The following is a 55309-nucleotide window of genomic DNA, read 5'->3' as shown; positions in this document are numbered from 1 at the left end:
TGACTGGGGCGGTCTCCTCCTAAAGAGTAACGGAGGAGTACGAAGGTGCGCTCAGACCGGTCGGAAATCGGTCGTAGAGTATAAAGGCAAAAGCGCGCTTGACTGCGAGACAGACACGTCGAGCAGGTACGAAAGTAGGTCTTAGTGATCCGGTGGTTCTGTATGGAAGGGCCATCGCTCAACGGATAAAAGGTACTCCGGGGATAACAGGCTGATACCGCCCAAGAGTTCATATCGACGGCGGTGTTTGGCACCTCGATGTCGGCTCATCACATCCTGGGGCTGAAGCCGGTCCCAAGGGTATGGCTGTTCGCCATTTAAAGTGGTACGCGAGCTGGGTTTAGAACGTCGTGAGACAGTTCGGTCCCTATCTGCCGTGGACGTTTGAGATTTGAGAGGGGCTGCTCCTAGTACGAGAGGACCGGAGTGGACGAACCTCTGGTGTTCCGGTTGTCACGCCAGTGGCATTGCCGGGTAGCTATGTTCGGGAAAGATAACCGCTGAAAGCATCTAAGCGGGAAACTTGCCTCAAGATGAGATCTCACTGGAACCTTGAGTTCCCTGAAGGGCCGTCGAAGACTACGACGTTGATAGGTTGGGTGTGTAAGCGCTGTGAGGCGTTGAGCTAACCAATACTAATTGCCCGTGAGGCTTGACCATATAACACCCAAGCAATCTGTAGACTCGAAAGAGACCAGATTGCGGTGTGTGAAGACGAAAATGAACCGAAAGTTCGAGTTCACAAAACACCGAAAGCTGTCACATACCCAATTTGCTGAAGCGAGGCCATCTGGTCACGACTCAGTACCCGAATTTCTTGACGACCATAGAGCGTTGGAACCACCTGATCCCATCCCGAACTCAGAAGTGAAACGATGCATCGCCGATGGTAGTGTGGGGTTTCCCCATGTGAGAGTAGGTCATCGTCAAGATTAAATTCCGAAACCCCAATTGCGAAAGCAGTTGGGGTTTTGTTTTGCCCGCAGGAAAATGGATTGTTTGAATTCTATGCAGCGGCCCGGTGCATGGCTATTATTCGGGCCTCATTCTGAGGCGAGACCTGCATGCTGACGTTGTTGAACCTTCTGAAGGATGGTCGATTCCATTCCGGTCAGGCCCTGGGCGTTGCTCTGGGAATTAGTCGAAGTGCGGTGTGGAAGCAGCTTCAGCATCTGGAGGCGGAGCTTGGGTTATCCATACATAAAGTTCGAGGGCGGGGCTATCAATTGGCCTCGCCGCTGGCGTTACTTGACTCGCTCGCAATAGAGGAAGGTCTTGTTGGCTGGTCTGTCAGTGTCTTCGATTCCATCGACTCAACTAATGCTGAATCGTTGCGAGCGGTAGATCGAGGGCGGGTTGCGCCTTTTCTAATACTGGCTGAGCGGCAGAGTTCCGGTCGCGGGCGCAGGGGGCGTAAATGGGTAAGTCCGTTTGCTGAAAACCTTTATTACAGCCTCGTGTTGCGTATCGATGGTGGGATGCGTCAGCTCGAGGGGCTAAGTCTCGTTGTCGGTCTCGCGGTCATGCAGACCCTGCGCGCGCTTGGGGTGCCAGGTGCGGGGCTGAAATGGCCCAATGATGTTTTGGTCGGGCGAAAAAAAATTGCAGGCATCCTGCTGGAGCTCGTCGGAGATCCAGCGGACGTTTGTCACGTAGTATTGGGCGTGGGCATTAATGTGAACATGCAGGCTACAGACGAAGTCGATCAGCAATGGACTTCAATGCGTCTAGAGTCGGGTAAATCTTGTGATCGCAATATTCTGGCGGTTGAGCTGAGTAAGCAGCTGCAACTCTATCTGCGACGTCACCACTCAGGCGGCTTCTCTGCGCTTCAGGCAGAGTGGGAGGCTAGCCATTTGTGGCAGGGACAGCCGGTTTCTCTCACTGCCGGTGTCAATCAGGTAGAGGGTGTGGTGCTGGGAATCGATAATCAAGGCGCGCTGCGGCTAAAGGTAGATGGTGTGGAAAAGGTCTTTAGTGGTGGTGAGCTCAGCTTGAGGTTGCGTGATGATTCTTGAGCTCGATTGTGGAAACAGTTTTATCAAATGGCGGGTGCTGAGTGCAGAGTTGGGCGCCTTGGTCGCAGAAGGTGTGGTCGACTCTGATGGCGCCTTGGTCGACAGTCTTCGGTCGCTTGAGAAGATATCTCTCGGTAAATGTCGCCTTGTCAGCGTAAGAACTGAAGATGAGACCAATTTGCTGATTGGCTTGCTCAGGCGCGAGTTCGGCATTTCCGTTGTCTGTGCGTCGCCCGCTCGCGAGATGTCTGGCGTAACGAACGGTTACGACGACTATGAGCGCCTTGGTCTCGATCGCTGGCTGGCAATGCTTGGTGGTTTTCACCTGGCTAAAGGTGCTTGTCTGGTTCTTGATTTCGGGACGGCGGTGACTGCGGACTTTATCTCCGCGGACGGTGAGCATCTGGGAGGCTTCATTTGTCCTGGCATGCCGCTGATGCGTAATCAGTTGCGTACGCATACTCGAAAAATTCGCTACGGGGACCTGGCGGCGGAGCGGGCATTGACGAGTCAGGCTCCTGGGCGCAACACGGTTGAGGCTGTCGAGCGTGGCTGTTCGTTGATGCTAAGAGGATTCGTATTGACGCAACTGGAGATGGCGCGTTCCTACTGGGGTGATGATTACAGGGTTTTCATTACGGGTGGTGACGCCGAGCTGGTCTCAGATGTCGCCCCTGAGGCTCGGATTGTTTCCGATTTGGTGTTCGTGGGTTTGGCTATAGCGTGTCCTTTGTCCTGAGGTTTGTATGCGTTGGTTGTTCCTTCTGCTTCTGGTACTCAATGTGTTTTATTACGTCTGGCATCAGCAGGAGGCCCCGCTACGCGCAAAGGATGTCACGCCCCTCAGTCTTTATCGTGGTTCGCAACAGGATATTCGCTTGCTGAGTGAGGCTGGTGGTGATGCTTCCCGTGAAAAAAGGACTGGAGGAAAGCCTGATGGGGAGTGCCTTTATGTGGGGGGGGTGGCGCGCCCCGAGTCCGCTCAGGCGTTGGAGCAGCGTTTGACGGAGCTTGGAGCAAAAGCTCTTCCTTCGTCAAAAGAGTCTTCCGGCGGCTCATATTGGTTCCAGATTACGCCCGAAACCCAGCGTTTGCTGGGTGATGCTCAGCTACAAAACCTTTCCAAGGAATTCAATGAGTTAAAACATAAAATAATGCTGTGCGAGGGGGTTGCACCTACTGAATAGTTTGCATAGAATGGCGCCCGCTCCACAGCGAAGACCTGAAAAGGTTGCAGCAGCGGGGTGGTGTCAATGCAGCTAACCTCAGGTTTTTAAATGAGAAAATGCTTGACAGGGGTTTGGCATAGTATAGAATGCCGGCCTGATTAGGAGGGGTTCCCGAGCGGCCAAAGGGATCAGACTGTAAATCTGACGTCTACGACTTCGAAGGTTCGAATCCTTCTCCCTCCACCAGATTTTAGCGTGAGCTGCAGGCTCCGCGGGTATAGTTTAGTGGTAGAACCTCAGCCTTCCAAGCTGATGATGCGGGTTCGATTCCCGCTACCCGCTCCAAGTTTGCAGGTTGTGCAAAGTGTTACGCTCTTGTAGCTCAGTTGGTAGAGCACACCCTTGGTAAGGGTGAGGTCAGCGGTTCAAATCCGCTCAAGAGCTCCATATAACAAGGCAGATATGAAAATATCTGCCTTTGTTTTAATGGCTTGTGTTGTTTGCTCAATTTCTTCTGTTAGGGGTGATATCGATGGCTAAGGAAAAATTTGATCGTTCCCTGCCGCACGTCAACGTGGGCACCATCGGTCACGTAGACCATGGTAAAACCACGCTGACCGCTGCTCTGACTCGCGTCTGCTCCGAAGTTTTCGGTTCGGCCGTAGTTGAATTCGACAAGATCGACAGCGCTCCAGAAGAAAAAGCTCGCGGTATCACCATCAACACCGCGCACGTTGAGTACAACTCGAACATTCGTCACTACGCTCACGTTGACTGCCCAGGTCACGCTGACTACGTGAAGAACATGATCACTGGTGCTGCGCAGATGGACGGCGCGATCCTGGTTTGCTCGGCCGCTGATGGTCCGATGCCGCAAACCCGTGAGCACATCCTGCTGTCCCGTCAGGTAGGTGTTCCGTACATCGTGGTTTTCCTGAACAAGGCTGACCTGGTAGACGACGCTGAGCTGCTGGAACTGGTTGAGATGGAAGTTCGCGACCTGCTGTCCACCTACGACTTCCCAGGCGACGACACTCCGATCATCATCGGTTCGGCTCGTATGGCGCTGGAAGGCAAAGACGACAACGAAATGGGCACCACCGCTGTCAAGAAGCTGGTGGAAACTCTGGACAGCTACATCCCAGAGCCAGAGCGTGCTATCGACAAGCCTTTCCTGATGCCAATCGAAGACGTGTTCTCGATCTCGGGTCGCGGTACTGTTGTGACCGGTCGTATCGAGCGCGGTATCGTTCGCGTTCAAGACGCCCTGGAAATCGTTGGTCTGCGTGACACCACCACCACCACCTGCACCGGTGTTGAGATGTTCCGCAAGCTGCTGGACGAAGGTCGTGCTGGCGAGAACTGCGGCGTTCTGCTGCGTGGCACCAAGCGTGACGACGTTGAGCGTGGTCAGGTTCTGGTTAAGCCGGGTTCGGTTAAGCCGCACACCAAGTTCACCGCAGAAGTTTACGTTCTGAGCAAGGAAGAAGGCGGCCGTCACACTCCGTTCTTCAAAGGCTACCGTCCACAGTTCTACTTCCGTACTACTGACGTGACTGGTAACTGCGAGCTGCCAGAAGGCGTTGAAATGGTAATGCCAGGTGACAACATTCAGATGACTGTTACCCTGATCAAAACCATCGCGATGGAAGACGGTCTGCGTTTTGCAATCCGTGAAGGCGGCCGTACCGTTGGTGCTGGCGTCGTAGCCAAGATCATCGAGTAAATAGTTGTAATGTCTTTTTCAGGCCGGCATAATGGTCGGCCTGATTTTGTTTTAGGTCAGTAGCTCAATTGGCAGAGCGACGGTCTCCAAAACCGTAGGTTGGGGGTTCGATTCCCTCCTGACCTGCCAGATTCACTCGGTGTGTCTGGCTTTCTTTTCACAGGATCTTCATAGATGACTCCTAAAGCTGAAGCTCAAGGCTCTCGCTTCGATTTGCTCAAGTGGCTCGTCGTAGTCGCTTTGGTAATTGTTGGCGTTGTCGGCAATCAGTATTACGCTGCTTCGCCGATCCTGTACCGTGTACTCGCTTTGCTTGTTATTGCTGCTGTAGCTGCCTTTGTAGGCCTGCAGACTGCCAAGGGCAAGTCTTTCTTTGTACTGGTTAAGGAAGCTCGCACCGAGATTCGTAAAGTCGTATGGCCAACTCGCCAAGAAACCACGCAGACCACGCTGATTGTTGTGGCTGTTGTGCTGGTTATGGCGTTGCTGTTGTGGGGGCTTGATTCCCTGCTCGGCTGGCTTGTTTCCTTGATTGTCGGCTAAGGGTGTCCCGTGGCTAAGCGTTGGTACGTTGTGCATGCTTACTCGGGTTACGAGAAGCATGTAATGCGTTCGTTGATCGAGCGCGTAAAGCTGGCTGGCATGGAAGATGGCTTCGGCGAAATTCTGGTTCCCACTGAAGAAGTGGTTGAAATGCGTAATGGCCAGAAACGCAAAAGCGAGCGCAAATTCTTCCCAGGTTATGTGCTGGTTCAGATGGACATGAACGAGGGTACTTGGCACTTGGTCAAGGATACTCCTCGGGTGATGGGTTTTATCGGTGGTACTGCTGATAAGCCGGCACCAATCACAGATAAAGAAGCTGAGGCGATTCTGCGTCGCGTTGCTGACGGTAGCGACAAGCCGAAGCCGAAGACGCTGTTCGAGCCAGGCGAAACCGTTCGAGTCAATGATGGCCCGTTCGCTGACTTTAACGGTGTTGTTGAAGAAGTTAACTACGAAAAGAGCCGGATCCAAGTGGCGGTGCTCATTTTCGGACGCTCTACTCCGGTAGAGTTGGAGTTCAGTCAGGTCGAAAAGGTCTAGCTGAGCAAGCATCCCAACCCCGCAGCCCTAGGCTGTGGGGTTTTGTCGTCACTGGGATAAACGCGCAAGTAACCGGGGAGCCTTTCGAGGCGTTCGAACCCGTAATTGGAGTGCCTCATGGCCAAGAAGATTACCGCTTACATCAAGCTGCAAGTGAAGGCCGCTCAGGCTAACCCAAGCCCACCTGTTGGTCCTGCTCTGGGTCAGCACGGCGTGAACATCATGGAATTCTGCAAAGCTTTCAACGCCCGTACCCAGGGTCTGGAAGCTGGTCTGCCGACTCCAGTGATCATCACTGTCTACAGCGACCGTAGCTTCACTTTCGAAACCAAATCCACCCCTGCTTCGGTTCTGCTGAAGAAGGCGGCCGGTCTGACCAGCGGTTCCGCTCGTCCGAACACCGTTAAGGTTGGCACTGTTACCCGTGCTCAGCTGGAAGAAATCGCGAAAACCAAAAACGCGGATCTGACTGCAGCTGATATGGATGCAGCCGTGCGTACTATCGCCGGTTCTGCTCGTAGCATGGGCCTTAACGTGGAGGGTGTGTAATGGCTAAGCTGACCAAGCGTCAAAAGGCTATCGCCGGCAAAATCGAAGCAGGCAAGGCCTACAACATTGTAGACGCCGCTGCACTGCTGGCCGAGCTGTCGACTGTCAAGTTCAGCGAGTCGTTCGACGTAGCTGTAAACCTGGGCGTAGACCCGCGTAAATCCGACCAGGTCGTTCGTAGCGCTACTGTGCTGCCACACGGCACTGGCAAGACCGTTCGCGTTGCTGTGTTCACCCAGGGTCCAGCTGCTGAGGCCGCTCTGGCTGCCGGCGCTGACCGTGTAGGTATGGACGACCTGGCTGCCGAAATGAAAGGCGGCGACCTGAACTATGACGTAGTGATTGCATCCCCGGATGCCATGCGCGTTGTAGGTCAACTGGGTCAGATCCTCGGTCCACGTGGTCTGATGCCTAACCCGAAAGTCGGCACTGTTACCCCAGACGTCGCTACCGCGGTTAAAAATGCCAAGGCTGGTCAGGTTCGTTATCGCACCGACAAAAACGGCATCATCCACACTTCCGTTGGCAAGATCGGCTTCGATGCCGTCAAGCTGAAGGAAAACGTTGAAGCCCTGATCGCTGATCTGAAGCGTATCAAGCCAGCTTCTTCGAAAGGTATCTACGTCAAGCGCGTTACCCTGAGCACCACTATGGGCCCAGGTCTGGTCATCGACCAGAGCTCGCTGGACGCGTAAGACAAGAATTGGCGCAGTTGACTGCGCCAATTGAAAGATTGGGGTCCCTGCCTGGCGGGGGCTATCCAAGACCGTAGGCGACGCAAGTCTTAAACCTCAAGCCTACGCAGATGGTGCTCCCGGTTCCTTACCGAATCAGACACCAAAACGACATTCGGTTTCGATCGAATGAAACGGTAACAAGCAGGAGTTAAACCCGTGGCAATTAATCTCGAAGACAAGAAGGCCATCGTCGCTGAAGTCAACGAGGCTGCCAAAGTCGCTCTGTCCGCTGTCGTGGTTGATGCCCGTGGCGTAACAGTAGGCGCAATGACCGGACTCCGTAAAGAGGCTCGTGAAGCTGGCGTTTACGTACGTGTTGTACGTAACACCCTGCTCAAGCGCGCTGTTGCTGACACTCCTTACAGTGTCCTCAACGACGTGTTCACCGGCCCGACCCTGATTGCATTCTCCAACGAACACCCGGGCGCTGCTGCTCGTCTGTTCAAGGAATTTGCCAAGGGTCAGGATAAGTTCGAGATCAAGGCAGCTTCGTTCGAGGGCAAGTTCCTCGCAGCGAATGAGATCGACGTGCTGGCAAGCCTGCCAACTCGCGACGAAGCTATTGCGAAACTGATGAGCGTGATTCAAGGCGCTACCAGCAAGCTGGCTCGTACTCTGGCGGCAATTCGCGATCAGAAAGAAGCAGCTGCAGCCTGAGGCTGAGCGTTTCCACTCTCGCGTATTTTTGTTTATTTCGACGGCCGTACAGGCTGTCCACCAAATCAGGAATTGAGTCATGTCTCTGACTAACGAACAAATCATCGAAGCAATCGGCCAGAAAACCGTTCTGGAAGTTGTTGAGCTGATCAAGGCAATGGAAGAAACCTTCGGCGTGACCGCTGCTGTTGCTGCTGCTGGTCCAGCTGCTGCTGCCGCTGTTGTTGAAGAGCAAACCGAGTTCAACGTTGTTCTGCTGGAAGCTGGCGAGAAGAAGGTTAACGTGATCAAGGCAGTTCGTGAACTGACCGGTCTGGGCCTGAAAGAAGCCAAAGAGAAAGTAGACGGCGCTCCTCAGGTTGTAGCTGAAGGCGTTTCGAAAGAAGCTGCTGAAGACGCTAAGAAGAAGCTGGAAGAAGCAGGCGCTAAAGTCGAGCTGAAGTAAGCATCGACTTTGCTCCTCCAGCCCGAGCGTCAAGCGACAGGCTGATGGCTGGTGGCTCTTGCCACCGGCCTTTTTCCGTTATTGGCAGCCGACTGGGTTGGTGTTGATAACGAGCTGTAACCACCCGATGCGGTGGCGCAAACCATGGGGTTTGCACGATTTTCTGGCTGCTCCCGTCGGGAGGGGCCAAACAAGCAGGTGACCAAGCTGGGGAACGCTGATGGCTTACTCATATACTGAGAAAAAACGTATCCGCAAGGACTTTAGCAAGTTGCCGGACGTCATGGATGTGCCTTACCTCCTGGCCATCCAGCTGGATTCGTATCGTGAATTCTTGCAAGCGGGAGCGACTAAAGATCAGTTCCGCGACGTGGGCCTGCATGCGGCCTTCAAATCCGTTTTCCCGATCATCAGCTACTCCGGCAATGCTGCGCTGGAGTACGTCGGTTATCGCCTGGGCGAACCGGCATTTGATGTCAAAGAATGCGTATTGCGCGGTGTAACTTTCGCCGTACCTTTGCGGGTAAAAGTGCGCCTGATCATTTTCGACAAAGAATCGTCGAACAAAGCGATCAAGGACATCAAAGAGCAAGAAGTCTACATGGGTGAAATCCCATTGATGACTGAGAACGGTACCTTCGTAATCAACGGTACCGAGCGTGTTATCGTTTCCCAGCTGCACCGTTCCCCGGGCGTGTTCTTCGACCACGACCGTGGCAAGACGCACAGCTCCGGCAAACTGCTGTACTCCGCGCGCATCATTCCTTACCGCGGTTCGTGGCTGGACTTCGAGTTCGACCCGAAAGACTGCGTATTCGTGCGTATCGACCGTCGTCGTAAGCTGCCGGCCTCGGTACTGCTGCGCGCGCTCGGTTATACCACCGAGGAAGTGCTGGACGCGTTCTACACCACCAACGTATTCCACGTGAAAGGCGAAGGCCTGAGCCTGGAGCTGGTGCCTCAGCGCCTGCGTGGTGAAGTTGCTGTTCTCGACATCCAGGACGACAAAGGCAAGGTGATCGTTGAGCAGGGCCGTCGTATTACTGCCCGCCACATCAACCAGCTGGAAAAAGCCGGGATCAAAGAGCTGGACGTGCCTCTGGATTACGTTCTGGGTCGTACCACCGCCAAGGCGATCGTGCACCCGGCTACCGGTGAGATCCTGGCAGAGTGCAACACCGAGCTGTCGACCGAGATCCTGGCGAAAATCGCCAAGGCCGGCGTCGTACGCATCGAAACTCTGTACACCAACGACATCGACTGCGGTCCGTTCGTCTCCGACACTCTGAAGATCGACTCCACCAGCAACCAATTGGAAGCGCTGGTCGAGATCTATCGCATGATGCGTCCAGGCGAGCCGCCAACCAAAGACGCTGCCGAGACTCTGTTCAACAACCTGTTCTTCAGCCCTGAGCGCTATGACCTGTCTGCGGTCGGCCGGATGAAGTTCAACCGTCGTATCGGTCGTACCGAGATCGAAGGTTCGGGCGTGCTGTGCAAGGAAGACATCGTCGCGGTACTGAAGACTCTGGTCGACATCCGTAACGGTAAAGGCATCGTCGACGACATCGACCACCTGGGTAACCGTCGTGTTCGCTGCGTAGGCGAAATGGCCGAGAACCAGTTCCGCGTTGGCCTGGTACGTGTTGAGCGTGCGGTCAAAGAGCGTCTGTCGATGGCTGAAAGCGAAGGCCTGATGCCGCAAGACCTGATCAACGCCAAGCCAGTGGCTGCGGCGGTGAAAGAGTTCTTCGGTTCCAGCCAGCTGTCGCAGTTCATGGACCAGAACAACCCGCTGTCCGAGATCACCCACAAGCGTCGTGTCTCTGCACTCGGCCCTGGCGGTCTGACTCGTGAGCGCGCGGGCTTCGAAGTCCGTGACGTGCACCCGACTCACTACGGTCGTGTCTGCCCGATTGAAACGCCGGAAGGTCCGAACATCGGTCTGATCAACTCGCTGGCTGCTTACGCTCGCACCAACCAGTACGGCTTCCTCGAGAGCCCGTACCGTGTGGTGAAAGAGGGTGTGGTCACCGACGACATCGTGTTCCTGTCCGCCATTGAAGAAGCCGATCACGTGATCGCGCAGGCTTCGGCGACCATGAACGAGCAGAAAGTCCTGATCGACGAACTGGTGGCCGTGCGTCACCTGAACGAATTCACCGTCAAGGCGCCGGAAGACGTCACCTTGATGGACGTTTCGCCGAAGCAGGTAGTTTCGGTTGCAGCGTCGCTGATTCCGTTCCTCGAGCACGACGACGCCAACCGTGCGTTGATGGGTTCGAACATGCAGCGTCAGGCTGTACCAACCCTGCGTGCTGACAAGCCGCTGGTCGGTACCGGCATGGAGCGCAACGTGGCTCGCGACTCCGGCGTTTGCGTCGTGGCTCGTCGTGGCGGCGTGATCGACTCCGTTGATGCCAGTCGTATCGTGGTTCGTGTTGCTGATGACGAAGTTGAAACCGGCGAAGCTGGTGTCGACATCTACAACCTGACCAAATACACCCGCTCGAACCAGAACACCTGCATCAACCAGCGTCCGCTGGTGAGCAAAGGTGATCGCGTTCAGCGTAGCGACATCATGGCCGACGGCCCGTCCACCGACATGGGTGAACTGGCTCTGGGTCAGAACATGCGCATCGCGTTCATGGCATGGAACGGCTTCAACTTCGAAGACTCCATCTGCCTGTCCGAGCGTGTGGTTCAGGAAGACCGTTTCACCACTATCCACATTCAGGAACTGACCTGTGTGGCCCGTGACACCAAGCTTGGCCCAGAGGAAATCACTGCGGACATCCCGAACGTGGGTGAAGCCGCTCTGAACAAGCTGGACGAAGCCGGTATCGTTTACGTAGGTGCTGAAGTCGGCGCAGGCGACATCCTGGTAGGCAAGGTCACTCCGAAAGGCGAGACCCAGCTGACTCCGGAAGAAAAACTGCTGCGTGCGATCTTCGGTGAAAAAGCCAGCGACGTTAAAGACACCTCCCTGCGCGTGCCAACCGGCACCAAAGGTACTGTCATCGACGTACAGGTCTTCACTCGTGACGGCGTTGAGCGTGATGCTCGTGCACTGTCGATCGAGAAGTCCCAGCTGGACGAGATCCGCAAGGATCTGAACGAAGAGTTCCGCATCGTTGAAGGCGCGACCTTCGAACGTCTGCGTTCCGCTCTGGTAGGCCACAAGGCTGAAGGCGGCGCGGGCCTGAAGAAAGGTCAGGACATCACCGACGAAGTACTCGACGGTCTTGAGCATGGTCAGTGGTTCAAACTGCGCATGGCTGAAGATGCTCTGAACGAGCAGCTCGAGAAGGCTCAGGCCTACATCGTTGATCGCCGCCGTCTGCTGGACGACAAGTTCGAAGACAAGAAGCGCAAACTGCAGCAGGGCGATGACCTGGCTCCAGGCGTGCTGAAGATCGTCAAGGTTTACCTGGCAATCCGTCGTCGCATCCAGCCGGGCGACAAGATGGCCGGTCGTCACGGTAACAAAGGTGTGGTCTCCGTGATCATGCCGGTTGAAGACATGCCGCACGATGCCAATGGCACCCCGGTCGACGTGGTCCTCAACCCGCTGGGCGTACCTTCGCGTATGAACGTTGGTCAGATCCTTGAAACCCACCTGGGCCTCGCGGCCAAAGGTCTGGGCGAGAAGATCAACCGGATGGTCGAAGAGCAGCGCAAAGTCGCTGAGCTGCGTACCTTCCTGGACGAGATCTACAACCAGATCGGCGGTCGTAACGAAGATCTGGACAGCTTCTCCGATCAGGAAATCCTGGATCTGGCGAAGAACCTGCGTGGCGGTGTTCCAATGGCCACTCCAGTGTTCGACGGTGCCAAGGAAAGCGAAATCAAGGCCATGCTGAAACTGGCAGACCTGCCAGAAAGCGGCCAGATGCAGCTGACCGACGGCCGTACCGGCAACAAGTTCGAGCGTCCAGTTACCGTTGGCTACATGTACATGCTGAAGCTGAACCACTTGGTAGACGACAAGATGCACGCGCGTTCTACCGGTTCGTACAGCCTGGTTACCCAGCAGCCGCTGGGTGGTAAGGCGCAGTTCGGTGGTCAGCGTTTCGGGGAGATGGAGGTCTGGGCACTGGAAGCATACGGTGCTGCTTACACTCTGCAAGAAATGCTCACAGTGAAGTCGGACGATGTGAACGGCCGGACCAAGATGTACAAAAACATCGTGGACGGCGATCACCGTATGGAGCCGGGCATGCCCGAGTCCTTCAACGTGTTGATCAAGGAAATTCGTTCCCTCGGCATCGATATCGATCTGGAAACCGAATAACACGTGACGCGATCGAGAGCGGGGCAGGATTGCCCGCTCTCTGCTCCGCCAGGAGGAAAGGCCTTGAAAGACCTACTGAATTTGCTGAAAAACCAGGGTCAAGTCGAAGAGTTCGACGCCATCCGTATCGGATTGGCCTCGCCTGAGATGATCCGCTCGTGGTCGTTCGGTGAAGTTAAAAAGCCGGAAACCATCAACTACCGTACGTTCAAACCTGAGCGTGACGGTCTGTTCTGCGCCAAGATCTTTGGCCCGGTAAAGGATTACGAGTGCCTGTGCGGTAAGTACAAGCGCTTGAAGCACCGTGGTGTGATCTGCGAGAAGTGCGGCGTTGAAGTTGCGCTGGCCAAGGTTCGTCGTGAGCGCATGGCGCACATCGAACTGGCTTCGCCGGTTGCCCACATCTGGTTCCTGAAATCGCTGCCGTCCCGTATCGGCCTGCTGATGGACATGACCCTGCGTGATATCGAACGCGTTCTCTACTTCGAGAGCTATGTCGTTATCGACCCGGGCATGACCACTCTTGAAAAAGGTCAGCTGCTGAACGATGAGCAGTACTTCGAAGCGCTGGAAGAATTCGGTGACGATTTCGACGCCCGCATGGGTGCCGAAGCTGTCCGCGAACTGCTGCACGCTATCGACCTGGAACACGAGATTGGCCGTCTGCGTGAAGAGATTCCGCAAACCAACTCCGAAACCAAGATCAAGAAGCTGTCCAAGCGTCTGAAGTTGATGGAAGCCTTCCAGGGTTCCGGCAACCTGCCAGAGTGGATGGTGCTGACTGTTCTGCCGGTTCTGCCGCCAGATCTGCGTCCACTGGTCCCGCTGGATGGCGGTCGTTTCGCGACTTCCGACCTCAACGATCTGTATCGTCGAGTGATCAACCGTAACAACCGTTTGAAGCGCCTGCTGGATCTGTCCGCTCCGGACATCATCGTGCGCAACGAAAAGCGTATGTTGCAGGAAGCTGTCGATGCACTGCTCGACAACGGTCGTCGTGGTCGCGCTATCACAGGTTCCAACAAGCGTCCTCTGAAATCCCTGGCTGACATGATCAAGGGTAAGCAAGGTCGTTTCCGTCAGAACTTGCTCGGTAAGCGTGTTGACTACTCCGGTCGTTCGGTAATTACCGTAGGTCCGACCCTGCGTCTGCACCAGTGCGGTCTGCCGAAGAAGATGGCTCTCGAGCTGTTCAAGCCGTTCATTTTCGGCAAGCTGGAAATGCGTGGTCTGGCGACCACCATCAAAGCCGCCAAGAAAATGGTCGAGCGCGAGCTGCCGGAAGTTTGGGACGTTCTCGCTGAAGTGATTCGCGAACACCCGGTCCTCCTCAACCGTGCACCGACTCTTCACCGTCTGGGCATCCAGGCGTTTGAACCGGTACTGATCGAAGGTAAGGCTATCCAGCTGCACCCTCTGGTCTGCGCCGCGTACAACGCCGACTTCGACGGCGACCAAATGGCCGTGCACGTACCGCTGACGCTGGAAGCCCAGCTCGAAGCGCGTGCGCTGATGATGTCGACCAACAACATTCTGTCGCCAGCCAACGGTGAGCCAATCATCGTTCCGTCGCAGGACGTTGTACTGGGTCTGTACTACATGACCCGTGAAGCGATCAACGCCAAGGGCGAAGGTCGTGTGTTCGCGGATCTGCAGGAAGTTGACCGTGTGTTCCGTGCCGGCGAAGCCGCACTGCACGCCAAGATCAAGGTTCGTATCAACGAAACCGTGAACGATCGTGACGGCAACAGCGTGAACAACACCCGTATCGTCGACACCACTGTCGGCCGTGCGCTGCTGTTCCAGGTTGTGCCAAAAGGTCTGTCGTTCGACGTCGTCAACCTGCCGATGAAGAAAAAGGCGATCTCCAAGCTGATCAACCAGTGCTACCGCGTGGTTGGTCTGAAAGAGACCGTGATCTTCGCTGACCAGTTGATGTACACCGGTTTTGCCTACTCGACCATCTCCGGCGTTTCCATCGGTGTTAACGACTTCGTTATCCCGGATGAAAAAGCCCGCATCATCGGTGCTGCCACCGACGAAGTGAAAGAGATCGAGAGCCAGTACGCCTCCGGCCTGGTAACCCAGGGCGAGAAGTACAACAAAGTGATCGACCTTTGGTCGAAAGCGAACGACGAAGTCTCCAAGGCGATGATGGCCAACCTCTCGAAAGAGAAAGTCATCGACCGTCACGGCGACGAAGTCGAGCAAGAATCGTTCAACTCGATGTACATGATGGCCGACTCGGGTGCGCGGGGTTCCGCAGCACAGATCCGTCAGCTGGCCGGTATGCGTGGTCTGATGGCCAAGCCGGACGGTTCCATCATTGAAACGCCGATTACTGCGAACTTCCGTGAAGGTTTGAGCGTACTTCAGTACTTCATCTCGACTCACGGTGCTCGTAAAGGTCTGGCGGATACCGCGTTGAAAACTGCGAACTCCGGTTACCTGACTCGTCGTCTGGTAGACGTGGCGCAGGATCTGGTCGTGACCGAGATCGATTGCGGCACCGAACACGGTCTGCTGATGACTCCGCACATTGAAGGCGGTGACGTTGTAGAGCCGTTGGGTGAACGCGTATTGGGTCGTGTCATTGCCCGTGACGTATTCAAGCCGGGTACCGAGGACGTCATCGTTCCTGCTGGCACCCTGGTAGACGAGAAGTGGGTCGAGTTCATCGAGCTGAACAGCATCGACGAAGTGATCGTGCGTTCGCCGATCAGCTGCGAAACCCGCTATGGCATTTGCGCCAAGTGCTACGGCCGTGACCTGGCTCGTGGTCACCAGGTGAACATCGGTGAAGCGGTCGGCGTTATCGCTGCCCAGTCCATCGGTGAGCCGGGTACCCAGCTGACGATGCGTACGTTCCACATCGGTGGTGCGGCAAGCCGTACTTCCGCAGCCGACAGCGTTCAGGTGAAGAATGGCGGTACCGTCCGTCTGCACAACCTGAAACACGTTGAGCGTGTGGATGGCAACCTGGTTGCTGTGTCCCGTTCCGGTGAGCTGGCAATCGCTGACGACTTCGGTCGTGAGCGCGAGCGTTACAAGCTGCCGTACGGTGCCGTGATTTCGGTTAAAGAAGGTGACAAGGTCGACGCTGGCGCAATCGTGGCCAAGTGGGATCCGCACACTCACCCGATCGTTACCGAAATGAAAGGTACCGTGACCTACGTGGGCATGGAAGAAGGCATCACGATCAAGCGTCAGACTGACGAATTGACCGGTATGACCAACATTGAAGTACTCGATGCCAAAGACCGTCCGGCTGCCGGCAAGGACATTCGTCCTGCGGTGAAGATGGTTGATGACAACGGCAAGGATCTGTTGCTGCCAGGCACTGACGTTATCGCTCAGTACTTCCTGCCAGCCAACGCCCTGGTCGGTGTTGCGGACGGTGCGAAGATTGCGATCGGTGATGTTATCGCTCGTATCCCGCAAGAAACTTCGAAAACCCGTGACATCACCGGTGGTCTGCCGCGTGTTGCCGACCTGTTCGAAGCCCGTCGTCCGAAAGAAGCGTCGATTCTGGCTGAAGTCAGCGGCACCATCGCGTTCGGTAAAGAGACCAAAGGCAAGCGCCGTCTGGTCATCACTCCGAACGACGGTAGCGATCCGTACGAAGAGCTGATTCCGAAGTGGCGTCACCTGAACGTGTTCGAAGGCGAGCAGGTAAACCGCGGCGAAGTTATCTCCGACGGTCCGAGCGATCCGCACGACATCCTGCGTCTGCTGGGTGTGAGCGCGCTGGCCAAGTACATCGTCAACGAGATCCAGGACGTTTACCGTCTGCAAGGCGTGAAGATCAACGACAAGCACATCGAGACCATCCTGCGTCAGATGCTGCGTAAAGTTGAGATCTCCGAGTCCGGCGATTCCAGCTTCATCAAGGGCGACCAGATGGAACTGACTCACGTTCTGGTAGAGAACGAGCGTCTGAATGCGGAAGACAAGTTTGTCTCCAAGTTCACCCGCGTTCTGCTGGGTATCACCAAGGCGTCGTTGTCGACCGAATCGTTCATCTCGGCGGCTTCCTTCCAGGAAACCACCCGCGTACTGACCGAAGCGGCCGTAACCGGCAAGCGCGATTACCTGCGCGGCCTGAAAGAAAACGTGGTCGTGGGTCGTCTGATCCCGGCCGGTACCGGTCTGGCTTATCACAGCGAGCGCAAGCGTCGTCGTGATGCAGACAAGCCGTTGCGCGTAAGCGCCAGTGAAGTGGAAGCTGCACTGACCGAAGCGCTGAACTCGAGCGGTAACTGAGTTCTGCGAAAAATGAGCTGAGGCCCTGATCAAGCCGTTCATCGAATCGAGACAATTTGTCGAGGTTCGACGAGCGGGGAGGTCGGGGCCTTGCCTTGACTGGGGACAAGATCCTCTTTAGACTCTTGATCCCCTAAATTTGGCGGGAATTCGTTCCTGCCATTTTGCTTTTCTTGCAAGACAATAGCGTCGCAAGACAACAGTGGAGCTAGTAGATGGCAACTATCAACCAGCTGGTACGTCAGCCGCGTAAGCGTATCGTCGAGAAATCCGACGTGCCTGCGCTGCAGAACTGCCCGCAACGTCGTGGCGTGTGCACCCGTGTGTACACCACTACGCCGAAAAAACCTAACTCGGCACTGCGTAAAGTATGCCGTGTGCGTCTGACCAACGGTTTCGAGGTTTCCTCGTACATCGGTGGTGAAGGCCACAACCTGCAAGAGCACAGCGTGGTACTGATCCGCGGCGGTCGTGTAAAAGACTTGCCAGGTGTTCGTTACCACACCGTTCGCGGCTCCCTGGATACTTCCGGTGTTAAAGGTCGTAACCAAGGTCGTTCGAAGTACGGTACCAAGCGTCCGAAGTAATCGGCCGTTTTGCAGATTTTCATTTTATTGAGTCGATAAGAGTAAGGTCGGGCGCGCATCCACTGGATCTGTCCCGAGCTAACCTGAAGACCGTTTGAGGGCTTATCAATGCCAAGACGTCGCGTAGCAGCAAAGCGTGAGATTCTGGACGATCCGAAATACGGAAGCCAAATCCTCGCCAAATTCATGAACCACGTTATGGAAAGCGGCAAGAAAGCCGTTGCCGAACGTATCGTTTATGGTGCCCTGGAAACCGTTGCGGCTCGCAAGACCGGCACCGATCCCCTGGAACTCTTCGAAAAAGCACTCGACGCCATCGCTCCGCTGGTCGAAGTGAAGTCGCGCCGCGTTGGTGGTGCTACTTACCAGGTTCCGGTCGAGGTTCGTCCGTCCCGTCGTAACGCTCTGGCAATGCGCTGGTTGGTAGACTTCGCCCGCAAGCGCGGCGAGAAGTCTATGGCTCTGCGCTTGGCTGGCGAGCTGCTGGATGCTGCTGAAGGTAAAGGTGCTGCTGTTAAGAAGCGTGAAGACGTGCACCGTATGGCCGAAGCTAACAAAGCTTTCTCGCACTACCGCTTCTAATTTTAGCTTCACTAATTTTGCGAGGGCTTTATGGCTCGTACTACTCCGATTAGTCGCTACCGTAACATCGGTATCGTCGCTCACGTGGATGCTGGTAAAACCACCACCACCGAGCGCGTCCTTTTTTACACTGGCAAAAGTCACAAAATGGGCGAGGTGCATGACGGCGCCGCGACCACAGACTGGATGGTTCAGGAGCAGGAGCGTGGTATTACCATTACTTCTGCTGCCATTACCGCCTTCTGGAAAGGTTCCGAGAAGCAGTACCCACACGAGCATCGCTTCAACGTAATCGATACCCCGGGCCACGTAGACTTCACCATTGAAGTAGAACGTTCCCTGCGCGTACTCGACGGCGCTGTCGTTGTGTTCTGCGGTACTTCGGGTGTTGAGCCTCAGTCGGAAACCGTATGGCGTCAGGCCAACAAATACGGCGTTCCACGTCTTGTTTACGTAAACAAGATGGACCGTGCTGGTGCCAACTTCCTGCGCGTGATCGGTCAGATCAAACAGCGTCTGGGTCACACTCCGGTGCCGATCCAGCTGGCTATCGGTTCGGAAGACAACTTCCAGGGCCAGATCGACCTGATCAACATGCAAGCTGTCTACTGGAACGACTCTGACAAGGGTATGGTTCCGGTTCGCAAGGAAATCCCTGCGGACATGCTCGAGCTGGCTGAAGAGTGGCGCAACAACATGGTTGAAGCCGCCGCCGAAGCCAACGAAGACCTGATGAACAAGTACCTGGAAGGTGAAGAGCTGTCGATCGAAGAGATCAAGGCTGCTTTGCGTGCACGTACTATCGCCGGCGAAATCGTTCTGGCTGTTTGCGGTTCTTCGTTCAAGAACAAGGGCGTTCCCCTGGTTCTCGACGCCGTTATCGACTTCCTGCCTGCTCCGACCGACATTCCTGCTATCAAGGGTTCCAACCCTGATAACGAGGAAGAAGAGATGGAGCGTCATGCAAGCGACGACGAGCCGTTCGCGGCCCTGGCGTTCAAGATCGCTACCGACCCATTCGTGGGTACCTTGACCTTCGTCCGCGTTTACTCGGGCGTGTTGAACTCCGGCGACGGCGTGATCAACTCGGTTAAAGGCAAAAAAGAGCGCGTGGGTCGTATGGTGCAAATGCACGCAAACGCCCGTGAAGAGATCAAGGAAGTACGCGCTGGCGACATCGCGGCCCTGATCGGCATGAAGGACGTCACCACTGGTGAAACCCTCTGCAACGCTGACAAGCCAATCATCCTGGTTCGCATGGACTTCCCGGAGCCGGTTATTTCGGTTGCCGTAGAGCCTAAGACCAAGGATGACCAGGAAAAAATGGGTATCGCTCTGGGCAAGCTTGCTCAGGAAGACCCGTCTTTCCGCGTTAAAACTGATGAAGAGACTGGTCAAACGATCATCTCCGGCATGGGCGAGCTGCACCTGGACATCCTGGTTGACCGGATGCGCCGTGAGTTCAACGTCGAAGCCAACATCGGCAAGCCGCAGGTTTCGTACCGTGAGCGCATCACGAAGAACTGCGAAATCGAAGGCAAGTTCGTTCGTCAGTCCGGCGGTCGTGGCCAGTTCGGTCATTGCTGGATTCGCTTTGCTCCTGCTGACGAAGGTCAGGAAGGTCTGCAATTCCTGAACGAAGTAGTGGGTGGTGTGGTTCCTAAGGAATACATCCCGGCTATCCAGAAGGGTATCGAAGAGCAGATGAAGAACGGCGTTGTTGCCGGCTATCCGCTGATCGGCCTGAAGGCTACCGTGTTCGATGGTTCTTACCACGACGTCGACTCCAACGAGATGGCGTTTAAAGTGGCTGCTTCCATGGCGACCAAGCAACTGGCCCAGAAGGGTGGTGGTGAGTTGCTCGAGCCGATCATGGCGGTAGAGGTTGTTACGCCTGAAGACTATATGGGTGATGTGATGGGCGACCTTAACCGTCGTCGCGGCATGATCCAGGGTATGGAAGACACAGTGTCCGGCAAGGTTATCCGTGCCGAAGTTCCACTGGGTGAGATGTTCGGTTATGCGACCGACGTTCGTTCCATGTCCCAGGGTCGCGCAAGCTACTCTATGGAATTCAAAAAATACGATACGGCTCCGTCGCACATCGTCGAATCCGTTACCAAAAAACAAGGCTGATTCAGCCCCTTTAGGCTAGGAGTTAATTGTCGTGGCTAAAGAAAAATTTGATCGTTCCCTACCGCACGTAAACGTTGGCACCATCGGCCACGTTGACCACGGTAAAACCACTCTGACCGCTGCTCTGACTCGCGTCTGCTCCGAAGTTTTCGGTTCGGCCGTAGTTGAATTCGACAAGATCGACAGCGCTCCAGAAGAAAAAGCTCGCGGTATCACCATCAACACCGCGCACGTTGAGTACAACTCGAACATTCGTCACTACGCTCACGTTGACTGCCCAGGTCACGCTGACTACGTGAAGAACATGATCACTGGTGCTGCGCAGATGGACGGCGCGATCCTGGTTTGCTCGGCCGCTGATGGTCCGATGCCGCAAACCCGTGAGCACATCCTGCTGTCCCGTCAGGTAGGCGTTCCGTACATCGTGGTTTTCCTGAACAAGGCTGACCTGGTAGACGACGCTGAGCTGCTGGAACTGGTTGAGATGGAAGTTCGCGACCTGCTGTCCACCTACGACTTCCCAGGCGACGACACTCCGATCATCATCGGTTCGGCTCGTATGGCGCTGGAAGGCAAAGACGACAACGAAATGGGCACCACCGCTGTCAAGAAGCTGGTGGAAACTCTGGACAGCTACATCCCAGAGCCAGAGCGTGCTATCGACAAGCCTTTCCTGATGCCAATCGAAGACGTGTTCTCGATCTCGGGTCGCGGTACTGTTGTGACCGGTCGTATCGAGCGCGGTATCGTTCGCGTTCAAGACGCCCTGGAAATCGTTGGTCTGCGTGACACCACCACCACCACCTGCACCGGTGTTGAGATGTTCCGCAAGCTGCTGGACGAAGGTCGTGCTGGCGAGAACTGCGGCGTTCTGCTGCGTGGCACCAAGCGTGACGACGTTGAGCGTGGTCAGGTTCTGGTTAAGCCGGGTTCGGTTAAGCCGCACACCAAGTTCACCGCAGAAGTTTACGTTCTGAGCAAGGAAGAAGGCGGCCGTCACACTCCGTTCTTCAAAGGCTACCGTCCACAGTTCTACTTCCGTACTACTGACGTGACTGGTAACTGCGAGCTGCCAGAAGGCGTTGAAATGGTAATGCCAGGTGACAACATTCAGATGACTGTTACCCTGATCAAAACCATCGCGATGGAAGACGGTCTGCGTTTTGCAATCCGTGAAGGCGGCCGTACCGTTGGTGCTGGCGTCGTAGCTAAAATCATCGAGTGATCTCTTTATTGAGTCAGCTTTGATGAGTTGAAAAAGCCCCCGCTTAGCGGGGGCTTTTTTATTGGGTTGACACCTATCTGGGGCGTCTATAGAATTGCGCCTCCTTTTAACGGGCGTATTGCGCCCGGTGGGAATAGCAGCCGGAGTCTGAAATCCAATGCAAAATCAGCAAATCCGTATCAGGTTGAAGGCTTTTGACCATCGCCTGATCGACCAATCAACCCAGGAAATCGTGGAAACCGCGAAACGTACTGGTGCTCAAGTGCGTGGTCCAATTCCACTGCCTACCCGTAAAGAGCGGTTCACCGTTCTGGTTTCCCCGCACGTCAACAAAGACGCGCGTGACCAGTACGAGATCCGCACTCATAAGCGCGTTCTGGACATCGTCCAGCCAACGGATAAAACCGTTGATGCACTTATGAAGCTTGATCTTGCGGCCGGTGTGGAAGTGCAGATCAGCCTCGGCTAAGACTCGGTCTTGGTCGTGTAACGCTCTGAAATGGGCGGCCATAGCGGGTGAAAGCCCCGTACACTCATGAGGTTTACAACATGACTATTGGTGTAGTCGGTCGTAAAGCGGGTATGACCCGTATTTTCACCGAAGAAGGTGTCTCCATTCCGGTCACGGTCATTGAGATCGAGCCGAATCGCGTCACCCAGTTCAAAACTGAAGAAACCGATGGCTATCGTGCAGTGCAGGTCACTGTCGGCGAGCGTCGTGCTTCCCGTGTAACAGCTGCTCAGGCTGGCCACTTCGCCAAGGCGAACGTTGCCGCTGGTCGTACCGTAATGGAATTCCGCCTTGAAGAAGGCGAGTACCAGGCCGGCGATCTGATCAACGCTGAAATCTTCGCTGCTGGTCAACTGGTTGATGTAACCGGTCAGTCCAAAGGTAAAGGCTTCCAGGGTACGATCAAGCGTTGGAATTTCCGCGGGCAAGATAACACCCACGGTAACTCCGTATCCCACCGCGTCCCAGGCTCTATCGGCCAGTGCCAGACTCCTGGTCGTGTATTCAAGGGCAAAAAAATGTCCGGTCATATGGGCGCTGAGCGCGTGACCGTGCAGTCCCTGGAAGTAGTGCGCGTGGACGCTGAACGCAATCTGTTGCTGGTCAAGGGTGCTGTTCCTGGCGCTACTGGCGGCAACCTGGTTGTACGTCCAGCAGCCAAGGCTCGCGGTTAAGGGGAAGCTGACATGCAATTAAATGTAAATGACGCTCAAGCGATCGAAGTTTCCGAACTGACATTTGGCGGCGAATTCAACGAGACGCTGGTTCACCAAGCAGTCGTGGCCTACATGGCCGGCGGCCGTCAAGGTAGCAAGCAGCAAAAGACCCGTTCCGACGTTCGTGGTGGCGGTAAGCGCCCATGGCGTCAGAAAGGTACTGGCCGTGCTCGTGCCGGTACTATCCGTAGCCCAATCTGGCGCGGCGGCGGCACCACTTTCGCAGCTCGTCCACAGGATCACTCCCAGAAGCTGAACAAGAAGATGTATCGCGCAGCAATGCGTTCCATCCTTGCTGAGCTGGTGCGTACTGATCGTCTGGTCGTGGTTCAGGATTTCGCAGTTGAAACTCCGAAAACCAAAGACCTGCTGGGCAAACTGAACAACATGAGCCTGACCGACGTTCTGATCGTGTCGGACGCTGTTGATCAGAACCTGTACCTGGCTGCTCGCAACCTGCCACACGTAGATGTACGTGACGTGCAAGGTTCCGATCCAGTTAGTCTGATCGCATACGACAAGGTGTTGATCACCGTGTCGGCCGTGAAGAAATTCGAGGAGCTGCTGGGATGAACCAGGAACGCGTATTTAAAGTTCTGCTTGGCCCGCACGTTTCCGAGAAGGCTACGGTTCTGGCAGACAAGAAAGGCCAGTTCGTTTTCAAGGTTGCTACTGACGCAACCAAGCTGGAAATCAAGAAGGCCGTCGAAAGCCTGTTCAGCGTGAAAGTTGAGCGTGTTACTACCCTGAACGTTCTGGGTAAGAGCAAGCGCACCGCTCGCGGTCTGGGCAAGCGTAATGACTGGAAGAAGGCAGTTATCTCCCTTCAGCCAGGCCAAGATCTCGATTTCAGCAGCAGTGCTGAGTAAGGAAGGGGTGCATCATGGCAATCGTTAAATGCAAACCGACTTCCCCTGGCCGCCGTTTTGTGGTCAAGGTGGTCAACCAGGAGCTGCATAAAGGCGCTCCTCACGCACCGCTGCTCGAGAAAAAATCGAAGTCTGGTGGTCGTAACAACAATGGCCGTATTACCACTCGTCACATCGGTGGTGGCCATAAGCAGCATTACCGTATGGTCGATTTCCGTCGCAACGACAAAGATGGCATCGTCGCCACTGTCGAGCGTATCGAATACGATCCAAACCGTACTGCTCACATCGCACTGCTCTGCTACGCAGACGGCGAGCGCCGCTACATCATCGCCCCTAAAGGCGTGAGTGCTGGCGACACGCTGATCGCAGGTGCCCTGGCTCCAATCAAGCCAGGTAACGCTCTGCAACTGCGCAACATTCCAGTCGGTTCTACCGTACACGGCATCGAACTGAAGCCAGGTAAAGGCGCACAGATCGCTCGTTCCGCTGGTGCTTCGGCTCAGCTGATCGCTCGTGAAGGCGTTTACGTGACCCTGCGTCTGCGTTCCGGTGAAATGCGTAAAGTACTGGCTGAGTGCCGTGCGACCCTGGGCGAAGTCTCGAACTCCGAGCACAGCCTGCGTTCGCTGGGTAAAGCTGGTGCCAAGCGCTGGCGTGGCGTTCGCCCAACCGTTCGTGGTGTTGCCATGAACCCGGTTGACCACCCACATGGTGGTGGTGAAGGTCGTACCTCTGGTGGTCGTCATCCGGTATCGCCATGGGGCTTCCCGACTAAGGGCGCGAAGACTCGTGGTAATAAGCGTACCGACAAAATGATCGTCCGTCGTCGCAAGTAAATAGAGGGATACGACAGTGCCACGTTCTCTGAAAAAAGGTCCTTTTATTGATCTTCACCTACTGAAGAAGATCGAAGTGGCGGCGGAAAAGAACGATCGCAAACCAATTAAGACTTGGTCGCGTCGTTCGATGATCCTGCCACAAATGGTCGGTCTGACCATCGCTGTACACAACGGTCGTCAGCACGTCCCAGTTCTCGTAAACGAAGACATGGTCGGCCACAAACTGGGCGAGTTTGCCGGTACCCGCACTTATCGCGGGCACGTGGCAGACAAGAAAGCCAAGCGTTAAGGGGTAAGGAAATGGAAGTAGCCGCTAAGTTGTCGGGCGCTCGAATCTCCGCCCAGAAAGCCCGCTTGGTCGCCGACCAGATCCGCGGGAAGAAGGTGGGCGAAGCGCTCAACCTGTTGGCTTTCAGCAGTAAGAAAGCCGCCGAGATCATGAAAAAAGTGCTGGAGTCGGCCGTAGCCAACGCCGAGCATAACGAAGGCGCAGACGTTGATGACCTGAAGGTCAGCACCGTTTTCGTCAACGAAGGGCGTTCGCTGAAGCGCATCATGCCACGTGCCAAAGGCCGTGCTGATCGCATCGTCAAGCGGTCTTGCCATATCACTGTCAAGGTTGCTGACAAGTAACGGAGTCGAAGAGATGGGTCAGAAAGTACATCCCATTGGCATTCGCCTGGGAATCGTCAAGGAGCACACCTCCGTCTGGTACGCAGACGGTCGGACTTATGCGGACTACTTGTTCGCTGATCTGAAGGTGCGTGAATACCTCCAAGACAAACTAAAAAGCGCGTCCGTAAGCCGTATCGATATCCATCGTCCGGCCCAAACTGCACGCATCACCATCCACACCGCTCGTCCAGGTATCGTTATCGGGAAGAAAGGTGAAGATGTTGAGAAACTGCGTCAGGACCTGACCAAGCAAATGGGTGTGCCTGTGCACATCAATATCGAAGAGATCCGCAAGCCGGAGCTCGACGGTATGCTGGTTGCGCAGAGCGTAGCTCAGCAGCTGGAGCGTCGTGTAATGTTCCGTCGCGCCATGAAGCGCGCTGTACAGAACGCCATGCGCATTGGTGCCAAAGGCATCAAAATCCAAGTGAGCGGTCGTCTCGGCGGTGCTGAAATCGCACGTACTGAATGGTATCGCGAAGGTCGTGTGCCACTGCACACCCTGCGTGCCGACATCGACTATGCCAACTACGAAGCTCACACCACTTACGGTGTGATCGGTGTAAAGGTTTGGATCTTCAAAGGCGAAGTAATTGGTGGTCGCCAAGAAGAGCTGAAGCCACAAGCACCAGCGCCTCGTAAAAAAGCTGCTAAGTAAGGGGTACGCCAAATGTTGCAACCTAAGCGTACGAAGTTCCGCAAGCAGATGACCGGCCACAACCGTGGTCTGGCACTGCGCGGTAGCAAAGTCAGCTTCGGCGAGTTCGCGCTGAAGTCTGTAGCTCGTGGTCGTCTCACCGCTCGTCAGATCGAGTCAGCGCGTCGTGCTCTGACCCGTCACGTAAAACGTGGCGGCAAGATCTGGATCCGTGTATTCCCGGACAAGCCGATCTCCAAGAAGCCTCTCGAGGTTCGTATGGGTAAAGGTAAGGGTAACGTGGAGTACTGGGTTGCCCAGATTCAGCCAGGCAAAGTCCTGTATGAAATCGAGGGTGTTTCTGAAGAGCTGGCGCGTGAGGCTTTCGCCCTGGCTGCTGCAAAGCTGCCGCTCGCCACCTCCTTTGTTAAACGGACGGTGATGTGATGAAAGCGAATGAACTTCGTGAAAAATCCGCACAGCAGCTGAACGAGCAACTGCTCGGCTTGCTGCGCGACCAGTTCAATCTGCGCATGCAGAAAGCAACTGGCCAGTTGGGGCAGTCTCATCTGCTCTCGCAAGTTAAGCGTGACATCGCTCGCGTGAAGACTGTGCTCAACCAGCAGGCAGGTAAGTGATCATGGCTGAAGCCGAAAAAACTGTCCGTACGCTGACTGGCCGTGTTGTCAGCGACAAGATGGACAAAACCATCACCGTTCTGATCGAGCGTCGCGTTAAGCACCCGATCTACGGTAAATACGTTAAGCGTTCGACTAAGCTGCACGCGCACGACGAAACCAATCAGTGCCACATCGGCGACAAAGTCACTATTCGTGAAACTCGTCCGATGGCCAAGACCAAGTCTTGGGCGCTGGTTGATGTTCTCGAACGCGCTGTGGAAGTCTAAGGGCTAGGGGTCGGAGAAATTATATGATTCAGACTCAATCCATGCTCGATGTGGCCGATAACAGCGGCGCTCGCCGCGTTATGTGCATCAAGGTGCTGGGTGGCTCCCATCGTCGTTACGCTGGTATCGGTGACATCATCAAAGTTACCGTGAAGGAAGCAATTCCTCGCGGTAAGGTGAAAAAAGGCCAAGTGATGACTGCTGTTGTAGTCCGCACTCGTCACGGCGTACGTCGTGCTGATGGCTCCATTATCCGCTTTGATGGCAACGCTGCTGTTCTTCTGAACAACAAGCAAGAGCCGATCGGCACCCGTATCTTTGGGCCAGTGACCCGTGAACTTCGTACTGAGAAGTTCATGAAGATCGTCTCGCTCGCCCCAGAAGTGCTGTAAGGAGATCCGACATGCAAAAGATTCGTCGTGACGACGAGATCATCGTGATCGCCGGCAAAGACAAAGGTAAGCGCGGTAAGGTGCTGAAGGTTCTTGCTGACAACCGTCTGGTTGTTGGTGGTCTGAACCTGGTCAAGCGTCATACCAAGCCTAACCCGATGTCGGGCGTACAGGGCGGTATCGTCGAGAAAGAAGCGCCACTGCACGCTTCCAACGTCGCCATCTTCAACGGCGAAACCAACAAGGCTGACCGCGTTGGTTTCAAAGTAGAAGACGGTAAGAAAATTCGTGTCTTCAAGTCGACCCAAAAAGCGGTTGATGCTTGAACACTGCTAGGTAGAAGACCATGGCACGACTAAAAGAGATTTACCGGAAGGAAATCGCTCCGAAACTTAAGGAAGAACTTAAGCTTTCGAACGTGATGGAAGTTCCGCGCGTTACCAAAATCACCCTGAACATGGGTCTGGGCGAAGCGATCGGCGACAAAAAAGTCATCGAGCACGCTGTTGCTGACCTGGAAAAGATCACCGGCCAGAAAGTCGTTGTGACCTACGCTCGCAAATCCATCGCTGGCTTTAAAGTCCGTGAAGGTTGGCCGATCGGCGTCAAAGTGACCCTGCGCCGTGAGCGTATGTACGAGTTCCTGGATCGTCTGCTGTCGATCTCCCTGCCTCGGGTTCGCGACTTCCGCGGCCTGAATGCCAAGTCCTTCGATGGTCGTGGCAACTACAGCATGGGCGTGAAAGAGCAGATCATTTTCCCGGAAATCGACTACGACAAGATCGATGCTCTCCGCGGTCTGGACATTACCCTGACCACCACTGCCAAGAACGATGATGAAGGCCGCGCTCTGCTGCGTGCTTTCAAATTCCCGTTCCGCAACTGATTGGAGTAGGAAAATGGCCAAGAAGAGCATGAAAAACCGTGAGCTGAAGCGTCAGCTCACCGTTGCCAAGTACGCCGTCAAGCGTGCAGCGCTGAAAGCTATCATCGTTGATCTGAACGCAAGTCCAGAAGCGCGTTGGGAAGCTACCGTAGCTCTGCAGAAGCAACCACGTGACGCAAGCGCTTCGCGCATGCGTAACCGTTGCCGCCTGACTGGTCGTCCGCACGGCGTTTACCGCAAGTTCGGCCTCGGCCGTAACAAACTGCGTGAAGCGGCAATGCGTGGTGACGTTCCAGGTCTGGTTAAAGCCAGCTGGTAATTGCTGTCAAAGCCTTGATGGTCGGGGTCGAAAGAACCTGACCATCGGTGGCCTTGAACTTGAATCAAGCCCCTTTTGGGGCTTGATTCATTTCTGGGGTATGTCTAGAATGACCGGCTCGCCTGAGCCCGTGTTTTTTATACCCGGAATTTCTCGGCGACAAGTAGTAGCCGCAAGGCTAATTTTTCTGTATTAGGAGCGTCTAGCCCATGAGTATGCAGGACCCGTTAGCGGACATGCTAACTCGAATCCGTAATGCCCAGATGGCTGAAAAGTCCGTCGTAAGCATGCCGTCTTCCACGTTGAAGGTGGCTGTAGCAAAAGTCCTGAAGGACGAAGGTTACATCGCGGGTTATCAGATCAGCAGCGAAACCAAACCACTGCTGTCCATCGAGCTGAAATACTTCGAAGGCCGTCCGGTCATCGAGGAAGTGAAGCGCGTTAGCCGTCCAGGCCTGCGTCAGTACAAGTCCGTCGAAGAGCTGCCAAAAGTACGTGGCGGTCTCGGTGTGTCTATCGTCTCCACCAACAAAGGTGTGATGACTGATCGTGCTGCGCGCGCTGCCGGTGTCGGCGGCGAAGTTCTTTGCACTGTGTTCTAAGGGGGGATAAGCATGTCTCGCGTCGCTAAGAACCCCGTTAAGCTGCCAGCCGGTGTCGAAGTAAAATTCGCAGGCCAACAGCTTTCGGTGAAGGGTGCCAAGGGTACTCTTGAACTGAACGTCCATTCGTCCGTTGAAGTCGTTGAAGAAGCCGGTGAGCTGCGTTTTGCTGCTCGCAATGGCGATCAACAGACTCGCGCAATGGCCGGTACCACTCGTGCGTTGGTAAACAACATGGTCCAGGGCGTAAGCCAAGGCTTCGAGCGTAAGCTCCAGCTGGTCGGTGTTGGTTACAAAGCGCAAGCAAAAGGTCAGGTGCTGAACCTGGCTCTTGGCTTCTCGCACCCAGTGGATTACGAACTGCCGGAAGGCATCACCGCTGAGACTCCTAGCCAGACCGATATCCTGATCAAGGGCATCGACAAGCAGCTGGTAGGTCAAGTGGCCGCCGAGATCCGCGACTTCCGTCCACCAGAGCCGTACAAAGGCAAAGGTGTGCGCTACGCGGACGAAGTCGTCCGTCGTAAAGAAGCCAAGAAGAAGTAGGGCATAGCAAATGACCGACAAAAAAGTTACTCGACTGCGTCGCGCTCGCAAAGCACGCCTGAAAATGCACGAACTCGAAGTCGTGCGTCTCTGCGTGTTCCGCTCTTCGCAGCACATCTACGCCCAGGTCATTTCGGCCGACGGCAACAAAGTCCTGGCAAGCGCCTCGACTTTGGATAAAGAACTGCGTGATGGCGCCACTGGCAACATCGACGCGGCCACTAAGGTTGGCCAGCTGGTCGCTACGCGTGCTAAGGCCGCTGGCGTCTCGCAGGTGGCTTTCGACCGCTCTGGCTTCAAGTACCACGGCCGCGTTAAAGCGCTGGCTGATGCTGCTCGTGAAGCTGGGCTGGAGTTCTAAGTTATGTCAAATAACGACCAAAAGCGCGACGAAGGCTACATCGAGAAGCTGGTTCAAGTTAACCGCGTAGCCAAAACCGTTAAAGGCGGCCGTATCTTCACTTTCACCGCGTTGACCGTGGTTGGTGATGGTAAAGGGCGTGTTGGCTTCGGCCGTGGCAAGTCGCGTGAAGTGCCTGCTGCGATCCAGAAGGCAATGGAAGCTGCTCGCCGCAACATGATCCAGGTTGATCTGAACGGCACCACTCTGCAGTACGCAATGAAGTCTGCCCATGGCGCTTCGAAGGTGTACATGCAGCCTGCTTCTGAAGGTACCGGTATCATCGCTGGCGGCGCTATGCGTGCTGTCCTCGAAGTTGCTGGCGTTCAGAACGTTCTGGCCAAGTGCTACGGCTCGACTAACCCTGTAAACGTGGTTCACGCCACTTTCAAGGGTCTGAAGGCCATGCAGTCTCCTGAATCCATTGCAGCCAAACGTGGCCTGCGTGTTGAGGAGATCAAGTAATCATGGCTACCGTTAAAGTTACGCTGATCAAAAGCATGACCGGCCGCATCCCTAACCACAAACTGTGCGTTAAGGGTCTGGGTCTGCGTCGCATCGGTCACACTGTAGAAGTCCAGGATACTCCCGAGAATCGCGGGATGATCAACAAGGCTTACTACATGCTGCGTGTCGAGGGTTAATCGATGAAACTCAATGATCTGAGTCCAGCGCCGGGTTCCCGTCGCGAAAAGCATCGTCCGGGCCGTGGTATCGGTAGTGGTTTGGGTAAGACTGGTGGCCGTGGTCACAAAGGTCAGACTTCCCGCTCCGGTGGCACCATTGCTCCAGGCTTTGAAGGCGGTCAACAGCCGCTGCATCGTCGCCTGCCGAAGTTCGGTTTCGTTTCCCTGAAAGCCATGGATCGCGCAGAAGTGCGTCTGTCCGAGCTGGCTAAAGTGGAAGGCGACATCGTCACCGTGCAGTCCCTGAAAGATGCCAACGTGATCAACGTCAACGTACAGCGTGTGAAAATCATGCTGTCCGGTGAAGTGACTCGCGCTGTCACTATCGGCAAGGGAATCGGCGCCACCAAAGGTGCGCGTGCGGCTATCGAAGCAGCTGGCGGCAAGTTCGAGGAATAAATGGCTAAGCAAGGTGCTCTCTCTGCGCTCGGCAAAGGCGGTATGTCTGAACTTTGGGCTCGTCTGCGTTTTCTGTTCCTGGCGATTATCGTCTACCGAATAGGCGCACACATCCCGGTTCCAGGTATCAACCCGGACCGACTCGCAGACCTGTTTCGACAGAATGAGGGGACCATTCTTAGCTTGTTCAACATGTTTTCCGGCGGCGCGCTGGAACGGATGAGCATCTTTGCACTGGGGATCATGCCGTACATTTCGGCATCGATCATCATGCAGCTGATGACCGCCGTCAGCCCGCAGCTGGAGCAGTTGAAGAAGGAAGGTGAAGCTGGCCGTCGCAAGATCAGCCAGTACACCCGCTACGGCACCGTCGTCCTCGCTCTCGTTCAGGCCATTGGCATGTCCATTGGTCTGGCGGGGCAGGGCGTTGCGTTCACTGGTGACTTTGGCTTCCATTTCGTCGCGGTCTCCACGTTTGTGGCTGGCGCGATGTTCATGATGTGGCTGGGTGAGCAGATTACTGAGCGTGGTGTAGGCAACGGTATCTCGATGTTGATTTTTTCGGGTATCGTCGCCGGTCTTCCGAGAGCAATCGGGCAGTCTTTCGAGTCTGCGCGTCAGGGCGATATCAACATCTTCGCTTTGGTTGCCATCGGTTTGCTGGCAGTAGCGATTATCGGTTTCGTGGTGTTCATTGAGCGTGGTCAGCGTCGTATCGCTGTTCACTACGCCAAGCGTCAGCAGGGCCGCAAGGTTTTTGCTGCGCAGACAAGCCACTTGCCGCTGAAGGTGAACATGGCCGGTGTTATTCCGGCTATTTTCGCGAGCAGCATTTTGCTGTTCCCGGCTTCGTTGGGTGCCTGGTTTGGTCAGTCTGAAGGTATGGGCTGGTTGCAGGACATCTCGCAGTCGATCGCTCCTGGTCAGCCGTTGAATATTCTGCTGTTTAGTGCAGGGATTATTTTCTTCTGCTTCTTCTATACGGCGTTGATGTTCAATCCGAAAGACGTAGCGGAAAACCTGAAGAAGTCCGGTGCCTTTATTCCGGGCATCCGTCCAGGTGAGCAGTCCGCACGCTATATTGATGGCGTTTTGACTCGCTTGACCATGTTCGGTGCTCTTTACATGACGGCCGTGTGCTTGTTGCCCCAGTTCCTGGTGGTTGCAGCAAACGTTCCGTTCTACCTTGGCGGGACCTCGTTGCTGATCGTGGTCGTGGTTGTGATGGACTTCATGTCCCAAGTACAATCGCACCTCGTTTCGCACCAGTACGAATCCCTGATGAAGAAAGCCAACCTGAAGGGTTACGGCAGCGGCATGTTGCGCTGAGTACCCATAAGGTTCGAGGAGTTGGTGATGAAAGTTCGTGCATCGGTGAAAAAGCTGTGCCGTAACTGCAAGATTATTCGCCGCGAAGGTGTTGTTCGAGTAATTTGCAGCGCGGAACCGCGTCACAAACAGCGCCAAGGCTGAGTGTGATTGTGCTTCAAGCCCGGTAGCTAGTGCGCTACCGGGTTGATTATTTGTTATTACAGCGATATTATCTCGCGCCCTATTTCTTGGCTTCCGGGGCGTAGGTAGCTGTCAATTGGAGTCCCACTGAATGGCCCGTATTGCAGGCGTTAACATTCCAGATAACAAGCATACTGTTATCTCGCTGACCTACATCTATGGTGTTGGTCGCACTACTGCACAGAAGATCTGTGCAGAGACTGGGGTAAACCCAGCCGCAAAGATCAAGGATCTGAGCGACGAGCAGATTGAACAGCTGCGTGGCGAAGTGGCGAAGTTCACCACTGAAGGTGACCTGCGTCGCGAAATCAACATGAAAATCAAGCGCTTGATGGACCTCGGTTGCTATCGCGGTCTGCGTCATCGTCGTGGTCTGCCAGTACGCGGTCAGCGTACCAAGACCAACGCGCGTACCCGTAAAGGTCCGCGTAAGCCGATCCGCAAGTAATCGCCCCAGCGAATCGACAGGAATTTAATCATGGCAAAACCTGCTGCTCGTCCTCGTAAAAAAGTTAAAAAGACAGTGGTTGATGGCATCGCCCACATCCATGCTTCTTTTAACAACACCATCGTGACCATCACCGACCGTCAAGGTAACGCTCTTTCCTGGGCTACCTCCGGTGGTTCGGGTTTCCGCGGTTCCCGCAAGTCCACCCCGTTCGCTGCTCAAGTAGCTGCTGAGCGTGCTGGTCAAGCTGCGCTGGAATACGGCCTGAAAAACCTCGACGTGAACGTCAAGGGTCCAGGTCCAGGTCGTGAATCCGCAGTCCGCGCTTTGAACGGCTGTGGCTACAAGATCGCCAGCATCACCGACGTGACGCCAATCCCGCACAACGGGTGCCGTCCGCCGAAGAAGCGCCGCGTGTAATCCAGGAGATTGTAAAGAATGGCTCGTTACATTGGTCCAAAATGCAAACTCGCTCGTCGCGAAGGCACCGATCTCTTCCTGAAGAGCGGCGTGCGCGCGATCGAATCGAAGTGCAACATTGAAGCAGCACCTGGTATCCACGGCCAACGCCGCGGTCGCCAGTCCGACTACGGCACCCAACTGCGTGAAAAGCAGAAGGTCCGTCGTATCTACGGCGTTCTCGAGCGTCAGTTCAGCGGCTACTACAAAGAAGCTGCTGGCAAGAAAGGTGCAACCGGTGAAAACCTGCTGCAACTGCTCGAATGCCGTCTGGACAACGTTGTATACCGTATGGGCTTTGGTTCGACTCGTGCCGAATCCCGTCAGCTGGTATCGCACAAGTCGATCAGCGTTAACGGTCAGACCGTAAACGTTCCGTCCTACCAGGTTCGTGCTGGTGACGTGGTTGCTGTTCGCGAGAAAGCAAAAAACCAACTTCGCATTGTCCAAGCTCTCGATCTGTGTGCCCAACGTGGCCGCGTAGAATGGGTAGAAGTAGACACTGAGAAGAAGTCGGGCGTTTTCAAGAACGTTCCTGCTCGCAGTGATCTGTCCGCCGACATCAACGAAAGCCTGATTGTCGAGCTCTACTCCAAGTAAGGGCTAGAAAATAGGTGCATCCATGCAGATTTCGGTAAATGAGTTCCTGACACCCCGCCACATTGATGTGCAGGTTGTCAGTCCAACCCGCGCCAAGATCACTCTCGAGCCTCTCGAGCGTGGTTTTGGCCACACCCTGGGCAACGCGCTGCGCCGCATCCTGTTGTCCTCAATGCCCGGCTGCGCAGTAGTCGAGGCCGAGATTGACGGTGTGCTCCACGAGTACAGCGCCATCGAAGGTGTACAGGAAGACGTAATTGAAATCCTGTTGAACCTTAAAGGTCTGGCCATCAAGCTGCACGGTCGTGACGAAGTTACGCTGACCTTGTCGAAGAAGGGTTCGGGGGTGGTTACCGCTGCCGATATTCAGCTGGATCATGATGTCGAGATCGTTAATCCCGATCACGTAATCGCTAACCTGGCGTCTAACGGCGCCCTGAACATGAAGCTCACCGTAGCTCGTGGTCGTGGTTATGAACCAGCAGACTCGCGTCAGAGCGATGAAGACGAAAGCCGCAGCATCGGTCGCTTGCAGCTTGACTCTTCGTTCAGCCCGGTTCGCCGTATCGCATACGTGGTGGAAAACGCCCGTGTCGAACAGCGTACCAACCTGGACAAGCTGGTTATTGATCTGGAAACCAACGGTACTCTGGATCCTGAAGAGGCTATCCGCCGCGCTGCAACCATTCTGCAACAGCAGTTGGCTGCGTTCGTCGACCTCAAAGGTGACAGTGAGCCAGTGGTTGTCGAGCAGGAAGACGAGATCGATCCGATCCTGCTTCGCCCGGTTGACGATCTGGAACTGACTGTACGTTCGGCTAACTGCCTTAAGGCGGAAAACATCTACTACATCGGCGACCTGATTCAGCGTACCGAAGTAGAGCTGTTGAAGACTCCGAACCTGGGCAAGAAATCCTTGACTGAAATCAAGGACGTTCTGGCCTCCCGCGGTCTGTCCCTCGGCATGCGCCTCGACAACTGGCCGCCTGCAAGTCTTAAGAAGGACGACAAGGCGACTGCCTGATCGTCGTAATCACCGAACGTAGTGTTTGGTAAGGAATGAACCATGCGTCATCGTAAAAGTGGGCGTCACCTGAGCCGCACCAGCTCGCACCGCAAGGCCATGTTCCAGAACATGGCGGTGTCGCTGTTCGAGCACGAGCTGATCAAAACTACTCTGCCAAAAGCCAAAGAACTGCGCCGCGTTGCCGAGCCGCTGATCACTCTGGCCAAGACAGACAGCGTTGCTAACCGTCGTCTGGCTTTCGACCGTACTCGTTCGAAAGCTATCGTTGGTAAGCTCTTCAACGACCTGGGCAAGCGTTACGCTACCCGTGAGGGTGGCTACCTGCGCATCCTCAAGTGCGGTTTCCGCGCTGGCGACAACGCGCCTATGGCGTACGTCGAACTGGTTGATCGTGCTGTCGGCGGTGAAGCTGTATCCGCTGAGTAAGACATCAGTCTGAAACAAGGAACCGGGCCTAGTGCCCGGTTTTTTGTGCCTGTAAGAAATGCGCGGTTCGTACAAGCTTCTACCCTGTTTGGGTCTGCACTATGTGCGGGGATTTGGTGTTAGTTTTTCTCTATTGATGACCATAAGTTAATGAATTTGTGGCTGTCATATTGATGATCGATACTCCCCAACAAGCCGATTAGCCGGCAGTTCAAGACCGATAGAGGATGAAGATCGCATGAGCCAGAACAAGACGCTTACGACCGCCAGTGGCGCACCTGTCGCTGATAACCAGAACTCTCGCTCCGCCGGCCCTCGTGGTCCGTTGCTGCTCGATGATTTCCACCTGATCGAGAAGCTTGCTCACTTCAACCGGGAAAACATTCCCGAGCGTCGTGTACACGCCAAGGGTTCGGGCGCATATGGCACTTTCACGGTCACTCGCGACATTACGCAGTACACCAGCGCCAAGCTGTTCTCTGCTGTCGGCAAACAGACGCCGACCTTCCTGCGTTTTTCAACGGTCGGTGGTGAGCGTGGCTCGGCCGACACCGAGCGCGATCCGCGTGGCTTCGCCCTCAAGTTCTACACCGAAGAAGGCAACTGGGACATCGTCGGCAACAACACGCCGGTGTTCTTCATTCGCGATCCGCTGAAATTTCCTGACTTTATCCACACCCAGAAACGCCTGCCGCAGAGCAACCTGAAAAGTGCGCAGATGATGTGGGACTTCTGGTCGCATTCGCCTGAAGCGCTGCACCAGGTCACCATTCTGTTTTCTGATCGGGGTATCCCGGACGGCTATCGCCACATGCACGGTTTTGGCAGCCACACCTACAGCCTGATCAGCGCTCAAGGCGAGCGTCACTGGGTGAAGTGGCACTACAAGACCAAGCAAGGGATCAAGAACCTCGCGCCGGCAGACGCGGCACGTCTGGCGGGCACAGATCCCGATTACGCCCAGCGTGATCTGTTCGAAGCCATCGAGCGTGGTGACTTCCCGAAATGGAGCGTGTGCATCCAGATCATGACCGAGGCCCAGGCTGCTGCTCACTACGAGAACCCGTTCGACGTGACCAAAACCTGGTCGCAGAAGGAGTTCCCGCTGATTGAAGTGGGTGAGCTGGAACTGAACCGTAATCCGCTCAACTATTTTGCGGAAGTCGAGCAAGCTGCGTTCGGTCCAAGCAACATGGTGCCTGGCGTAGGTCTGTCACCGGATCGCATGCTGCAAGGTCGTGTCTTCGCATACGCCGATGCCCACCGCTACCGTGTAGGCACCAACCACCAACAGCTGCCAGTGAATGCTCCGCGCAGCCCGGTGAATACTTACCAGCGTGATGGTTCGATGGCTTTTGGCAGCAATGGTGGTGCAGCGCCTAACTACGAGCCGAACAGCTACGTAGAGTCGCCGAAACAAGCGCCACATTATGCCGAGCCTGCGCTGGCCCTGAGCGGCGCGGCTGATCGCTACGATCACCGCGAAGACACCGACTACTACAGCCACGCCGGTGCGCTGTTCCGCTTGATGAGCGACGAACAGAAAGCGTTGTTGGTCAGCAACATTGCCGGCGCGATGGCGGGTGTATCGAGTGATGTCGTCGACCGTCAGTTGCAGCATTTCCACAAGGCCGACCCGGCGTACGGAGAAGCAATCGCAAAGCTGCTCAACGTACAGCTTAACGAAGTCTAAACGAGAAGCAGAACCGCCCTCATTAGGGCGGTTTTTGCGTTATTTAGGCTGCTTTTCTCAGAATATCTTCGCTTTTATTGCGCGAAGTGAGTGACCTTCCAGTCAGGTTGGTTCAAACTACAGACTTTCAAGCAGGGAGATGTAGGGCGATGCAAGGCCACCCAGACGTTATCGATTACCTCAACACGTTGCTGACCGGCGAACTGGCCGCGCGTGACCAATATTTCGTTCACTCGCGGATGTATGAGGACTGGGGATTCACCAAGCTCTACGAACGAATCAACCACGAGATGGAAGAAGAGGCTGGTCACGCCGATGCGCTGATGCGCCGGATTCTGATGCTCGAAGGCACTCCGCGCATGCGCCCGGATGACCTGGATGTTGGTACCACGGTTGAGACCATGCTCGAAGCGGATCTGCGCCTTGAGTACAAGGTTCGTGCTGCATTGTGCAAAGGCATCGAGCTGTGTGAAAAGAATGGCGACTATGTAAGCCGCGATATCCTCAAGCTTCAGTTGCATGACACCGAAGAAGATCACACCTACTGGCTTGAAAAGCAGCTGGGCCTGATCAAACTGATCGGTATCCAGAACTACCTGCAGTCCCACGCGTCCTGATTGCAGCCGATACAAAAAAGCCCCTGTCACTGACGAAGTGACAGGGGCTTTTTCATGCCCGGCGATCAGGCCCGATCGCGGATCAACAGCGGCTTGAGGTAATGCCCGGTGTGAGATTGCTTCATCTCGGCCACTTCCTCCGGCGTACCGGTGGCGATGATCTGGCCACCTTTCGAACCACCCTCGGGGCCGAGATCCACCAGCCAGTCGGCGGTCTTGATCACGTCGAGGTTGTGCTCGATCACCACCACGGTGTTGCCGTGGTCGCGCAGGCGATGCAGTACGTCGAGCAATTGCTGGATATCTGCGAAGTGCAGACCGGTGGTCGGCTCGTCGAGGATGTACAGGGTCTTGCCGGTATCGCGCTTGGACAGCTCGCGGGACAACTTGACCCGCTGGGCCTCACCACCGGACAGCGTCGTCGCCGACTGTCCGAGCTTGATGTACGACAGGCCCACATCCATCAGTGTTTGCAGCTTGCGCGCCAGCGCCGGCACCGCGTCGAAGAACACCCGCGCTTCCTCGATGGTCATTTCGAGGGTTTCGTGGATGCTCTTGCCCTTGTATTTGATCTCCAGGGTTTCGCGGTTGTAGCGCTTGCTCTTGCACACGTCGCACGGAACGTAGATGTCCGGCAGGAAGTGCATTTCCACTTTGATCAGACCGTCGCCCTGGCAGGCTTCGCAACGACCACCCTTCACGTTGAACGAGAAACGCCCCGGGCCGTAACCACGGGAGCGGGACTCGGGCACGCCGGCAAACAATTCGCGGATCGGCGTGAACAGCCCGGTATAGGTCGCCGGGTTGGAGCGTGGCGTACGGCCGATCGGGCTCTGGTCGATGTCGACGACCTTGTCCAGATGCTCCAGGCCTTTGATGCTGTCGTGGGCTGCCGCTTCCAGAGTGGTCGCGCCGTTGAGTGCCGTGGCGCTCAGCGGGAACAGCGTGTTGTTGATCAGCGTCGATTTGCCGGAACCGGAAACACCCGTCACGCAAGTCAGCAGGCCGATCGGGATTTCCAGGTCGACGTTGCGCAGGTTGTTGCCCCGCGCACCCTTGAGCGACAGCACCTGCTTCTTGTTGTGCGGTGTGCGCTTGGCCGGCACTTCGATCTTGACCCGGCCCGACAGGTACTTACCGGTCAGCGAATCCGGATGCGCCATGACTTCGTCCGGCGTGCCTTCGGCGACGATCTGCCCGCCATGAACGCCGGCGCCCGGGCCGATATCCACTACGTAGTCAGCGAGACGGATCGCGTCTTCGTCATGCTCGACCACAATCACCGTGTTGCCGATGTCGCGCAGGTGTTTGAGGGTGCCGAGCAGGCGATCGTTGTCGCGCTGGTGCAGACCAATGGACGGTTCATCAAGGATATAGAGAACACCCACCAGGCCCGCGCCGATCTGGCTGGCCAGACGAATCCGCTGTGCCTCGCCGCCAGATAGCGTGTCGGCACTACGATCCAGCGACAGATAGTCGAGACCGACATTGACCAGGAATTGCAGGCGCTCGCGGATTTCCTTGAGAATCTTGTCGGCGATCTCGCCACGGCGCCCGGTCATCTTCAGCGCGCCGAAGTAATCGCAGGCGTCGCCGATCGGCAGGTTGGTCACCGCCGGCAGGGTTTTCTCGCCGACCCACACGTGCCGCGCTTCGCGACGCAGGCGGGTGCCACGGCAATCCGGGCAGGACTGGGTGCTGAGGAACTTCGCCAGTTCTTCGCGCACGCTCGCCGATTCGGTTTCGCGGTAGCGGCGCTCGAGGTTCGGCACGATGCCTTCGAACGGGTGCGAGCGTTTGACGATGTCGCCCCGGTCGTTGAGGTATTTGAAGTCGACGTTCTGCGAGCCGCTGCCGTGCAGGATGAACTTCTGCTGATCGGCCGGCAGCTCGTTGAACGGCTGCTCCAGGCTGAAACCGTAGTGCGCGGCCAGTGAGCCGAGCATCTGGAAGTAATAGACGTTGCGCCGGTCCCAGCCGCGGATCGCGCCCTCGGCCAAGGTCAGCTCACCGTTGACCAGTCGCTTGATGTCGAAGAACTGCTTCACGCCCAGACCGTCACAGGTCGGGCAGGCGCCGGCCGGGTTGTTGAAGGAAAACAGCTTGGGTTCCAGCTCGCTGATCGCGTGGCCGCAGATCGGGCAGGCGAAGCGCGCGGAGAAGATCATCTCTTCGCCCGGCTCGTCGTCCATCGGCGCCACCAGCGCGATGCCGTCGGCCAGCTTCAGTGCGGTTTCGAAGGATTCCGCCAGACGCTGCTGCAGGTCGGCGCGAACCTTAAAGCGGTCGACCACGACTTCAATCGTGTGCTTCTTCTGTTTATCCAGTTTCGGCAGTTCGTCCAGCTCGCAGAGCCGGCCGTTGACCCGGGCCCGGACAAAGCCCTGGGCGCGCAGTTCTTCGAATACCGACAGGTGCTCGCCCTTGCGCTCGCGGATCACCGGCGCCAGCAGCATCAGCTTGCTGCCTTCCGGCTGGGCCAGCACCAGGTCGACCATCTGGCTGACGGTCTGGGCTTCCAGCGGAATGTCGTGATCCGGGCAGCGCGGCGTACCGACGCGTGCATAAAGCAGACGCAGGTAGTCGTAGATTTCGGTGATGGTGCCGACCGTGGAGCGCGGGTTGTGCGAGGTCGACTTCTGTTCGATGGAGATCGCCGGCGACAGGCCTTCGATGGTGTCGACGTCGGGTTTTTCCATCATCGACAGGAACTGCCGGGCATAGGCCGACAGGGATTCGACATAGCGGCGCTGACCTTCGGCGTACAGCGTGTCGAAGGCCAGGGACGACTTGCCGGATCCGGACAGGCCGGTGATGACGATCAGTTTGTCCCGTGGCAGGGTCAGGTCGATGTTCTTCAGGTTGTGGGTGCGGGCCCCACGAATCAGGATCTTGTCCAAAATGGCCTCGCTCGGCGGGCGTCGAAAACACAGGAGTATACGGCCAAATACTGGATGGATGCACACTATCAAATGAAGGGTTTTTTGTCTTACATGAAGAGAGTTTCATCTGTACGCGTCAAAGCGTCGCGATATACCCCGTCTCTCGATGGGACTGGTAGAATCGCCGCCGGTTCACACGAGGTTTTTCCATGCACGATCCCCACAGCGAACGCATGAGTGGCAGCGAGACCCGCGCGGCGAGCGGTCTGGCCCTGGTGTTCGCCTTCCGTATGCTTGGCATGTTCATGGTGTTGCCGGTACTGGCGACCTACGGCATGGATCTGGCGGGAGCGACCCCGGCCCTGATCGGGCTGGCGATCGGCGCTTACGGCCTGACCCAGGCGATTTTCCAGATTCCGTTCGGGATCATTTCCGACCGCATCGGCCGGCGTCCGGTGATTTACCTTGGGCTGATCGTCTTCGCCCTCGGCAGCGTGCTGGCAGCCCAGGCCGATTCGATCTGGGGCGTGATTGCCGGACGGATCCTGCAGGGTGCCGGCGCTATTTCCGCAGCGGTCATGGCCTTGCTCTCTGACCTGACTCGCGAACAGCACCGCACCAAGGCCATGGCCATGATCGGCATGACCATCGGCCTGTCGTTCGCCGTGGCCATGGTGGTCGGCCCGCTGCTGACCCGTGCGTTCGGTCTGTCTGGCCTGTTCCTCGCCACCGGTGGCATGGCGCTGGTGGGGGTCGTGATCGTGATGTTCATGGTGCCGAAATCCACCGGGCCGCTGAGCCACCGCGAGTCCGGCGTGGCGCGCCAGGCGTTGATGCCGACGCTCAAGCATCCGGACCTGCTGCGGCTGGACCTCGGCATTTTTGTGTTACATGCGATGTTGATGTCGAGCTTCGTCGCACTGCCCCTGGCGCTGGTCGAAAAAGCCGGTTTGCCCAAGGAACAGCATTGGTGGGTCTACCTCACCGCGCTGCTGATTTCTTTCTTCGCCATGATCCCGTTCATTATCTACGGCGAGAAGAAACGCAAAATGAAACGAGTTTTGCTCGGCGCCGTGATGACGCTGATGCTCACTGAGCTATTCTTCTGGCAGTTCGGTGACAGCCTGCGGGCTCTGGTGATCGGGACGGTGGTGTTCTTCACCGCGTTCAATCTGCTGGAAGCATCGCTGCCGTCGCTGATCAGCAAGGTTTCACCGGCAGGTGGCAAGGGCACGGCCATGGGCGTGTACTCCACCAGTCAGTTCCTCGGTTCGGCACTCGGCGGGATTCTCGGCGGCTGGATGTTCCAGCATGGCGGTCTGTCGGTTGTGTTCCTCGGATGTGCCGGGCTGGCTGCACTTTGGCTGGCCTTTGCTGTTACCATGCGCGAACCTCCCTACGTGACGAGCCTGCGCCTGCCGTTGTCGCCCGAAGCGATCCGCGAAGCGGGTCTGGTCGAGCGTCTCAAGGCCCTCGTAGGGGTAACTGATGCGGTGATAGTCGCTGATGAAGCGGCGATCTACATCAAACTGGACACCGAATTAATGGATCGCACCACTCTCGAACGCCTGGTGAACAACCCGGCGCAGACTGCGTGCGAAGCCTAGGAGAACGTTATGGCCCGTGGGGTTAACAAAGTCATTCTGGTCGGTACTTGCGGCCAGGATCCCGAAGTACGCTACCTGCCCAACGGTAACGCCGTGACCAACCTGAGTCTGGCGACCAGCGAGCAGTGGACCGATAAGCAGACCGGTCAGAAGGTCGAGAAGACCGAGTGGCACCGCGTATCGATGTTCGGCAAGGTTGCCGAAATCGCCGGCGAATACCTGCGCAAGGGTTCGCAAGTTTACATCGAAGGCAAGCTGCAGACCCGTGAATGGGAAAAAGACGGTATCAAGCGTTACACCACCGAGATCGTGGTCGACATGCAAGGCACCATGCAACTGCTCGGCGGCCGTCCACAACAGGGCGACCAACAAGGCGGTGGCAACAACTATCAGCAGCAGGCGCCACGCCAACAGGCTCCGCGTCCGCAGCAGTCGGCACCTCAGCAGCGTTCGGCCCCGGCTCCACAGCCGGCCGCACCGCAACCGGCTCCGGATTTCGACAGCTTCGATGACGATATTCCGTTCTGATTCGCTGCTGTATCCGCGCTAAATAAAAAAGGCCCGTCGCTTAACACGACGGGCCTTTTTCATGCGCGCAGGTTTTTTCAGTCAAGAATCAGATGCGGCAGAAACCGGCTCGAATCCTTGGTAATCAGACTATTGTCTTCCCGCACACCAATCCCCGCCGCCTGATCACCGATTACCCACGAACCGATCAACGTGTAGCTGTCGTCGAACTTCGGCAAAGGGGCAAACTCCTGCAGGATGAAGGGCGCATCGGTGTAGGGCCCATCCTCTTTGACGATCAGACCTTCGGCGGTCTGCAATTCGATGTTGGCGCCTTCCCGGGAGAAGTACGGTTTGCGTACCCAACCCTTGGGCACCGCGCTGCCCGGGTTCGGGTCGAGGTGCGCGGCGAGCATATTCGGGTGGCCCTTGTGAAACTCCCATAGCAGGGGCAGGGCGCCCTTGTTGGAGAGAATGGATTTCCACGCCGGTTCGAAAAACTGCGTGTCGCACTCGGCAATCGCCGCGCCGAACGGCTCGTGGAAGATGAACTCCCAGGCGTGCAGTTTGAACAGGTGCGGGATCCAGCGATCCTCGAGATCCACGAAACGACCCTCAGCGCTCAGGCCGATGTCTTCGATGTCGATGTGCCGCGATTCGATGCCGACCTTCTCTGCGATCAACCGCAGGTAATCCGTGGTGCCCTTGTCTTCCACCGAGTCTTTCATCGAGGCGAAGTAAAACGGCCGCGTGAGTTTCAGTTGGGCAAAGGCTTCGTGCAGCCGGGTGTCGATGCTGTTGAACTGGTCGGCATGGCGCGGCAGCAGCCCGCGCTCGATGCACTGCTCCAGCCAGCCCCACTGGAACGCCGCCGCTTCATAAAGGCTGGTGGGCGTGTCGTAGTTGAGTTCGAGCAGTTTCGCCGGGCCGTTGCCGCTGTAGGAGAAATCCATACGCCCGTACAGATGCGGATGACCTTCCAGCCAGGACGTTCGGATCATGTCGTAGTACGGCGACGGGATGCTCAGGCGATCCAGCAGTTCTTCGCTGTGCACGACGCGGTCGACCAGGTCCATGCACATCTCATGCAGCTCGGTGGTCGGATCTTCCAGGTCGTTTTCGATCTGCGCGAGCGTGAACTGGTAGTAGGCGCGCTCGTCCCAGTACGGCTCGTCGTCGATGGTGTGAAACAGAAAACCGAGGCTTTCGGCGGTCTGTTTCCAGTCGTGGCGCTCGGCGCAGTGGATCTTCTTCATGGTCAGCTGCTCGAACGGCCCCAGCCGCCCCAACCGCTGCGTGCGCTGGACTGGCTGCCGAAACCGCCACGGGAGGTGGAGGAGGCGACGTTGACCGGTTTGCGGTAATCGCTGTCGTAGTCCCGCTGACTGCGGCTTGGTGCCGACTCGATCCGACGGTTCAGCGTCGAGGTGTCGTAGGTCTGGCGGGTATTGCGCTCGCGATAAACCGGCCGCGAGTCGCTCGCGCGGTTGTTGCTCATGGCATTGCCGATCAGCCATCCGGTGAGCCAGCCGTTGCCTGCACCGCTGGACGAGTGCGAAGTGCTGGTCTGATTGCTCTGTACGGCAGCCGCATCGCCGGCAGGCATCTGCGCATTGGCGATCGCATCGAGGTTCTGCGCCGGCTCACCGTCCTGCGGCACCTTGAAGCCACCGAGTTTCGGCACGAAACGGCCGGCGGAATTTTTCTGACACCAGTCAGCGGCAAAGTCCGCGTCGCAGGCAGCCTTGTCGTCGTAGGCCGGGGAGATCCGCCGGTGTTCGGCCAGGGCCGCGACGTACGCGTTCGAGCAGACATCCGGTGCCAGTTCGGCGTCGACGCATTGTTCGACGCTCTGGAAGTTGCGTTGCTGTTCCTGGGCGGCCACTTCACCGGAAATCGCCAGGGCCACCGAAGCGGCCAGCGACAGTTGAACGTACTTGCTTCGTTTCATCTCAGGCTTCCTGCCGATCAGTAGGACGGGGTCATGCACGCGGCGTTCAGCATGCCGACGCTGATCGCCACCGCCGCCACATAGATGCCCGCAGCGATTTCACCGTTGGCGATGCGCTGGGACGTGCCCTTGAGCACCAGCCCGGTGGCCAGGAAGGCCAACAATTGCACCACCGCTGCGATCACCGCCCAGAGGACGAAGTCGAGGACGTTGATCGAATGGGCGATCACGTTGCTCGCCGGAATCGCGAAACCGATGATTGCGCCGGACAGGGCAATGGCGGCGGCGACGTTGCCGGAACGGATCAGCTCGAATTCCTTGTGCGGCGTGACGCGGGTGTAGACGAACTGAAACAGCATGAACAGCAGCACGGCGCCGATCAGGTAGGCAACGAAACCGACCAGCGCGGCTTTGTTCAGGGAAATGGACAACGCTTCCAGCATGGAAAACTTCCTTTTAGATGGTGCTCAAATCGGTGGTGTACAGCGAGATGCCCAGCGAGGTGCTCAGGCTGACAGTGCCTTCTTCGTCCTGTTCGACGGAGAACAGCAAGAGTTCGCGGCGATCGGTCAGGCCGGTCTCGCGGGCGTAGAGCATCGAGTGATGGTTGATGGTGTAGGACTCGTCCGGGTTGATCACCTGTTCGGTGAGCGGCACCAGTTCGGTCTGGCCGCGTTCGGTGCCCCATTCACGGGTGTATTCGACACCTTCATGGCGATAGGTCGGCAGGCCGATCTGACTGTTCGGACCGGCCAGACGCTGCAGTTCGGCGTCACTGTTGACCGTCACATAGCTGACGTAATTGAACAGCGTCACCGACTCGATCTGGTCGTCGCCCGTGACATGGATCTGTACCCAGAACTCTTCGTCGTTCAGATAGTAGCGATGCAGTTTGTTCGACTGACCGAGGTCGATCCAGCCGGCGCTCCAGATGGCCTGGGCGTCGGGAACCCGCACTGAAGTGCTGCCGTCGAGCAACAGGCCGAGGGTCGTGTCGAAGCGGATCGCCTTGCCCTGGGCCAGTCCGAGCGGGCCGCCGGCAGACCCGGACGCCGGCGCGGCCGACTGCCAGTTGCTGGTGCCGAGCAAATCTTTGAACCATCCCATGGGTACATTCCTTGAAGCGGGTGGAGATATTCGTTGGCAAAACGCCGCTAGTGTACCGGCCTCGTGACAAACGAGCAGGCAAAAAAGAAGGGCACCCGGTGCCCTTCTTTTTTCTCGCCGCCGTTACTGGGCGGACTTCTGCTTCAGACGCTCAAGGATAGCGTTGGCGCTGCCTTCGTTCGGCGTGATGCCGGCTTCGCGCAGCTTGCGATCCAGGTCGTTGCCGGTCGACGCATCGGCCAGCTCGTCGGCAGCACTCAGCTCGGCAGCGCGTTGCTGCTGCTTGGCTTGCAGACGGTTCAGAGTGCCGACAGCGGTTTCCAGCTTGCCGTTGGCGCCGCCGCTGGCGATCGAGGCGCTGACCTGAGCCTTCTGCACGCTTTCACGGGCCTTGGCCATGTCCACTTGCTGGCGCAGGCTCTTGATCCGTGCTTCGGCCTTGTTGATGTCCTTGCGCATGTTGTCGGCGTAGGTGCCGAACTCGTCGCTCTGCTTCTTCTCGACGCCCAGGTCGTTGGTCAGGGTCGAGATCGCTTCGGCCACTTCCAGCGCCAGGTCTTCACGGCCAGCGTTCAGGGAGGAAACGGCCTTGGCTTCCAGGTCCCTGATCTTGGCTTCGTACTCGCTCACGCGGTCGGCGGAGAGTTTGTGCTTGGCCATGATGGTGACCAGTTCGCGACGGGCGTTGGACAGCGCGCTGTCGGCGTCACGGATTTCCTGATCGAGGATGCGCAGGGCCTGTTGGTCGGCGATCGCTTCGCCGACTTCGTTGGCGCCGCCGCGCAGCGCGGTGAACAACTTGCTCCAGATGGACTGAGTCATTGGATTTTCCCTGTTGATTACTTGAAGAAGTGTTCGAAGGCTTCGCTGGCGCGCTGCACGTTGTCGACCAGGGTTTTCACCTCGGTGACCACGTTGGTCAGGCTCGAGTCGGCACTCAGTGCACCGAACATGTTGTAGACGGTCTGGCCGTTGGGCATGGTCTCGATGCCGATCGACGACAGCGGGAACATTTCCCGGCTGCGCAGTACGGCGTCGTTGAACGCGCGTACGTCGGTGATCGAATCAATGTCCACCAGCACGGTGTCGACGATGATCTGCTGACCGGCGAGGGCGATGTGAATCGGCAGACCGCCGAATTCGTTCATTTCCAGCTTGAGGCTGGGTTCGGAGCTCTGGATCAGAGACAGCGTGATCTCTTGCGAAGCCACCTCGTCCAGCGCCTTGAAAGCGTTGTAGAGGCTATCGATGTTCCAGTTGTTGCCTGCGCTCATGTAATTCTCCGACATGAATGAGCCAGCCAGAATCGGTTGGCGTAGCTGTTGCTCCATTTGCTTGAGCAAGCTTCGGTTTTCCGGAAGCACCCAAGTTTCGTGTTTCACATAACCGGCGGCAGCCAGGCCCGCGCGCATCTGCTTCATATAGAAGCTCGACGGTTTTTTTGCGGACGGTGTCGAGCGCACTCCCTTTGGGCTCTCTGACTTAGTGGCAGGGGAGCGGCTTTTCATGGCGATGACTCCGTTATGAACATCTCACGCGTGAGCAACACTACAACCAATTCAAAGTGCCATCAATGGCTCACGCGTGAGATTTTTATGACACGCGAAAAAACGCCCGCAGCGAGGCGGGCGCAGATTTTTCTGGTTGTATCAGAGCAGGGCTTAGCGGCTGGCAGCGAGGAACTCGTCGGTGGACACCACGCTGGCGTAGGCAAACCCCAGCGCCGACATGAATGCCGCATGCACGTGGGCGGCCGGCACGGTCAGGCCGTTGAATTCCAGGTCACGGCTGGCGCAGGCATCGTGAATCACCGTGACGCTGTAGCCCAGATCTGCCGCCGCACGGGTGATGCCGTCGACGCACATGTGGCTCATGCTGCCGACCACCACCAGCTCCTTGATGCCCTGTTCGTCGAGGATCGATTGCAGCTCGGTTTCGCGGAACGAGTTGACGAAATGCTTGAGCACCACCGGCTCGTCGGCGCGGTTGAGCACTTTCGGATGCAGCTTGGCGCCCTCGGAGCCCGGAGTAAAAAACGGCGCTTCGGGCGAGGTGAATTCGTGGCGGATGTGCACCACCGAATCACCGGCCTCGCGGAACGCCGCGATCAGCCGGGCGGCGTTGTCGGCGGCGGCGTCGGCACCGGCCAGCGGCCACTTGCCTTGGGGGAAGTAGTCGTTCTGGATATCGACTACGATGAGCGCTTGCTTGGCCATGGGTGTGTCCTCGAAGTGAACGTTGGGTGTGGGCTCAGTATTGGCGCCGACCACGTTTTCGAGGATTGGCCGCACCGACAATACACAGGGGAAAACTGACAATGGACGCGAAACCGGCAGTCGTCGAACTGGGTGTGCTGATCTATCCCGGCGCGCAGCTGGCGGCGGTGCATGGGTTGACCGACCTGTTCGCGGTGGCCAACCGGGTCGCTGCCGAGCACCAGAGTGCGCAGTTGCCGCGCTTGCGGGTCAGCCATTGGCAGGTCGAGGGCGATCAATCGCCGGTGCGGGTCCACGACAGCGACCCTGGCGCCGAAGCGGGTCTGGTGGCGGTCGTGATTCCGCCGTCCATTGGCGGTTTTTCGGCAGCCCAGGTGCCCACCGGGCTGATTCACTGGCTGCGCGAGCAACACGCCCGCGGCGCCACCCTCGGCGGGGTGTGCGTTGGTTCTCTGCTGCTGGCCGAAAGCGGTCTGCTCGACGGTCGCAGCGCCACCACGCACTGGACGTCAGCCAAGGCGTTCGCGGAGCGATATCCACACATTAAACTCAAAGCCGACACACCGATTGTCGATGACGGCGACCTGATCACCACGGCCGGTTTGATGGCCTGGTCGGAACTGGGGCTACGGCTGGTCGATCGTCTGCTCGGACCGAGCATCGCCAGCGCGACCGCGCGATTCCTGGTGGTGGAACACAGCGACAGCGCCAGTGCCTGCGGAAGCAATTTCGCCCCGATCCTCAATCATGGCGACGGGGCGATTCTCAAGGTTCAGCACTGGCTGCAAGGCAATGGCGCGACCGATGTCTCACTGACGGCGATGGCCGAACGCGCGGGCCTCGAAGAACGTACTTTCCTGCGCCGTTTCCGCGCGGCGACCGGCCTGAAACCCACCGAATACTGTCAGCACCTGCGGGTCGGCAAGGCCCGGGAAATGCTCGAGTTCACCAACGGCACCATCGACCATATTGCGTGGACGGTGGGCTATCAGGATCCGGGAGCGTTTCGCGCGACTTTCAAGAAAATCACCGGGCTGGCGCCGAGTGATTATCGGTCGCGGTTTGGTAGCATGTCGCCATCATCGGGGCGGTCTTAAGCTGAGTCGACCTCCAGACTTTGGCCCGCGGCAGATTTCGCTTTCAGGCAATGACTAAAAGGATGTTCATGAGCAATACAAAAGGCGGCACCAATGCTCGAGGTTCTGCAGGTGGAGCAGCAAGTACCGGCGGAGCAGTCTATGCAGGTTCTGTCGGGGCGTGGTGCGCGGTGCAGCTTTTGCTTGGAAAGAGTATCTCGCTGCCCTGGAAGTTGAGCGCGGTACACAACATCAAGTCATTGGCTTGCGAGAGCTCGACGCACGTCGATGATCTGGTGCTGCAGTTACTTCCACACGGTACGGTTTACATTCAGATCAAGCATGGTCTGGTGCTCGGGGCAGAGTTCAACAAGGCGCTGGCCCAGTTGGTGCGACAGTTCTGGAGTAGCGGTTTCTCCTGCAAAACTGACAGGCTGGTGATTGCCACCGATATGACCGCTTCGAGTACGGTGCGCGTGGCGGTCAGGAGCCTGTTGCGAAGTTGTCATGACTTGGCAAAAGACACATCGCTTGACGTGTTACTGACCAGCGATGCCAAAAAGGCTGCATTTGACCGGCTCAAGGAGCGATTCGAGGTTGAATCTCTGAGCTTGAAAAAAAGTGCCCGTCAGGTTGAGAAAAAGTTTCGCGATTTCTTGAGCTGCGCTCATGTCACCATTCTGGAGACGATGGACGGGCAGGACGAAAATTATGCGATAGAGCGGCTGCATCAGGTTTTGCTCAAGCCTGAGCAGGCCCGACAGGCGTGGACGACGCTAAATGCGAGTTGCCTCAAAGTCGCGACACTCAGAAGCTCTGTGGATCTGGCAGGGTTGTGGGACATTTTGAGGCGAGAAGGGATCGAGGTTTCTTCACGTCGCTTGAGCCTTGAGGGCTTGCAGGTCCAGCTTCAAGATGTGGTCAAGGCCATGACGCAAGCACGGATCGGTCAGCTGCTGAGCAGTGGGAGGATTGATCCTGAACGCTATGTGACCCGACGGGTGCTGGACGGCTACCTGTTGAAGTTCATCGGTTCACCGAATTCCCTGATGGTACTCAGTGGCGGCTCGGGAAAAGGCAAGACCAGTTGGTGCGCCAATATTGCTGCCACCCCGCAGGGTCGCCCTGTCTTGTTGGTCGCAGCAGAAAGTCTCCATGACAATGATGCTGGCCTCGTTGTCAGTCTTTGTCGTTTGATCAGTGAACACATCGGCGTGGATGAAGGGTACTCACTGAGCTCTTCGGAGATTTCCTACTGGCTGCAGCACACTCCGCTGTTGGTGCTGATCGATGGCCTTGATCGGGCTCCGGCATTCTCTCGTCATTTGAATCAGTGGATGGACCTGACTCTGGCTCAAATGACGAAAACGCAGTTGAAACTGGTCCTGACCGGCCGGCCGGAGACGATAGGGCGACTCCACGCAAATCTGGAGTTCTCCTCACTTGTATTTACGCCGCACTATGGCGCTCCCCTTATTCAGCTCGACGATTTCACAGACGACGAAGCCGGGTTGGCAGCAGCGCGTCTGGGAGATCCATCATTGGCTCGTTATCGACATCCGAGCATGATGTGGTTCAGTGCTCAAATTCAGGCCGAAGCGGGATTTGCACTCAGGCCAGGACAGATCGTCGATCGATTCATCGAACACCGAAAACGTCAGGTGATTTCCGACCACGAAATTCTCAGTGAGCAATTGGCAGAGTTCATTGAATGTGTGTCCAAAGCCCTTGCCCGTTCTGAGCAGGGTTTGTTGGCCTTCAGTGGCTTGTCCGGCATGCCTGGATTCAATCTGGCGGCCTATGAAGCGCTCAGGCGTGGCAACTTCATTATCGAAGCCCAGGGGCAGCTTCGCGTTGAGCCTGACGAAGTGTCCGAACGACTTCACGGCCGGTGCCTGGATGTGGCGCAGACGATTAGTGATCTGCCTTGTCTCAACGCCTTTCCGCTGAAGATGGGGGCATTGCGTTCCGCATTGACCGATCTGGCAGTGAGTGATGCCGATCAGGCAGTCGTGCAGTTACAGCGGCTGATCCAGAGTGTGCAGGAGGGCCCGATGGACATTGCTCGCAGTCTTGCGTGCTCGGTGTTCGAAGCACTGCCTGACTGGACTTCACTGGAGCCATTGGCAGCCACGATGGGACGAAATTGCCAGGAGCGAAATATCTTTCTGATATTTGAACCGAACGAGTCGTTGCTGAAACTGCTGACCTCCGATCGATGGTCGGAGGAGCAGCGCATCAGGCTGCTCTGGGAACTGGCCAAAGGCGAGTCTGGTTACGACTGGCGGGAAAAACACTGGCTGGGACACCGATTGCAACCAGGTTTCAGCGTGACGCCCTGGCGTCAAGCCATGTTGCAGGTACTTGAGGAATCTCAAGGCAACAGCTGGACATTTCTGATTGAACGATTCGGTTTGACCCACGCCTTGCAGGACACCTCTGAATCCGTAATGGGTGATGTGGCAAGGGCGTTGTTTTACCTGTCGGCGAAAAAACGGATGTGGTCGGCCTTGCAAGCGCTGGCAGTGAACGACAGCGAATATACCCGTCAGATGCTGAGACTGTTGGCTCGCGATTTCCCGGATCAGGTGGCCGTCCTGATACAAACGATTCTCGAATCGCGCGTATTTGGTTTGTCGGCGCTCATTTCACTGGCGAGAGGCATGGAAACCGCTGAGGGCGAACCCGTCAGCGCCGTAATCCAAGCCATGCGATTGCTCATTGACCATGAACATAACGCGACACTGCGCGATATCTGCCTGCATGCTCTGGCCCGGGGAGGTGATCAGGAGGCCGCACGGGAACTGATCGAGTCGCCAGGTTTGCATAGCGCCAATGTCAGTGTGTGCCTTGCATTTTTCAAAGAAGATTTCGCATTGCTCGCCCAGCGAATCGTAACCCGCGTTCTTTTGGGCGAAGTCATGGTTGAAGCGCTGGGCGGCTTTGAGGTTTCGACAGCGCATGACAACTTTTTGGATGTCGCTCGATTCATCATCCTGCAGCCCTTGTTGATGCAGGTACTTGAGCAGATGCCACAGGATGCTGCGGTGGTCGCCAGGGTGGTTGAGAGTCTGGTGTATGAAGCCGCTTGCGCATCTTGTGCGTGGCCAGGACTGATTGAACTGGTAAATAAAATTCTGATGTCCGGCGACTCTCGGGCCCGTTCCACAATGGTGTACGCCAGCACCGGAGATGATCGGTGCGGGCCAAGCCAAGAGGGTCAGCAGTTACGGACGCAGATCATCGAAATGCTGATCGAATATGAAACCGATCCAAAGCTGCTGACGCTATTGATCGGTAAATTGTTTTCCAACCGGAGTGATTACGCACAAACGCCGACATGGCTCGCGAAATTGATCGGCAGATATCCTGACTTGCCATACGAGAAGACGGCAGCGACCTGGGGATTCGGCTCCAATGAGCAAAAGTTCAAGCGGTTACTTGGCGAAGCCAGAGCGATAGTGAACACCGCAGCGATTTGATCTGTATCCGGTTGATCCCTGGCCGGGTTGACTACTGAAAGCGCCTGACTACGCTGATAGTGGCCAATTGACCATGTTGTCAACTCCCCAGACGCGATCAAGGACGAAATCATGCCGGTCATGACCTTTGCCAAGGCTTTCAGATCGGCAGCGCTGTTTGCTGCAGGTGCTGCTCTCATGACCGGATGCGCTGTGCCGACTGGAACAGCGCATCTGTATCGTGAAAAGGGTGGAGCGAATTCGAGTAATGGCGAGTCGCGGGAACTGACCAGCATTTACGATACAACGGAGCATGATCCCGCGATAAGGAAGGCTGCCAATGGGTCGCTCGGACAGGATGACGTTTTTGCCATTTATCTGACTGACGGCTATTTCAAATACCTGCGTGATTTTGACGGGGTCAATGAGGTAGTGATCGTGGCCGAGTTCACAGAGGTGAATGCTGGCACCAAGGACGACACTGTGAGCAAAGTCCTTGGCCCCTATCTGGGCGTGGCTGACCAATCGGGGACGCCGTTTCTCAGTAAGCTTCTGTACGGTCCGAAAAAACTCGACTCTGACCATATCAACGTACGTCTGACCATTCTTGAATACGATCAGGGCGAGAATGAAAACTCGGCGGCGTTCCTGGATTTCATCACCTCTGCCAGCCAGACCCTGTCTCTTGAGAATCCGGTTACTGCCGCAGAAATAAAGTTCGCCAAAGAAGTCGCCAAGAGTCTGTTGAGTCTCAACAAGGACGATGTGGTGATGCAGATCGACTTCGATCTGGTGGGAGATACCGGGCAAATTGGTCAGCAAGGCAGCTATATCGCACTGTCACCCGGCAACTATGTATTGATCAATCAGGAGCGCTGTTCTCTGGGCAATTGCTTCGGTTATCTGACCCATGGGGGGACCACCGCCAATCCGGTAACCTGGCTGGGTGATGCGGCGCTGCTGATTCCGGTCGCCTTGCGTCGCGGACTGACGGACACCCCGGACGGCAAGGCCTTGAGCCCGATCGATCTGAGTAAAATCAGACATCTAAATCAAAAAGTGGTCGATACGTCAGCAGGGAGCAATGTATTCACCGACAAGACCTGGCTGAGCTTCACGGTGGTCAAGGGCGGTGATGCCACGCTTTGGGAAAAGCGCCGGCTGTTGGGAACGGCGGAGGAAGCCATCCAGAATCTGAGCAAGAAAGGTGCTCTGAGCGGACTCAGAACGTCGGATTATCAATTGGCCGAAGATGCGTTGAACGCTGCGAGGGCGAAGGATTTGCAAAGTCAGCAGGTCCTGTCGTTTGTCTCTCCGGTGAATGAAAGGGGCGAATTTGCTCCCAGTCTGACAGCCGCCGAATACTGCCTGAATCATCCGGCGACAGTTACTTCAATCAATGCACAGTTTTACCGCAAGAGAGCAGCCGGTGTTCCGCAAGTGCTGGGTGAGTCTGAGATCAAGAAAAATGATGGCAAGTCGACGCCGAACAACACGTGCTTCACCGTAGGTAGCGGAGCCAGAACGGCGGGTGACTATGAGATGGTTGCGGTATTTGGCTCGGGAACTTCCAACCGGATTCAGACCATTGGCTATTCCATCGAAGACCCAGCGGTCGTCAAAGCGGCGGCTGCAGCCAAAGCGGCGGCGAAAGCAGCGCCTTGAGCCATCGTGCAATATGCCGCCCAATAGAAGCCTGTCGTGCAAAACGCGACGGGCGTGATGCCATCACCTATCCCTTAATCTGCTGATGCCACGCGCTTTTTCTATCCGCTGCCGTTTGGCCTGATCTCTGCACCCTCTGAACTACATTCACCGAGCCGCTGGAAGGGGGGACGCATGACCCCGACACCTCGCAACAAAATAGTGGTCGCCAATTCCGTGCGCCCCGGCGCGCCGCAACACGAAGTGCAAACCAACAAGGCGCTGGCGCGATGGCTGGCGCAGATTCTCGGATTCAAGTTTGGCGGCAGCTACGACGCGCAAAAGCACCGCGGTCGCGACCTGTATCTGCTGCCGACCCAAACCATCGTCGGCGCCGCCAAGGCCCATGAACTGGGCATCAGGGGCCCCGAGGATCTATGGGGCGGTTTCGTCGAGCACGATTTCATCTGCACCAAAGCCATCAGCCACGGTTTGCGCAGCCATCAGGCCCATGCGCCGCAAGGCTGGTCGCCGCTGTTTTCCGAGCGGGTGCGCACCGTGGTGCTGGACGGGCTCAGCGTCTTTGCGCTGGAGGATGCACGGCCCGCCGCCGAACATCTGTTGTACAGCGGGCCGATCCGGATCAAGCCGATCCACGCCTGCGCCGGGCGCGGTCAGGAAGTAATCAAGAGCCTGGATGCGTTCGACGAAATCCTCGCCCGACCCGAGGCCGGAGAACTGTTCAGCGATGGCGTGGTGCTGGAGCAGGATTTGAGTCAGGTGGTCACCCACAGCGTTGGCCAGTCGTTCATCGGCGACCGGGTGCTGAGTTACTGCGGTGATCAATACTTGACCAAAGATGCCCACGGCGAGGAAGTGTACGGCGGCTCGAACCTGCTCGTGGTGCAGGGCGGTTATGAGGATCTGCTGACGCTGGATCTGCCCGACGACGTGCGTCTGGCGATCCAGCAGGCGCAGGTCTTCGACCGGGCGGCGGACGAAGCCTATCCGCGTTTTTATGCCTCGCGGCGCAATTACGACATCGCCCAGGGCCTGGACAGCGAAGGCCGGCCGCGCAGTGGCGTGCTCGAACAGTCCTGGCGCATGGGCGGCGCCAGCAGCGCGGAAGTGGCGGCGCTGCAAAGTTTCGTCAACGATCCCTCGATGCGCGCGATCCGCGTGTCGTCGGTGGAAACCTATATCGATCAGGCCCTG

60 protein-coding genes, 4 tRNA genes and 2 rRNA genes (2 of these 66 only partly in view) are annotated in these 55309 nt (G+C 56.6%); 58 read left to right on the top strand and 8 right to left on the bottom strand.

Features of this window, described 5'->3' with window-relative positions; genetic code table 11:
• The 52 genes from ABTV87_RS26360 to bfr all read left to right on the top strand — a co-directional run.
• Positions 1–660, top strand: a 23S ribosomal RNA gene (locus tag ABTV87_RS26360); it begins 2231 nt to the left of the window's first position.
• 156 nt (positions 661–816) lie between these two features.
• A 5S ribosomal RNA gene (gene rrf / locus ABTV87_RS26355) occupies positions 817–932 on the top strand.
• Between the two features lie 132 nt (positions 933–1064).
• Positions 1065–2018, top strand: a complete 954-nt coding sequence (birA, locus tag ABTV87_RS26350) for a bifunctional biotin--[acetyl-CoA-carboxylase] ligase/biotin operon repressor BirA (RefSeq protein WP_433898592.1) — start codon at positions 1065–1067, stop codon at positions 2016–2018.
• Complete coding sequence (locus tag ABTV87_RS26345; protein WP_221535644.1) at positions 2008–2757, top strand: pantothenate kinase; 750 nt, start codon at positions 2008–2010, stop codon at positions 2755–2757. The genes birA and ABTV87_RS26345 overlap by 11 nt, the downstream gene beginning before the upstream one ends.
• A 7-nt stretch (positions 2758–2764) precedes the next feature.
• Positions 2765–3205: a hypothetical protein gene (locus ABTV87_RS26340; protein ID WP_085609141.1), complete on the top strand. Its 441-nt coding sequence runs from the start codon at positions 2765–2767 to the stop codon at positions 3203–3205.
• 143 nt (positions 3206–3348) lie between these two features.
• Positions 3349–3433: transfer RNA gene (locus ABTV87_RS26335), tRNA-Tyr, on the top strand.
• Positions 3434–3458: 25 nt separating this feature from the next.
• Positions 3459–3532: transfer RNA gene (locus tag ABTV87_RS26330), tRNA-Gly, on the top strand.
• A gap of 26 nt (positions 3533–3558) precedes the next feature.
• Positions 3559–3634: transfer RNA gene (locus tag ABTV87_RS26325), tRNA-Thr, on the top strand.
• Positions 3635–3719: 85 nt separating this feature from the next.
• Complete coding sequence (gene tuf, locus ABTV87_RS26320) at positions 3720–4913, top strand: elongation factor Tu (protein ID WP_010220303.1); 1194 nt, start codon at positions 3720–3722, stop codon at positions 4911–4913.
• Between the two features lie 53 nt (positions 4914–4966).
• Positions 4967–5042, top strand: a tRNA-Trp gene (locus ABTV87_RS26315).
• Between the two features lie 45 nt (positions 5043–5087).
• Positions 5088–5456: a preprotein translocase subunit SecE gene (gene secE / locus ABTV87_RS26310; protein ID WP_007957600.1), complete on the top strand. Its 369-nt coding sequence runs from the start codon at positions 5088–5090 to the stop codon at positions 5454–5456.
• Positions 5457–5465: 9 nt separating this feature from the next.
• Positions 5466–5999 (top strand): transcription termination/antitermination protein NusG, encoded by a 534-nt coding sequence (gene nusG / locus ABTV87_RS26305; RefSeq protein ID WP_007957598.1) that lies wholly within the window; start codon positions 5466–5468, stop codon positions 5997–5999.
• A 117-nt stretch (positions 6000–6116) separates the two neighbouring features.
• A complete protein-coding gene (rplK, locus tag ABTV87_RS26300; protein WP_003228756.1) occupies positions 6117–6548 on the top strand; it encodes a 50S ribosomal protein L11 in 432 nt (143 codons plus the stop codon).
• Positions 6548–7243 (top strand): 50S ribosomal protein L1, encoded by a 696-nt coding sequence (rplA, locus tag ABTV87_RS26295; RefSeq protein WP_003228754.1) that lies wholly within the window; start codon positions 6548–6550, stop codon positions 7241–7243. Before rplK ends, rplA begins: the two co-directional genes overlap by 1 nt.
• Positions 7244–7441: 198 nt before the next feature.
• Positions 7442–7942, top strand: a complete 501-nt coding sequence (gene rplJ, locus ABTV87_RS26290) for a 50S ribosomal protein L10 (RefSeq protein WP_007957597.1) — start codon at positions 7442–7444, stop codon at positions 7940–7942.
• Positions 7943–8021: 79 nt separating this feature from the next.
• Entirely contained in the window at positions 8022–8387 is a 366-nt protein-coding gene (gene rplL, locus ABTV87_RS26285; RefSeq protein WP_033703494.1) for a 50S ribosomal protein L7/L12, read from the top strand.
• A gap of 220 nt (positions 8388–8607) precedes the next feature.
• Positions 8608–12681 (top strand): DNA-directed RNA polymerase subunit beta, encoded by a 4074-nt coding sequence (gene rpoB / locus ABTV87_RS26280; protein WP_007957595.1) that lies wholly within the window; start codon positions 8608–8610, stop codon positions 12679–12681.
• A gap of 63 nt (positions 12682–12744) precedes the next feature.
• A complete protein-coding gene (gene rpoC / locus ABTV87_RS26275) occupies positions 12745–16944 on the top strand; it encodes a DNA-directed RNA polymerase subunit beta' (RefSeq protein WP_007957594.1) in 4200 nt (1399 codons plus the stop codon).
• Between the two features lie 215 nt (positions 16945–17159).
• On the top strand, positions 17160–17531 hold the full coding sequence (gene rpsL, locus ABTV87_RS26270) for a 30S ribosomal protein S12 (protein ID WP_003186084.1): 372 nt from the start codon (positions 17160–17162) through the stop codon (positions 17529–17531).
• Between the two features lie 108 nt (positions 17532–17639).
• Positions 17640–18113, top strand: coding sequence for a 30S ribosomal protein S7 (gene rpsG / locus ABTV87_RS26265; RefSeq protein WP_007957592.1), 474 nt, complete (start codon positions 17640–17642; stop codon positions 18111–18113).
• Positions 18114–18143: 30 nt separating this feature from the next.
• Positions 18144–20249, top strand: coding sequence for an elongation factor G (gene fusA, locus ABTV87_RS26260; RefSeq protein WP_039772423.1), 2106 nt, complete (start codon positions 18144–18146; stop codon positions 20247–20249).
• Positions 20250–20280: 31 nt separating this feature from the next.
• Positions 20281–21474: an elongation factor Tu gene (gene tuf / locus ABTV87_RS26255; protein WP_010220303.1), complete on the top strand. Its 1194-nt coding sequence runs from the start codon at positions 20281–20283 to the stop codon at positions 21472–21474.
• 157 nt (positions 21475–21631) lie between these two features.
• A complete protein-coding gene (gene rpsJ, locus ABTV87_RS26250; protein WP_003186070.1) occupies positions 21632–21943 on the top strand; it encodes a 30S ribosomal protein S10 in 312 nt (103 codons plus the stop codon).
• An 80-nt stretch (positions 21944–22023) separates the two neighbouring features.
• Positions 22024–22659: a 50S ribosomal protein L3 gene (gene rplC / locus ABTV87_RS26245; protein WP_007955641.1), complete on the top strand. Its 636-nt coding sequence runs from the start codon at positions 22024–22026 to the stop codon at positions 22657–22659.
• A gap of 12 nt (positions 22660–22671) precedes the next feature.
• Entirely contained in the window at positions 22672–23274 is a 603-nt protein-coding gene (gene rplD, locus ABTV87_RS26240) for a 50S ribosomal protein L4 (RefSeq protein WP_003228735.1), read from the top strand.
• Positions 23271–23570 (top strand): 50S ribosomal protein L23, encoded by a 300-nt coding sequence (rplW, locus tag ABTV87_RS26235; protein WP_002555488.1) that lies wholly within the window; start codon positions 23271–23273, stop codon positions 23568–23570. The genes rplD and rplW overlap by 4 nt, the downstream gene beginning before the upstream one ends.
• 14 nt (positions 23571–23584) lie before the next feature.
• Positions 23585–24409 (top strand): 50S ribosomal protein L2, encoded by an 825-nt coding sequence (gene rplB / locus ABTV87_RS26230; protein WP_007955640.1) that lies wholly within the window; start codon positions 23585–23587, stop codon positions 24407–24409.
• Positions 24410–24425: 16 nt separating this feature from the next.
• Complete coding sequence (gene rpsS, locus ABTV87_RS26225) at positions 24426–24701, top strand: 30S ribosomal protein S19 (protein ID WP_003228731.1); 276 nt, start codon at positions 24426–24428, stop codon at positions 24699–24701.
• 11 nt (positions 24702–24712) lie between these two features.
• Complete coding sequence (gene rplV / locus ABTV87_RS26220; protein WP_003103908.1) at positions 24713–25045, top strand: 50S ribosomal protein L22; 333 nt, start codon at positions 24713–24715, stop codon at positions 25043–25045.
• A 13-nt stretch (positions 25046–25058) separates the two neighbouring features.
• On the top strand, positions 25059–25745 hold the full coding sequence (gene rpsC / locus ABTV87_RS26215) for a 30S ribosomal protein S3 (RefSeq protein ID WP_003176422.1): 687 nt from the start codon (positions 25059–25061) through the stop codon (positions 25743–25745).
• Between the two features lie 12 nt (positions 25746–25757).
• Positions 25758–26171, top strand: coding sequence for a 50S ribosomal protein L16 (rplP, locus tag ABTV87_RS26210; RefSeq protein WP_003228729.1), 414 nt, complete (start codon positions 25758–25760; stop codon positions 26169–26171).
• Complete coding sequence (gene rpmC, locus ABTV87_RS26205; RefSeq protein ID WP_002555481.1) at positions 26171–26362, top strand: 50S ribosomal protein L29; 192 nt, start codon at positions 26171–26173, stop codon at positions 26360–26362. Before rplP ends, rpmC begins: the two co-directional genes overlap by 1 nt.
• A 2-nt stretch (positions 26363–26364) precedes the next feature.
• Entirely contained in the window at positions 26365–26631 is a 267-nt protein-coding gene (gene rpsQ, locus ABTV87_RS26200) for a 30S ribosomal protein S17 (protein WP_003194644.1), read from the top strand.
• 23 nt (positions 26632–26654) lie between these two features.
• Positions 26655–27023, top strand: coding sequence for a 50S ribosomal protein L14 (gene rplN, locus ABTV87_RS26195; RefSeq protein WP_002555479.1), 369 nt, complete (start codon positions 26655–26657; stop codon positions 27021–27023).
• Positions 27024–27034: 11 nt separating this feature from the next.
• On the top strand, positions 27035–27349 hold the full coding sequence (rplX, locus tag ABTV87_RS26190) for a 50S ribosomal protein L24 (protein WP_003186046.1): 315 nt from the start codon (positions 27035–27037) through the stop codon (positions 27347–27349).
• Positions 27350–27369: 20 nt separating this feature from the next.
• Positions 27370–27909 carry a 50S ribosomal protein L5 gene (gene rplE, locus ABTV87_RS26185; protein ID WP_003210069.1) on the top strand — a complete coding sequence of 180 codons (540 nt, stop codon included), beginning with the start codon at positions 27370–27372 and terminating at the stop codon, positions 27907–27909.
• 13 nt (positions 27910–27922) lie between these two features.
• The gene (gene rpsN, locus ABTV87_RS26180) at positions 27923–28228 is read left to right on the top strand and encodes a 30S ribosomal protein S14 (RefSeq protein ID WP_007955639.1); all 306 of its coding nucleotides are present in this window, start codon (positions 27923–27925) and stop codon (positions 28226–28228) included.
• Between the two features lie 209 nt (positions 28229–28437).
• Positions 28438–28830, top strand: coding sequence for a 30S ribosomal protein S8 (gene rpsH, locus ABTV87_RS26175; protein ID WP_011336171.1), 393 nt, complete (start codon positions 28438–28440; stop codon positions 28828–28830).
• A gap of 12 nt (positions 28831–28842) precedes the next feature.
• Positions 28843–29376, top strand: coding sequence for a 50S ribosomal protein L6 (rplF, locus tag ABTV87_RS26170; protein WP_011336170.1), 534 nt, complete (start codon positions 28843–28845; stop codon positions 29374–29376).
• Positions 29377–29386: 10 nt separating this feature from the next.
• Positions 29387–29737 carry a 50S ribosomal protein L18 gene (rplR, locus tag ABTV87_RS26165; RefSeq protein ID WP_003186037.1) on the top strand — a complete coding sequence of 117 codons (351 nt, stop codon included), beginning with the start codon at positions 29387–29389 and terminating at the stop codon, positions 29735–29737.
• Between the two features lie 3 nt (positions 29738–29740).
• Positions 29741–30241: a 30S ribosomal protein S5 gene (rpsE, locus tag ABTV87_RS26160; RefSeq protein ID WP_007955637.1), complete on the top strand. Its 501-nt coding sequence runs from the start codon at positions 29741–29743 to the stop codon at positions 30239–30241.
• Positions 30242–30243: 2 nt separating this feature from the next.
• Positions 30244–30420, top strand: coding sequence for a 50S ribosomal protein L30 (rpmD, locus tag ABTV87_RS26155; RefSeq protein WP_003176408.1), 177 nt, complete (start codon positions 30244–30246; stop codon positions 30418–30420).
• A 3-nt stretch (positions 30421–30423) separates the two neighbouring features.
• Positions 30424–30861 carry a 50S ribosomal protein L15 gene (gene rplO / locus ABTV87_RS26150; RefSeq protein ID WP_003228720.1) on the top strand — a complete coding sequence of 146 codons (438 nt, stop codon included), beginning with the start codon at positions 30424–30426 and terminating at the stop codon, positions 30859–30861.
• Complete coding sequence (secY, locus tag ABTV87_RS26145; RefSeq protein ID WP_003228718.1) at positions 30862–32190, top strand: preprotein translocase subunit SecY; 1329 nt, start codon at positions 30862–30864, stop codon at positions 32188–32190. It begins immediately after the preceding gene.
• A gap of 27 nt (positions 32191–32217) precedes the next feature.
• Positions 32218–32334, top strand: a complete 117-nt coding sequence (gene rpmJ, locus ABTV87_RS26140; protein WP_002555468.1) for a 50S ribosomal protein L36 — start codon at positions 32218–32220, stop codon at positions 32332–32334.
• Positions 32335–32464: 130 nt separating this feature from the next.
• Complete coding sequence (gene rpsM / locus ABTV87_RS26135) at positions 32465–32821, top strand: 30S ribosomal protein S13 (RefSeq protein WP_009045849.1); 357 nt, start codon at positions 32465–32467, stop codon at positions 32819–32821.
• A 30-nt stretch (positions 32822–32851) separates the two neighbouring features.
• Positions 32852–33241 (top strand): 30S ribosomal protein S11, encoded by a 390-nt coding sequence (rpsK, locus tag ABTV87_RS26130; protein WP_002555466.1) that lies wholly within the window; start codon positions 32852–32854, stop codon positions 33239–33241.
• Positions 33242–33259: 18 nt separating this feature from the next.
• Positions 33260–33880 (top strand): 30S ribosomal protein S4, encoded by a 621-nt coding sequence (gene rpsD, locus ABTV87_RS26125; RefSeq protein WP_003176404.1) that lies wholly within the window; start codon positions 33260–33262, stop codon positions 33878–33880.
• 22 nt (positions 33881–33902) lie between these two features.
• On the top strand, positions 33903–34904 hold the full coding sequence (locus tag ABTV87_RS26120; RefSeq protein WP_003186012.1) for a DNA-directed RNA polymerase subunit alpha: 1002 nt from the start codon (positions 33903–33905) through the stop codon (positions 34902–34904).
• Between the two features lie 42 nt (positions 34905–34946).
• A complete protein-coding gene (rplQ, locus tag ABTV87_RS26115; RefSeq protein WP_007955635.1) occupies positions 34947–35333 on the top strand; it encodes a 50S ribosomal protein L17 in 387 nt (128 codons plus the stop codon).
• A 238-nt stretch (positions 35334–35571) separates the two neighbouring features.
• Positions 35572–37026, top strand: coding sequence for a catalase (locus tag ABTV87_RS26110; RefSeq protein ID WP_007955634.1), 1455 nt, complete (start codon positions 35572–35574; stop codon positions 37024–37026).
• A gap of 149 nt (positions 37027–37175) precedes the next feature.
• Entirely contained in the window at positions 37176–37643 is a 468-nt protein-coding gene (gene bfr, locus ABTV87_RS26105) for a bacterioferritin (protein WP_007955633.1), read from the top strand.
• A 65-nt stretch (positions 37644–37708) separates the two neighbouring features.
• Here the strand turns inward: bfr and uvrA are convergent, their stop codons facing one another.
• Positions 37709–40543 (bottom strand): excinuclease ABC subunit UvrA, encoded by a 2835-nt coding sequence (gene uvrA, locus ABTV87_RS26100; RefSeq protein ID WP_433898591.1) that lies wholly within the window; start codon positions 40541–40543, stop codon positions 37709–37711.
• A 191-nt stretch (positions 40544–40734) separates the two neighbouring features.
• Between uvrA and ABTV87_RS26095 the strand changes: the two genes are divergently transcribed.
• Together ABTV87_RS26095 and ABTV87_RS26090 are read left to right on the top strand one after the other, a co-directional pair.
• Positions 40735–42132, top strand: a complete 1398-nt coding sequence (locus ABTV87_RS26095; RefSeq protein WP_085747594.1) for an MFS transporter — start codon at positions 40735–40737, stop codon at positions 42130–42132.
• 9 nt (positions 42133–42141) lie between these two features.
• Positions 42142–42660, top strand: a complete 519-nt coding sequence (locus ABTV87_RS26090) for a single-stranded DNA-binding protein (RefSeq protein WP_433898590.1) — start codon at positions 42142–42144, stop codon at positions 42658–42660.
• Between the two features lie 77 nt (positions 42661–42737).
• Here the strand turns inward: ABTV87_RS26090 and ABTV87_RS26085 are convergent, their stop codons facing one another.
• From ABTV87_RS26085 to ABTV87_RS26055, 7 genes are all read right to left on the bottom strand, one after another.
• Positions 42738–43895: a glutathionylspermidine synthase family protein gene (locus tag ABTV87_RS26085; RefSeq protein ID WP_433898589.1), complete on the bottom strand. Its 1158-nt coding sequence runs from the start codon at positions 43893–43895 to the stop codon at positions 42738–42740.
• A gap of 2 nt (positions 43896–43897) precedes the next feature.
• Positions 43898–44590 (bottom strand): DUF1190 domain-containing protein, encoded by a 693-nt coding sequence (locus ABTV87_RS26080; RefSeq protein ID WP_085609134.1) that lies wholly within the window; start codon positions 44588–44590, stop codon positions 43898–43900.
• Between the two features lie 17 nt (positions 44591–44607).
• Positions 44608–45033, bottom strand: a complete 426-nt coding sequence (locus tag ABTV87_RS26075) for a DUF350 domain-containing protein (RefSeq protein ID WP_007955627.1) — start codon at positions 45031–45033, stop codon at positions 44608–44610.
• A gap of 13 nt (positions 45034–45046) precedes the next feature.
• Entirely contained in the window at positions 45047–45697 is a 651-nt protein-coding gene (locus tag ABTV87_RS26070; protein ID WP_085609133.1) for a DUF2491 family protein, read from the bottom strand.
• A gap of 123 nt (positions 45698–45820) precedes the next feature.
• Positions 45821–46519 (bottom strand): PspA/IM30 family protein, encoded by a 699-nt coding sequence (locus tag ABTV87_RS26065; RefSeq protein ID WP_433898588.1) that lies wholly within the window; start codon positions 46517–46519, stop codon positions 45821–45823.
• Positions 46520–46536: 17 nt separating this feature from the next.
• Positions 46537–47205, bottom strand: a complete 669-nt coding sequence (locus tag ABTV87_RS26060; protein ID WP_007955624.1) for a YjfI family protein — start codon at positions 47203–47205, stop codon at positions 46537–46539.
• 153 nt (positions 47206–47358) lie between these two features.
• Positions 47359–47913, bottom strand: a complete 555-nt coding sequence (locus tag ABTV87_RS26055; RefSeq protein WP_085609130.1) for a cysteine hydrolase family protein — start codon at positions 47911–47913, stop codon at positions 47359–47361.
• 101 nt (positions 47914–48014) lie between these two features.
• Here ABTV87_RS26055 and ABTV87_RS26050 point away from each other — a divergent pair, with 101 nt between their 5' ends.
• The 4 genes from ABTV87_RS26050 to ABTV87_RS26035 form a co-directional block, all read left to right on the top strand.
• Positions 48015–49010 (top strand): GlxA family transcriptional regulator, encoded by a 996-nt coding sequence (locus ABTV87_RS26050; RefSeq protein ID WP_433898587.1) that lies wholly within the window; start codon positions 48015–48017, stop codon positions 49008–49010.
• Positions 49011–49078: 68 nt separating this feature from the next.
• Positions 49079–52471, top strand: a complete 3393-nt coding sequence (locus ABTV87_RS26045) for a hypothetical protein (RefSeq protein WP_433898586.1) — start codon at positions 49079–49081, stop codon at positions 52469–52471.
• 111 nt (positions 52472–52582) lie between these two features.
• Positions 52583–54115 (top strand): hypothetical protein, encoded by a 1533-nt coding sequence (locus tag ABTV87_RS26040; protein WP_085609127.1) that lies wholly within the window; start codon positions 52583–52585, stop codon positions 54113–54115.
• Between the two features lie 174 nt (positions 54116–54289).
• Positions 54290–55309: the 5' portion of a DUF3182 family protein gene (locus tag ABTV87_RS26035; RefSeq protein ID WP_433898585.1), read on the top strand. It continues 90 nt past the right edge of the window; only the first 1020 of its 1110 coding nucleotides appear in the window; its start codon is at positions 54290–54292; the stop codon falls past the right edge of the window.

Source organism: Pseudomonas sp. PSE1(2024) (assembly GCF_050990555.1).
In the GTDB taxonomy this organism is placed as follows: Bacteria; Pseudomonadota; Gammaproteobacteria; order Pseudomonadales; family Pseudomonadaceae; genus Aquipseudomonas; species Aquipseudomonas aphyarum.
This window is presented reverse-complemented; position numbering and strand designations above follow the sequence as displayed.

What these genes read in the sequence shown, in the direction of transcription:
- rplX (WP_003186046.1), top strand. Translation starts at nt 27,035, where the DNA reads ATGCAAAAGATTCGTCGTGACGACGAGATCATCGTGATCGCCGGCAAA.
- ABTV87_RS26090 (WP_433898590.1), top strand. Translation starts at nt 42,142, where the DNA reads ATGGCCCGTGGGGTTAACAAAGTCATTCTGGTCGGTACTTGCGGCCAG.
- ABTV87_RS26080 (WP_085609134.1), bottom strand. Translation starts at nt 44,590, where the DNA reads ATGAAACGAAGCAAGTACGTTCAACTGTCGCTGGCCGCTTCGGTGGCC.
- rpsC (WP_003176422.1), top strand. Translation starts at nt 25,059, where the DNA reads ATGGGTCAGAAAGTACATCCCATTGGCATTCGCCTGGGAATCGTCAAG.
- ABTV87_RS26070 (WP_085609133.1), bottom strand. Translation starts at nt 45,697, where the DNA reads ATGGGATGGTTCAAAGATTTGCTCGGCACCAGCAACTGGCAGTCGGCC.
- ABTV87_RS26120 (WP_003186012.1), top strand. Translation starts at nt 33,903, where the DNA reads ATGCAGATTTCGGTAAATGAGTTCCTGACACCCCGCCACATTGATGTG.
- rplD (WP_003228735.1), top strand. Translation starts at nt 22,672, where the DNA reads ATGCAATTAAATGTAAATGACGCTCAAGCGATCGAAGTTTCCGAACTG.
- ABTV87_RS26045 (WP_433898586.1), top strand. Translation starts at nt 49,079, where the DNA reads ATGAGCAATACAAAAGGCGGCACCAATGCTCGAGGTTCTGCAGGTGGA.
- rplB (WP_007955640.1), top strand. Translation starts at nt 23,585, where the DNA reads ATGGCAATCGTTAAATGCAAACCGACTTCCCCTGGCCGCCGTTTTGTG.
- ABTV87_RS26095 (WP_085747594.1), top strand. Translation starts at nt 40,735, where the DNA reads ATGCACGATCCCCACAGCGAACGCATGAGTGGCAGCGAGACCCGCGCG.
- ABTV87_RS26110 (WP_007955634.1), top strand. Translation starts at nt 35,572, where the DNA reads ATGAGCCAGAACAAGACGCTTACGACCGCCAGTGGCGCACCTGTCGCT.
- tuf (WP_010220303.1), top strand. Translation starts at nt 3,720, where the DNA reads ATGGCTAAGGAAAAATTTGATCGTTCCCTGCCGCACGTCAACGTGGGC.
- rpsG (WP_007957592.1), top strand. Translation starts at nt 17,640, where the DNA reads ATGCCAAGACGTCGCGTAGCAGCAAAGCGTGAGATTCTGGACGATCCG.
- rpsD (WP_003176404.1), top strand. Translation starts at nt 33,260, where the DNA reads ATGGCTCGTTACATTGGTCCAAAATGCAAACTCGCTCGTCGCGAAGGC.
- ABTV87_RS26345 (WP_221535644.1), top strand. Translation starts at nt 2,008, where the DNA reads ATGATTCTTGAGCTCGATTGTGGAAACAGTTTTATCAAATGGCGGGTG.
- ABTV87_RS26060 (WP_007955624.1), bottom strand. Translation starts at nt 47,205, where the DNA reads ATGAAAAGCCGCTCCCCTGCCACTAAGTCAGAGAGCCCAAAGGGAGTG.
- rplE (WP_003210069.1), top strand. Translation starts at nt 27,370, where the DNA reads ATGGCACGACTAAAAGAGATTTACCGGAAGGAAATCGCTCCGAAACTT.
- ABTV87_RS26040 (WP_085609127.1), top strand. Translation starts at nt 52,583, where the DNA reads ATGCCGGTCATGACCTTTGCCAAGGCTTTCAGATCGGCAGCGCTGTTT.
- rpsL (WP_003186084.1), top strand. Translation starts at nt 17,160, where the DNA reads ATGGCAACTATCAACCAGCTGGTACGTCAGCCGCGTAAGCGTATCGTC.
- rplO (WP_003228720.1), top strand. Translation starts at nt 30,424, where the DNA reads ATGAAACTCAATGATCTGAGTCCAGCGCCGGGTTCCCGTCGCGAAAAG.
- rplC (WP_007955641.1), top strand. Translation starts at nt 22,024, where the DNA reads ATGACTATTGGTGTAGTCGGTCGTAAAGCGGGTATGACCCGTATTTTC.
- rpsQ (WP_003194644.1), top strand. Translation starts at nt 26,365, where the DNA reads ATGGCTGAAGCCGAAAAAACTGTCCGTACGCTGACTGGCCGTGTTGTC.
- rpmJ (WP_002555468.1), top strand. Translation starts at nt 32,218, where the DNA reads ATGAAAGTTCGTGCATCGGTGAAAAAGCTGTGCCGTAACTGCAAGATT.
- rplW (WP_002555488.1), top strand. Translation starts at nt 23,271, where the DNA reads ATGAACCAGGAACGCGTATTTAAAGTTCTGCTTGGCCCGCACGTTTCC.
- ABTV87_RS26085 (WP_433898589.1), bottom strand. Translation starts at nt 43,895, where the DNA reads ATGAAGAAGATCCACTGCGCCGAGCGCCACGACTGGAAACAGACCGCC.
- rpsH (WP_011336171.1), top strand. Translation starts at nt 28,438, where the DNA reads ATGAGTATGCAGGACCCGTTAGCGGACATGCTAACTCGAATCCGTAAT.
- bfr (WP_007955633.1), top strand. Translation starts at nt 37,176, where the DNA reads ATGCAAGGCCACCCAGACGTTATCGATTACCTCAACACGTTGCTGACC.
- rpmD (WP_003176408.1), top strand. Translation starts at nt 30,244, where the DNA reads ATGGCTACCGTTAAAGTTACGCTGATCAAAAGCATGACCGGCCGCATC.
- ABTV87_RS26055 (WP_085609130.1), bottom strand. Translation starts at nt 47,913, where the DNA reads ATGGCCAAGCAAGCGCTCATCGTAGTCGATATCCAGAACGACTACTTC.
- rplQ (WP_007955635.1), top strand. Translation starts at nt 34,947, where the DNA reads ATGCGTCATCGTAAAAGTGGGCGTCACCTGAGCCGCACCAGCTCGCAC.
- ABTV87_RS26065 (WP_433898588.1), bottom strand. Translation starts at nt 46,519, where the DNA reads ATGACTCAGTCCATCTGGAGCAAGTTGTTCACCGCGCTGCGCGGCGGC.
- rplR (WP_003186037.1), top strand. Translation starts at nt 29,387, where the DNA reads ATGACCGACAAAAAAGTTACTCGACTGCGTCGCGCTCGCAAAGCACGC.
- rplA (WP_003228754.1), top strand. Translation starts at nt 6,548, where the DNA reads ATGGCTAAGCTGACCAAGCGTCAAAAGGCTATCGCCGGCAAAATCGAA.
- rpsK (WP_002555466.1), top strand. Translation starts at nt 32,852, where the DNA reads ATGGCAAAACCTGCTGCTCGTCCTCGTAAAAAAGTTAAAAAGACAGTG.
- rpsE (WP_007955637.1), top strand. Translation starts at nt 29,741, where the DNA reads ATGTCAAATAACGACCAAAAGCGCGACGAAGGCTACATCGAGAAGCTG.
- rpsN (WP_007955639.1), top strand. Translation starts at nt 27,923, where the DNA reads ATGGCCAAGAAGAGCATGAAAAACCGTGAGCTGAAGCGTCAGCTCACC.
- rplN (WP_002555479.1), top strand. Translation starts at nt 26,655, where the DNA reads ATGATTCAGACTCAATCCATGCTCGATGTGGCCGATAACAGCGGCGCT.
- rpsM (WP_009045849.1), top strand. Translation starts at nt 32,465, where the DNA reads ATGGCCCGTATTGCAGGCGTTAACATTCCAGATAACAAGCATACTGTT.
- ABTV87_RS26050 (WP_433898587.1), top strand. Translation starts at nt 48,015, where the DNA reads ATGGACGCGAAACCGGCAGTCGTCGAACTGGGTGTGCTGATCTATCCC.
- rplP (WP_003228729.1), top strand. Translation starts at nt 25,758, where the DNA reads ATGTTGCAACCTAAGCGTACGAAGTTCCGCAAGCAGATGACCGGCCAC.
- ABTV87_RS26340 (WP_085609141.1), top strand. Translation starts at nt 2,765, where the DNA reads ATGCGTTGGTTGTTCCTTCTGCTTCTGGTACTCAATGTGTTTTATTAC.
- rplK (WP_003228756.1), top strand. Translation starts at nt 6,117, where the DNA reads ATGGCCAAGAAGATTACCGCTTACATCAAGCTGCAAGTGAAGGCCGCT.
- fusA (WP_039772423.1), top strand. Translation starts at nt 18,144, where the DNA reads ATGGCTCGTACTACTCCGATTAGTCGCTACCGTAACATCGGTATCGTC.
- birA (WP_433898592.1), top strand. Translation starts at nt 1,065, where the DNA reads ATGCTGACGTTGTTGAACCTTCTGAAGGATGGTCGATTCCATTCCGGT.
- ABTV87_RS26075 (WP_007955627.1), bottom strand. Translation starts at nt 45,033, where the DNA reads ATGCTGGAAGCGTTGTCCATTTCCCTGAACAAAGCCGCGCTGGTCGGT.
- rpmC (WP_002555481.1), top strand. Translation starts at nt 26,171, where the DNA reads ATGAAAGCGAATGAACTTCGTGAAAAATCCGCACAGCAGCTGAACGAG.
- rplV (WP_003103908.1), top strand. Translation starts at nt 24,713, where the DNA reads ATGGAAGTAGCCGCTAAGTTGTCGGGCGCTCGAATCTCCGCCCAGAAA.
- rplF (WP_011336170.1), top strand. Translation starts at nt 28,843, where the DNA reads ATGTCTCGCGTCGCTAAGAACCCCGTTAAGCTGCCAGCCGGTGTCGAA.
- secY (WP_003228718.1), top strand. Translation starts at nt 30,862, where the DNA reads ATGGCTAAGCAAGGTGCTCTCTCTGCGCTCGGCAAAGGCGGTATGTCT.
- rplL (WP_033703494.1), top strand. Translation starts at nt 8,022, where the DNA reads ATGTCTCTGACTAACGAACAAATCATCGAAGCAATCGGCCAGAAAACC.
- rpoB (WP_007957595.1), top strand. Translation starts at nt 8,608, where the DNA reads ATGGCTTACTCATATACTGAGAAAAAACGTATCCGCAAGGACTTTAGC.
- rpsJ (WP_003186070.1), top strand. Translation starts at nt 21,632, where the DNA reads ATGCAAAATCAGCAAATCCGTATCAGGTTGAAGGCTTTTGACCATCGC.
- secE (WP_007957600.1), top strand. Translation starts at nt 5,088, where the DNA reads ATGACTCCTAAAGCTGAAGCTCAAGGCTCTCGCTTCGATTTGCTCAAG.